The sequence below is a fragment of the uncultured Gimesia sp. genome (assembly GCF_963976445.1).
In the GTDB taxonomy this organism is placed as follows: Bacteria; Planctomycetota; Planctomycetia; order Planctomycetales; family Planctomycetaceae; genus Gimesia.
In genome coordinates this window covers 1-55,735 of sequence record NZ_CAXBKP010000031.1, presented here as the reverse complement: position 1 = coordinate 55,735, position 55,735 = coordinate 1, and the positions used below count along the sequence as shown (strand labels likewise).

Annotated in this window: 60 protein-coding genes (1 of these 60 cut by a window edge); 37 read left to right on the top strand and 23 right to left on the bottom strand. The window is 49.1% G+C overall.

Annotation, left to right across the window (positions count from 1 at the left end; genetic code table 11):
• The 3 genes from AAC022_RS24020 to AAC022_RS24010 form a co-directional block, all read right to left on the bottom strand.
• Positions 1-653: the 5' portion of a nucleoside monophosphate kinase gene (locus tag AAC022_RS24020; protein ID WP_339735267.1), read on the bottom strand. Its footprint begins 397 nt before the window's first position; the window shows 653 of its 1,050 coding nt (coding positions 1-653); it begins with the start codon at positions 651-653; the stop codon falls past the left edge of the window.
• Between the two features lie 373 nt (positions 654-1,026).
• Positions 1,027-1,446 carry a hypothetical protein gene (locus tag AAC022_RS24015; RefSeq protein ID WP_339735265.1) on the bottom strand — a complete coding sequence of 140 codons (420 nt, stop codon included), beginning with the start codon at positions 1,444-1,446 and terminating at the stop codon, positions 1,027-1,029.
• A 145-nt stretch (positions 1,447-1,591) separates the two neighbouring features.
• Complete coding sequence (locus tag AAC022_RS24010) at positions 1,592-1,969, bottom strand: hypothetical protein (RefSeq protein ID WP_339735263.1); 378 nt, start codon at positions 1,967-1,969, stop codon at positions 1,592-1,594.
• Positions 1,970-2,138: 169 nt separating this feature from the next.
• Between AAC022_RS24010 and AAC022_RS24005 the strand changes: the two genes are divergently transcribed.
• From AAC022_RS24005 to AAC022_RS23985, 5 genes are all read left to right on the top strand, one after another.
• The gene (locus tag AAC022_RS24005) at positions 2,139-2,387 is read left to right on the top strand and encodes a hypothetical protein (protein WP_339735261.1); all 249 of its coding nucleotides are present in this window, start codon (positions 2,139-2,141) and stop codon (positions 2,385-2,387) included.
• A gap of 127 nt (positions 2,388-2,514) precedes the next feature.
• Entirely contained in the window at positions 2,515-3,717 is a 1,203-nt protein-coding gene (locus AAC022_RS24000) for an NAD(P)/FAD-dependent oxidoreductase (RefSeq protein ID WP_339735259.1), read from the top strand.
• 564 nt (positions 3,718-4,281) lie between these two features.
• Positions 4,282-5,064 carry a helix-turn-helix domain-containing protein gene (locus tag AAC022_RS23995; protein WP_339735257.1) on the top strand — a complete coding sequence of 261 codons (783 nt, stop codon included), beginning with the start codon at positions 4,282-4,284 and terminating at the stop codon, positions 5,062-5,064.
• 76 nt (positions 5,065-5,140) lie between these two features.
• Positions 5,141-5,740: a DinB family protein gene (locus AAC022_RS23990; RefSeq protein ID WP_339735255.1), complete on the top strand. Its 600-nt coding sequence runs from the start codon at positions 5,141-5,143 to the stop codon at positions 5,738-5,740.
• Between the two features lie 280 nt (positions 5,741-6,020).
• The gene (locus AAC022_RS23985; RefSeq protein ID WP_339735253.1) at positions 6,021-6,668 is read left to right on the top strand and encodes a class I SAM-dependent methyltransferase; all 648 of its coding nucleotides are present in this window, start codon (positions 6,021-6,023) and stop codon (positions 6,666-6,668) included.
• 496 nt (positions 6,669-7,164) lie between these two features.
• On the opposite strand, the gene AAC022_RS23980 is transcribed toward AAC022_RS23985, so the two are convergent.
• On the bottom strand, positions 7,165-8,319 hold the full coding sequence (locus AAC022_RS23980) for a serine hydrolase domain-containing protein (protein WP_339735251.1): 1,155 nt from the start codon (positions 8,317-8,319) through the stop codon (positions 7,165-7,167).
• 311 nt (positions 8,320-8,630) lie between these two features.
• Here AAC022_RS23980 and AAC022_RS23975 point away from each other — a divergent pair, with 311 nt between their 5' ends.
• Positions 8,631-9,545 carry a peptidyl-alpha-hydroxyglycine alpha-amidating lyase family protein gene (locus tag AAC022_RS23975; RefSeq protein WP_339735249.1) on the top strand — a complete coding sequence of 305 codons (915 nt, stop codon included), beginning with the start codon at positions 8,631-8,633 and terminating at the stop codon, positions 9,543-9,545.
• Positions 9,546-9,570: 25 nt separating this feature from the next.
• On the opposite strand, the gene AAC022_RS23970 is transcribed toward AAC022_RS23975, so the two are convergent.
• Positions 9,571-12,183, bottom strand: coding sequence for a PVC-type heme-binding CxxCH protein (locus AAC022_RS23970; RefSeq protein WP_339735247.1), 2,613 nt, complete (start codon positions 12,181-12,183; stop codon positions 9,571-9,573).
• 267 nt (positions 12,184-12,450) lie between these two features.
• Between AAC022_RS23970 and AAC022_RS23965 the strand changes: the two genes are divergently transcribed.
• Positions 12,451-13,503 carry a hypothetical protein gene (locus tag AAC022_RS23965; RefSeq protein ID WP_339735245.1) on the top strand — a complete coding sequence of 351 codons (1,053 nt, stop codon included), beginning with the start codon at positions 12,451-12,453 and terminating at the stop codon, positions 13,501-13,503.
• Positions 13,504-13,534: 31 nt separating this feature from the next.
• Positions 13,535-14,026, top strand: a complete 492-nt coding sequence (locus AAC022_RS23960) for an NUDIX domain-containing protein (RefSeq protein WP_339735243.1) — start codon at positions 13,535-13,537, stop codon at positions 14,024-14,026.
• On the opposite strand, the gene AAC022_RS23955 is transcribed toward AAC022_RS23960, so the two are convergent.
• The 3 genes from AAC022_RS23955 to AAC022_RS23945 form a co-directional block, all read right to left on the bottom strand.
• Positions 14,015-15,259, bottom strand: coding sequence for a hypothetical protein (locus tag AAC022_RS23955; RefSeq protein WP_339735241.1), 1,245 nt, complete (start codon positions 15,257-15,259; stop codon positions 14,015-14,017). The two genes, AAC022_RS23960 and AAC022_RS23955, sit on opposite strands and share 12 nt — an antisense overlap.
• Positions 15,260-15,474: 215 nt before the next feature.
• Positions 15,475-16,455, bottom strand: coding sequence for a M56 family metallopeptidase (locus AAC022_RS23950; protein WP_339735239.1), 981 nt, complete (start codon positions 16,453-16,455; stop codon positions 15,475-15,477).
• The gene (locus AAC022_RS23945; protein WP_339735237.1) at positions 16,452-16,841 is read right to left on the bottom strand and encodes a BlaI/MecI/CopY family transcriptional regulator; all 390 of its coding nucleotides are present in this window, start codon (positions 16,839-16,841) and stop codon (positions 16,452-16,454) included. The genes AAC022_RS23950 and AAC022_RS23945 overlap by 4 nt, the downstream gene beginning before the upstream one ends.
• 464 nt (positions 16,842-17,305) lie before the next feature.
• Here AAC022_RS23945 and AAC022_RS23940 point away from each other — a divergent pair, with 464 nt between their 5' ends.
• On the top strand, positions 17,306-18,229 hold the full coding sequence (locus AAC022_RS23940) for a DUF1559 domain-containing protein (protein ID WP_339735235.1): 924 nt from the start codon (positions 17,306-17,308) through the stop codon (positions 18,227-18,229).
• Positions 18,230-18,310: 81 nt separating this feature from the next.
• Positions 18,311-18,817: a carboxypeptidase-like regulatory domain-containing protein gene (locus AAC022_RS23935; RefSeq protein ID WP_339735233.1), complete on the top strand. Its 507-nt coding sequence runs from the start codon at positions 18,311-18,313 to the stop codon at positions 18,815-18,817.
• A 70-nt stretch (positions 18,818-18,887) separates the two neighbouring features.
• On the opposite strand, the gene AAC022_RS23930 is transcribed toward AAC022_RS23935, so the two are convergent.
• On the bottom strand, positions 18,888-19,355 hold the full coding sequence (locus tag AAC022_RS23930) for a hypothetical protein (RefSeq protein WP_339735231.1): 468 nt from the start codon (positions 19,353-19,355) through the stop codon (positions 18,888-18,890).
• A gap of 98 nt (positions 19,356-19,453) precedes the next feature.
• Positions 19,454-20,473, bottom strand: coding sequence for a DUF1559 domain-containing protein (locus tag AAC022_RS23925; RefSeq protein WP_339735229.1), 1,020 nt, complete (start codon positions 20,471-20,473; stop codon positions 19,454-19,456).
• A 335-nt stretch (positions 20,474-20,808) separates the two neighbouring features.
• Here AAC022_RS23925 and AAC022_RS23920 point away from each other — a divergent pair, with 335 nt between their 5' ends.
• Both AAC022_RS23920 and AAC022_RS23915 read left to right on the top strand, forming a co-directional pair.
• Positions 20,809-21,330: a sigma-70 family RNA polymerase sigma factor gene (locus tag AAC022_RS23920; protein ID WP_339735227.1), complete on the top strand. Its 522-nt coding sequence runs from the start codon at positions 20,809-20,811 to the stop codon at positions 21,328-21,330.
• 13 nt (positions 21,331-21,343) lie between these two features.
• On the top strand, positions 21,344-23,023 hold the full coding sequence (locus AAC022_RS23915; protein WP_339735225.1) for a LamG-like jellyroll fold domain-containing protein: 1,680 nt from the start codon (positions 21,344-21,346) through the stop codon (positions 23,021-23,023).
• Between the two features lie 51 nt (positions 23,024-23,074).
• On the opposite strand, the gene AAC022_RS23910 is transcribed toward AAC022_RS23915, so the two are convergent.
• Complete coding sequence (locus AAC022_RS23910; protein WP_339735223.1) at positions 23,075-24,289, bottom strand: DUF1501 domain-containing protein; 1,215 nt, start codon at positions 24,287-24,289, stop codon at positions 23,075-23,077.
• Positions 24,290-24,304: 15 nt separating this feature from the next.
• Between AAC022_RS23910 and AAC022_RS23905 the strand changes: the two genes are divergently transcribed.
• Positions 24,305-24,430, top strand: coding sequence for a hypothetical protein (locus AAC022_RS23905; RefSeq protein ID WP_339735221.1), 126 nt, complete (start codon positions 24,305-24,307; stop codon positions 24,428-24,430).
• A gap of 213 nt (positions 24,431-24,643) precedes the next feature.
• Here AAC022_RS23905 and AAC022_RS23900 read toward each other — a convergent pair whose 3' ends face one another.
• On the bottom strand, positions 24,644-25,426 hold the full coding sequence (locus tag AAC022_RS23900) for a PspC domain-containing protein (protein ID WP_339735220.1): 783 nt from the start codon (positions 25,424-25,426) through the stop codon (positions 24,644-24,646).
• Positions 25,427-25,428: 2 nt separating this feature from the next.
• Positions 25,429-25,791, bottom strand: a complete 363-nt coding sequence (locus tag AAC022_RS23895) for a DUF2089 family protein (protein WP_339735217.1) — start codon at positions 25,789-25,791, stop codon at positions 25,429-25,431.
• Between the two features lie 476 nt (positions 25,792-26,267).
• Here AAC022_RS23895 and AAC022_RS23890 point away from each other — a divergent pair, with 476 nt between their 5' ends.
• The 4 genes from AAC022_RS23890 (at position 26,268) to AAC022_RS23875 (ending at position 31,096) form a co-directional block, all read left to right on the top strand.
• Positions 26,268-26,801 carry a hypothetical protein gene (locus tag AAC022_RS23890; protein ID WP_339735215.1) on the top strand — a complete coding sequence of 178 codons (534 nt, stop codon included), beginning with the start codon at positions 26,268-26,270 and terminating at the stop codon, positions 26,799-26,801.
• A 244-nt stretch (positions 26,802-27,045) separates the two neighbouring features.
• A complete protein-coding gene (locus tag AAC022_RS23885; RefSeq protein ID WP_339735213.1) occupies positions 27,046-28,803 on the top strand; it encodes a hypothetical protein in 1,758 nt (585 codons plus the stop codon).
• 173 nt (positions 28,804-28,976) lie between these two features.
• Positions 28,977-30,680, top strand: a complete 1,704-nt coding sequence (locus AAC022_RS23880) for a hypothetical protein (protein WP_339735211.1) — start codon at positions 28,977-28,979, stop codon at positions 30,678-30,680.
• Complete coding sequence (locus AAC022_RS23875) at positions 30,677-31,096, top strand: hypothetical protein (protein WP_339735209.1); 420 nt, start codon at positions 30,677-30,679, stop codon at positions 31,094-31,096. Before AAC022_RS23880 ends, AAC022_RS23875 begins: the two co-directional genes overlap by 4 nt.
• A 108-nt stretch (positions 31,097-31,204) precedes the next feature.
• On the opposite strand, the gene AAC022_RS23870 is transcribed toward AAC022_RS23875, so the two are convergent.
• Together AAC022_RS23870 and AAC022_RS23865 are read right to left on the bottom strand one after the other, a co-directional pair.
• Entirely contained in the window at positions 31,205-31,537 is a 333-nt protein-coding gene (locus tag AAC022_RS23870; protein ID WP_339735207.1) for a hypothetical protein, read from the bottom strand.
• A 327-nt stretch (positions 31,538-31,864) separates the two neighbouring features.
• Positions 31,865-32,581 (bottom strand): hypothetical protein, encoded by a 717-nt coding sequence (locus AAC022_RS23865; protein ID WP_339735205.1) that lies wholly within the window; start codon positions 32,579-32,581, stop codon positions 31,865-31,867.
• Between the two features lie 271 nt (positions 32,582-32,852).
• Between AAC022_RS23865 and AAC022_RS23860 the strand changes: the two genes are divergently transcribed.
• Complete coding sequence (locus AAC022_RS23860) at positions 32,853-33,287, top strand: VOC family protein (protein WP_339735203.1); 435 nt, start codon at positions 32,853-32,855, stop codon at positions 33,285-33,287.
• A 127-nt stretch (positions 33,288-33,414) separates the two neighbouring features.
• Here AAC022_RS23860 and AAC022_RS23855 read toward each other — a convergent pair whose 3' ends face one another.
• Positions 33,415-33,696: a hypothetical protein gene (locus AAC022_RS23855; protein WP_339735201.1), complete on the bottom strand. Its 282-nt coding sequence runs from the start codon at positions 33,694-33,696 to the stop codon at positions 33,415-33,417.
• A 169-nt stretch (positions 33,697-33,865) separates the two neighbouring features.
• Here AAC022_RS23855 and AAC022_RS23850 point away from each other — a divergent pair, with 169 nt between their 5' ends.
• From AAC022_RS23850 to AAC022_RS23830, 5 genes are all read left to right on the top strand, one after another.
• On the top strand, positions 33,866-35,008 hold the full coding sequence (locus tag AAC022_RS23850; protein ID WP_339735200.1) for a hypothetical protein: 1,143 nt from the start codon (positions 33,866-33,868) through the stop codon (positions 35,006-35,008).
• A 187-nt stretch (positions 35,009-35,195) separates the two neighbouring features.
• Positions 35,196-35,789, top strand: a complete 594-nt coding sequence (locus AAC022_RS23845) for a hypothetical protein (protein WP_339735198.1) — start codon at positions 35,196-35,198, stop codon at positions 35,787-35,789.
• Between the two features lie 175 nt (positions 35,790-35,964).
• Positions 35,965-36,210 carry a LexA family transcriptional regulator gene (locus AAC022_RS23840; RefSeq protein ID WP_339735196.1) on the top strand — a complete coding sequence of 82 codons (246 nt, stop codon included), beginning with the start codon at positions 35,965-35,967 and terminating at the stop codon, positions 36,208-36,210.
• Positions 36,211-36,271: 61 nt separating this feature from the next.
• Positions 36,272-36,775 carry an N-acetyltransferase family protein gene (locus AAC022_RS23835; protein WP_339735194.1) on the top strand — a complete coding sequence of 168 codons (504 nt, stop codon included), beginning with the start codon at positions 36,272-36,274 and terminating at the stop codon, positions 36,773-36,775.
• A gap of 63 nt (positions 36,776-36,838) precedes the next feature.
• A complete protein-coding gene (locus AAC022_RS23830; protein WP_339735192.1) occupies positions 36,839-37,105 on the top strand; it encodes a hypothetical protein in 267 nt (88 codons plus the stop codon).
• A 578-nt stretch (positions 37,106-37,683) separates the two neighbouring features.
• Here AAC022_RS23830 and AAC022_RS23825 read toward each other — a convergent pair.
• Positions 37,684-38,538, bottom strand: a complete 855-nt coding sequence (locus AAC022_RS23825; protein ID WP_339735190.1) for a hypothetical protein — start codon at positions 38,536-38,538, stop codon at positions 37,684-37,686.
• Positions 38,539-38,740: 202 nt separating this feature from the next.
• Here AAC022_RS23825 and AAC022_RS23820 point away from each other — a divergent pair, with 202 nt between their 5' ends.
• From AAC022_RS23820 to AAC022_RS23800, 5 genes are all read left to right on the top strand, one after another.
• On the top strand, positions 38,741-39,172 hold the full coding sequence (locus AAC022_RS23820) for a transposase (protein ID WP_339735188.1): 432 nt from the start codon (positions 38,741-38,743) through the stop codon (positions 39,170-39,172).
• Positions 39,169-39,570, top strand: a complete 402-nt coding sequence (locus tag AAC022_RS23815) for a transposase (protein ID WP_339735186.1) — start codon at positions 39,169-39,171, stop codon at positions 39,568-39,570. The genes AAC022_RS23820 and AAC022_RS23815 overlap by 4 nt, the downstream gene beginning before the upstream one ends.
• Positions 39,571-39,640: 70 nt before the next feature.
• Positions 39,641-40,333 (top strand): HNH endonuclease, encoded by a 693-nt coding sequence (locus AAC022_RS23810; protein ID WP_339735184.1) that lies wholly within the window; start codon positions 39,641-39,643, stop codon positions 40,331-40,333.
• A 207-nt stretch (positions 40,334-40,540) separates the two neighbouring features.
• Positions 40,541-40,927, top strand: a complete 387-nt coding sequence (locus AAC022_RS23805) for a PilZ domain-containing protein (RefSeq protein WP_339735182.1) — start codon at positions 40,541-40,543, stop codon at positions 40,925-40,927.
• Positions 40,928-41,061: 134 nt separating this feature from the next.
• The gene (locus AAC022_RS23800) at positions 41,062-42,273 is read left to right on the top strand and encodes an alpha/beta hydrolase fold domain-containing protein (protein WP_339735180.1); all 1,212 of its coding nucleotides are present in this window, start codon (positions 41,062-41,064) and stop codon (positions 42,271-42,273) included.
• Positions 42,274-42,372: 99 nt separating this feature from the next.
• Here the strand turns inward: AAC022_RS23800 and AAC022_RS23795 are convergent, their stop codons facing one another.
• Positions 42,373-43,923 carry an NAD(P)/FAD-dependent oxidoreductase gene (locus AAC022_RS23795; RefSeq protein WP_339735179.1) on the bottom strand — a complete coding sequence of 517 codons (1,551 nt, stop codon included), beginning with the start codon at positions 43,921-43,923 and terminating at the stop codon, positions 42,373-42,375.
• A gap of 334 nt (positions 43,924-44,257) precedes the next feature.
• On the opposite strand from AAC022_RS23795, the gene AAC022_RS23790 reads away from it, so the two are divergent.
• Positions 44,258-44,815: a hypothetical protein gene (locus tag AAC022_RS23790; protein WP_339735177.1), complete on the top strand. Its 558-nt coding sequence runs from the start codon at positions 44,258-44,260 to the stop codon at positions 44,813-44,815.
• Complete coding sequence (locus tag AAC022_RS23785) at positions 44,812-45,540, top strand: DJ-1/PfpI family protein (protein ID WP_339735175.1); 729 nt, start codon at positions 44,812-44,814, stop codon at positions 45,538-45,540. Before AAC022_RS23790 ends, AAC022_RS23785 begins: the two co-directional genes overlap by 4 nt.
• Positions 45,541-45,598: 58 nt before the next feature.
• Here the strand turns inward: AAC022_RS23785 and AAC022_RS23780 are convergent, their stop codons facing one another.
• Positions 45,599-45,988 carry a hypothetical protein gene (locus tag AAC022_RS23780; protein ID WP_339735174.1) on the bottom strand — a complete coding sequence of 130 codons (390 nt, stop codon included), beginning with the start codon at positions 45,986-45,988 and terminating at the stop codon, positions 45,599-45,601.
• A gap of 249 nt (positions 45,989-46,237) precedes the next feature.
• Here AAC022_RS23780 and AAC022_RS23775 point away from each other — a divergent pair, with 249 nt between their 5' ends.
• The 4 genes from AAC022_RS23775 to AAC022_RS23760 all read left to right on the top strand — a co-directional run bounded on the left by AAC022_RS23775 (position 46,238) and on the right by AAC022_RS23760 (position 48,371).
• Complete coding sequence (locus AAC022_RS23775; RefSeq protein ID WP_339735172.1) at positions 46,238-46,900, top strand: hypothetical protein; 663 nt, start codon at positions 46,238-46,240, stop codon at positions 46,898-46,900.
• Between the two features lie 215 nt (positions 46,901-47,115).
• Positions 47,116-47,241, top strand: a complete 126-nt coding sequence (locus AAC022_RS23770) for a hypothetical protein (RefSeq protein ID WP_339735170.1) — start codon at positions 47,116-47,118, stop codon at positions 47,239-47,241.
• A 129-nt stretch (positions 47,242-47,370) separates the two neighbouring features.
• Positions 47,371-47,685 carry a hypothetical protein gene (locus AAC022_RS23765; RefSeq protein WP_339735168.1) on the top strand — a complete coding sequence of 105 codons (315 nt, stop codon included), beginning with the start codon at positions 47,371-47,373 and terminating at the stop codon, positions 47,683-47,685.
• A 155-nt stretch (positions 47,686-47,840) separates the two neighbouring features.
• A complete protein-coding gene (locus tag AAC022_RS23760) occupies positions 47,841-48,371 on the top strand; it encodes a hypothetical protein (protein WP_339735166.1) in 531 nt (176 codons plus the stop codon).
• A gap of 750 nt (positions 48,372-49,121) precedes the next feature.
• Here AAC022_RS23760 and AAC022_RS23755 read toward each other — a convergent pair.
• Positions 49,122-49,553: a hypothetical protein gene (locus AAC022_RS23755; RefSeq protein WP_339735164.1), complete on the bottom strand. Its 432-nt coding sequence runs from the start codon at positions 49,551-49,553 to the stop codon at positions 49,122-49,124.
• A gap of 335 nt (positions 49,554-49,888) precedes the next feature.
• On the opposite strand from AAC022_RS23755, the gene AAC022_RS23750 reads away from it, so the two are divergent.
• Positions 49,889-50,482 (top strand): hypothetical protein, encoded by a 594-nt coding sequence (locus tag AAC022_RS23750; protein WP_339735162.1) that lies wholly within the window; start codon positions 49,889-49,891, stop codon positions 50,480-50,482.
• A 298-nt stretch (positions 50,483-50,780) separates the two neighbouring features.
• Positions 50,781-51,233: a hypothetical protein gene (locus AAC022_RS23745; RefSeq protein ID WP_339735160.1), complete on the top strand. Its 453-nt coding sequence runs from the start codon at positions 50,781-50,783 to the stop codon at positions 51,231-51,233.
• Between the two features lie 973 nt (positions 51,234-52,206).
• Here AAC022_RS23745 and AAC022_RS23740 read toward each other — a convergent pair.
• A complete protein-coding gene (locus AAC022_RS23740; RefSeq protein WP_339735159.1) occupies positions 52,207-52,797 on the bottom strand; it encodes a hypothetical protein in 591 nt (196 codons plus the stop codon).
• 290 nt (positions 52,798-53,087) lie between these two features.
• On the opposite strand from AAC022_RS23740, the gene AAC022_RS23735 reads away from it, so the two are divergent.
• Entirely contained in the window at positions 53,088-53,297 is a 210-nt protein-coding gene (locus tag AAC022_RS23735) for a hypothetical protein (protein ID WP_339735157.1), read from the top strand.
• A 249-nt stretch (positions 53,298-53,546) separates the two neighbouring features.
• Here the strand turns inward: AAC022_RS23735 and AAC022_RS23730 are convergent, their stop codons facing one another.
• On the bottom strand, positions 53,547-54,944 hold the full coding sequence (locus tag AAC022_RS23730) for a mechanosensitive ion channel family protein (RefSeq protein WP_339735155.1): 1,398 nt from the start codon (positions 54,942-54,944) through the stop codon (positions 53,547-53,549).
• 449 nt (positions 54,945-55,393) lie between these two features.
• On the bottom strand, positions 55,394-55,735 hold a 342-nt coding region (locus AAC022_RS23725), incomplete at its 5' end, for a hypothetical protein (RefSeq protein WP_339735153.1).

The window sequence follows — 55,735 nt, the reverse complement described above, 5'->3', positions numbered from 1 at the left end:
CCATCCAGCAGGAAGTTGTTCCTGCCTGTCGTTCTGATAACCGTCTCCATCTTGTCCTTCAGCAAGGTCACAATGATTTCATTGGGTACCAACTTTCCGGCGGTCATGGATTCTTCGATTGTGGCGGCGTTCGGACCTCCCGCCTGACGCGCGGCGCGGCAGAGATCACCCGTGGATAAGTGCGTCCACCCGAGTTGAGACTCGGCAAGCTCACACATCGTTCCTTTTCCCGCACCAGGGCCTCCGAGTACAAACACGACGTTGGGTTCGGGGCAGGGCTGTCTCGGATCGTAGTGGTGGATTGTGACTTGAGGCGCAGGTGCGACTCCTTTTTTATAGACGTGCCATTCTCTGTCGGTTGGTGGCAGTGCATCTTCGCAGGTGATGTCGTATGCGAGATGACCATCGAGACGGCAGATTCTCCAGGAGGTGTAACTGTTGGAGTAGGAGAATGCAGGGCTTCTGGCGGATTTTCCATCCGCACGATCCCACGCCATCTTGCCGTTCCAGTAGCCGAGGCTGGAGATGGTTCCCGATTCAGATTGAGCCGGCGGTGCCGTTGAAGGAACGAAGAGACCATCTACTTCAGGCAGACCAGATCCAGACACTTCAACAAAGAAGGTGTTGGGTGTTAGCTCGTTAGTTTCGACCATAATATCTTTTCCTGATAAAGGGCTACTTTGGAGATACCGTTTGCCTGAATAAGTGAATTTGCCGGGCGTCGAACGCGACCAGTCTGTAGGGATTTCTTTTATAAACCATCGTGCTGCGGGTGAATAGGGCGCACAAATACATCACGCCAGAAGGCTTGTTTGATGCGATGAAAGTGTCTTCAAAACCGGTCGATACTTGCGATTCCCGAAATACGGATGAGCTGCCAAGAGCTGGTCGGCAGCGCCAACGTCAATGGTATAATGCCTGCAATCACTGGATTGCCGCCAGCGATTCTCAATTGCAAATTTGGCCCGGTCGGCAACTCCGGTGTAACATTTTGTTATCCCGCATTTTGGCGTTTGATTGCCATGATTATTCGCGTGGAGTGCCATCAGGTTGACGCATAGGATATAGCGTTACCGCCAATGAACATCCGACATTCGATGCAGCCGCTACTGCTTTGTGCGGTATTGAATGAACGAAAGCCCACGAGTCGCCACAATGAAATCCTATATTGAATTCACGGAGGTAACATAGATCAAGTTCCGCCTTCGCGGAATCGGAAAGCATGTTGATGGCGTTAACGATTAGAAGAATGTCGCGATCGGCACCAGATTCAGGTGTTTCGCCATCATGGTCAGATTCGAAGCACGCATGATAGTGACCATCTTCGCCGTGCGTGTAAAATAGAGCGAAGCATCGCGATGAAAGCTCCCTGTGCAATGTGTCGAACGACGATGCGGATTTCAGATCAAAGTCCGTGTTTGCATAATGGGTGTCGATCGTTGTCATTGGAGAGTTCCGTTGAGCGGAATAATTCTTGAAAGACAAAATATGGATTGTCTAAAAAGACTTAGTCTCTTTTCCCTGTTTAGTGACATGCAAGAAAAAGGAAGAAATATTTGAGCACATTTTATGGTCTGTGTGCTTGTCATTGTCAGGATAGCACACGAGAAATTCTGAAATCGGATAGTAGCCAGAAGTATGAGCTGATATACGAGCCAAGAAAGGATGCCATAAATAAACGAAAAAGTGTATTTTCTTGATCGAATTTTTTTTCAAAAAGGATGAATATGACGATAATCAAAAGAGCACACACATTCATTATTTTTCTCGTTAATTCAGCGTAGTCAACTAATATATTTCGGATTAAAAAAGTAGCAAAAGACAAGATTGCCACTGATGGTATAGTATAAATAGCAATTCCAAGTCTAATATCTTTGCTTAGAGCTGAATATAATACAAATAAAATAATACAGGTCTGGGCAATCCCAAGTAGACCTGCATTTTGATAAAATCTTTCAAGTCGGTTCATAAAAGTTTCTAACTATTGATAGACAGAATTTGATTACGTTTAAATCTATCAAGATTACTGTTTGTTAACAATTGACTACACATAAACCTGTGCTCATGTCGTAAATTATTCAGGTAAGATTGATATGACAGCGATGTTGATCCTCTCCTCTCTATCAGGATCACGCAGTATGACCACTGCCATTCACCGGTCGCCCAAACTCCTTGACGAGCTGCGAAATCAGTTGCGAGTGATGCACTATGTCTGGAAGACCGGGCAGGCTTACGTGATGTCCATCGAGAGATTTTGTTTTCATCGTGAATGCAATCAGGGCCGGATGTCATGTGAGCAATCTCTGTCGCGTAGAATTGGGAAGTTACCAGTATTAAACGCGATTGCAGGAAAGATTGAAGTCGCATGGGTGAAATCAATCGGTTGAAATGCTAGACTCTGAGCTGCCGCAAGTCGTAAATCCGTAGAGGCTTACCGTTCGGCTGTGTTTTTTGACCACACGACGTCAGTCGAGTATTTTGGCATTTCCCCCAGTTCAGTCGAGGCGACGAAATTTGAACGTTATCGTAATCGGCGGCGGCGCAGCGGGATTCTTCGGGGCGATTGCGGCTGCCGAAAACGGTCACGATGTGACGATCCTCGAAGCTGCCTCGTCCGTATTAGCGAAGGTACGCGTCTCTGGAGGGGGTCGCTGCAATCTGACTCACAGTTGCTTTGAACCCCGCGAGTTGGTCAATAGCTACCCACGGGGCGGGAAGGCGCTGCGTGGTCCCTTCACCAAGTTTCAGCCTTCCGATACCGTGAGCTGGTTTGAGTCGCGCGGAGTTCAGACCAAAACAGAGTCGGATGGCCGCATGTTTCCCACGACCGATGATTCAGCGACTATTGTCGATTGCTTGCAAGGCACGGCGGAAAACGCGGGAGCAGTGATTCGTCTTCGCGCCAACGTGTCGGCGATTAGTAAAACAGACTCGATATTCTGCGTGACTCTGCAATCTGGCGAATCAATTCAAGCGGACCGAATTCTCATGGCGACCGGCGGCAGCCGAGCCGGTTTCGAATTGTTGAGTAGTCTTGGGCATCAAATCGTTCCGCCGGTGCCATCGTTGTTCACTTTCAAAGTTCACGATCCACGGATCGAAGACTTGCCAGGCGTTGCGGTGGAACACGTTGATTGTCAGTTAGTCACCGACTTGAAGACGTTCAGCCAATCGGGACCGATACTCGTGACGCATTGGGGACTGAGTGGTCCTGCGGTATTGAAACTGTCCGCGTGGGCTGCACGAGAACTACACGATTCGAATTACAACGCCACACTGCGAATCAACTGGCTGTCGGGATCCAGTGCCGACCAGATTCGCGCGCAACTGAATTCATTCAAAGCAGCTCATCCCAAAAAGACAGTCGATGTTGCGAGCCCCTGGCAGTTACCAAAACGGTTATGGAAATCGCTTGTCGATCACGCCGTCGGTCCGCAACCAATTCGATGGGCTGAACTTTCAAAAAAGGCAACGCAGGCGCTCGTGACAGAATTATCTGCCGGCGAATTTCAAGTGGCAGGGAAAGGCGTCTTCAAAGAAGAGTTCGTGACTTGTGGTGGCGTGGACCTGAAAGAAGTCGATTTCCGCACGATGGAAAGTCGCGTTTGCCCGGGCCTCTATTTCGCGGGCGAAGTGCTGGATATCGACGGCATCACCGGCGGCTTCAACTTTCAGAACGCGTGGACAACAGCCTGGATTGCCGGCAACGCGATGTAGCGCACTGTGATGAGTTTCGCGAAAACGGTCATTTATTTTGCAGTACCCTATTCGACGACTTTCGCGAACAGAATCGGGTCGAATTGCCTGTGACCGGCCTCTGATTAGGTTTCGTCGGCGAGCAAGAGAAATGGGTCGTTATTTGGATCTCAGACTACATGTCAACATGCCTGGGTGTAGCCATCTTGAGCACGCGATTTCTGTGCAGAACCTGCGTTGGCGTTTCACACCGAATGCACCAAGCCGAGTCTCGAAGTAGCATCGGACTATCTGACCGACACAATTATGGGAACGTGCTTGAGCGAGGTTGACGTAAATTCAGCGAGTTCGAGATTGGGATAAGTTACATCGGTGTCGTTTGGTTAGACACTGATGAGAGAGCCACTGGAACTGACAATATCAGACCCAATCATTCGAGAAAGACCGCGAATCCAAGCTATGCCGCCAGCCAACTAGCACATCGAGTTTGAGTGATTTGTGCATTACAATAGGCGAATTGGAGAGCACATTTGGAAGAATCAAGTAGGATTGACTACGTAGTTCGACATTGCCTAAAATCGCTTTATGAGTAATAATTCTAAAACAACATTTGGCCATTTGCTTAAAATGTGGCGTAAGAAGGCAGCTTTGAGTCAGCAGCAATTGGCCTTTGCTGCGGGCACCACACCTCGACACCTATCCTTTATTGAAACCGGGAGGTCACGCCCGGGACGTAGCATTGTGTTGCGTTTGGGGCAGGCACTCGACCTTTCCATTCGAAACCAAAATGCTTTATTGGTGGCGGCGGGTTTCACCCCAAGATTTCCTGAACGTGACTTGCGAGATGAACGAACACAGCCTTATCTTCGAGCTGTCGAATCGATACTCGCACAGCACGAGCCGAACCCTGGTGCTGCCTTCAACTCGCTGGGTTGCATTGTGCTGGTAAATCGACCATTTCGCACGATGTTTCCGGACTGCCTGAAGCTGTCCCCAGAGCAGTCCGTAGACGTGTTCTTTTCGCCAGGACCATATCGGGACCGCATGGAGAACTGGGCAGAGGTCGCTTGGGCGTGGATAGACCGGCAGCAGCATGAGGTCGCCCGCACAAACAATGTCGAGCTTGCCCGCCTAGTTGAGCGTGCGATGGACCACCTGAGGGAGGTTGAGAGGCCCGAATCATCACAAGATAGCCCAGATGTTATCGGCCCCCGTTTTCGAGTTGGCGACCAAGTGATTCGAACGTTCTTCACCGTAATGAAATTTGAGTCCGCACTAGAGATTACGCTCAGCGAATTGCGAATTGAGCTACTCTTTCCGCTCGACGATACGGCAGTTGAATTCTTTCAGGCTCTAGATTATTCGTAGTCCGGCGTGTTTAGGGCGATAAAAGCACCAGTCACTCCCTAATCGGGAATTGTGTGAAGCCAACACTTAGTCGATAATGAAGTCTAGTAGACGATCGTCTAACCGGTTCTGCGACCAGCACCTTTACCGGACTTCCATTACGCGACACTTTAATCGAGGTAACGAAATGAGTACGACTCAAGCTTTTTCAATTGGCCCCATCGCCATAGAAGGAATGGAAAAATCGCGTGGCTTTCTGTTGGGCTTACTGACATCACTGTCTGACGAACAGCTGGCAGCTCGCGCCGGCGGGGCAGGCAATCATGCCCTCTGGATCATGGGCCACATTGCTCAATCGGACGATGCGGTAGTCTCAGCGTTCACCAACGAGCCAAGTTGCCTTCCTGATGGTCACGACGCACTTTTTGCGGCAAAGACCTCGGTAAGTGATAACGCTACTGACTACCCAAGTCGCGACGAGCTTCTCGAACGCATGACCAACGCGCGTGAACGCGTGGTTGGATGGGTAAAGTCGCTCGACGATCAATCTTCATTGCAGGCGTCCCCGGAACAACTCGCTGCGTTTGCACCAAATCCTATTGCGGCGGCGCATGGTGTCTCGCTACATGAGTTCATGCACGCAGGGCAAGTCGCAACCATTCGCGCTTCCTTGGGTCTGCAGCCCGTCTGTCAGTAAGAACATCCACCCGACCCGATACCGGTCCGTTCGCAGAGTCTCATGTGATCTCGGGGTCGCCAGCGATGGGAGTGACGGCCTTGCTGTTGATTTGTGTCTGTATCCGGTCCGGTACATGCCTAGTTTTTTTGGACCATGAAGTTCAGACGTTTAGCACGTATTTCTTGCCATCATTCTTCAACGCCCGCTAAGGTGGTCACGCGTCTTCCAATTCAGGACGTGGGGACCGACAACGATACGACTGACAAAACGATCTAACAATTGCGAGAGGGGTAAGACTATGAATAAATCGGAAGAGTTCTGGGACAAATCTGCAAGCAACTACGATAAGACTGAGGAACGATTTGAATATATCCACAGTAAAAGCAGGGAGAACGCCAGAAAACACCTCAAGGGTAGCGATATTGTTTTGGATTATGGATGCGGAACAGGTACTACATCCTGTGAACTTTCCAGTCAGGTGAATGAGATTCATGCTATTGATATATCATCCAAAATGATTGAGACAGCAAAAGGGAAAGCAGATGCGAGCAAAGTCGAAAACGTAAGTTTCGTGAAAGCGGATATTTTTGACGAAAGATACAGAGAAGGATCGTTTGATGTGATTCTGGCTTTCAATATGTTGCACACAGTTCCGAACCCCCGAGATGCCGTGAAAAGAGTGCATGAATTACTAAAACCTGAGGGATTGTTTATTTCTGTAACACCTTGCTTGCGGGGCAAGATGTCGTTCCTAGTCAATCTTCAGATTCAGCTTGTTCGGATACTGTGTGCAGCTGGAGTAATTCCCATTCCCATAAGAAGACTTAAAAGCTCTGAATTAGACGATTTAGTGGCAAATGGGAATTTTCAGGCTATTGAAACTGAAGAGATCTACAGAGGAGCGTCTAGTTATTTTGTTGCAGCAAAGAAAAAACACATATCATAACCATTGGTGCCGCCTTCAATCCACTCGATTGCATTGTGCAGACCTATCGACCCTTTCGCACGATGTTTCATCACACCATCCCTTAGCGTGGGTTTCTGTTCCGTTGCTGCTCAAACTCCTAAGAGAAGTGCGTAGGTTCGGAATTCGGAACTGCGGTAGGAAGTAGCAATGAACTCGCTACATTTATGTAACCTCTAAGTCGCTAAAGTGTGACATACTTCGCAGAGAAATGCGACTCCCGAATCCACATCGGTCCGATTGTCCGATACAGAATAGGCAAATCGCTTGAACGCGTCGAATTTATCGTCCGGCGCACTTTGTGGACAGCCACAAATCCCCAAAACGTTCGTTATTTCGAACTGCGACTGAGTGACGCGACAGTCAGTTTAAGACACCCGGCGTGAATCCGAATTTGTCGTAGGCGAAATTAGAATCTCGATTTCCTGTCAGTGACGGCGAAAACAGAACTGACTGGTATGCGTGCGAATCAGCCGCTTCATTTCTCTGGCGTTAAGATCGTGGTGACCTGTTTGAACAGAGCGGACGTTGGATTGCCTTTGGGTTGGGAATCGATTGATCGCGTGCACCAGAGGGTGACGGTGAGGTCTTTGACAGGGAGGTAACCGGCGGTGCCGTACAGGCCGGCGAAGCTGGGGCCTTGCGTGAGCCAGCCTTGATCCAAGACGATGCCCTGGGCGTAGTAGCGGTCTTTGGTCCAGAACTTCATCCCCGCCGTGTGCGGTTTCAGCATGGCCTGGAACGACTCGAGTTTGAGACGCTGGCCTTGTCCGATGGCGCGGAAGCCGGCGAGGGTGTCGCGGATCGTTGATGTTTGGACCGCGCCGCGGGCTAACGTCCAGGAAGGATTCCAGAAAGTGGCGTCCTCAAAGTGTCCCCGCTCGTCCGTGTAGGAATGCAGGACGGGCGCGGGGATCTGAGGCGTGTTGGGGGCAGCGGTCTGCTGCAAGCCGAAGGGGGTGAGGACGCGTTCCTGCATGAGTTCGCCGAACGGTTTGCCTGCGGCTTTTTCCAACGCGAGGCCGAGAATCACAAAGTTGGTATGTGCGTAGCTCCAGTCGCTGCCTGGTTTGAATTTCGGTTTCTCAGTGAAAGCCAGTTCAATCAGTTCTTCCGGCGTCCATTGGTGAAACGGGTCGGCGTAGAGCTTTTTCTGAAACACGTCCATTGGCATGAAGTCCGGGTAACCAGCGGTGCCGTTAAGGAGCATTTCGAGCGTGACGTTCTGCGCATCAGGCAGCTCCGGTAACCACAGGCAGATCGGATCGTTAGCCGACACGATGCCTGCATCCACGAGCTGGTAAAACAGGTTCCCCATATAAGCCACCGCGACGTTGCCGTTGCGAAAGTGCATGTCAGCTGTCACAGGCACACCGGTCATGGTTTCCCCTTCTGCCAGGATCAGGAGTTCTTTCCCTTCGACCGTGATCCCCAGGAGAACCGCCTGCAGTTTTTCTTTGGCCATTGTCTCTGTGACGAGTTTTCGAATCGCAGGGATCTTCTCCTGATATTTTACAGATTTATTTGGTTCAGCCTGTGTTGTTTTCGGAAGAGTGAAAACCAGAGCGAGGCTTAAAAAAAATAAGCAGCAAAGTGGAGAAAAAACACGCGCCGAGTTATCTAATGTCGTCATTGATTTGTCCTGACAGAGTGCGCTCAATGTTGTTGGCTGAAATGGATTCTTTGTCTAACGAAACGTAACACACTATCCGGAAGGCTGCGTCGATTCGTCTGCATTGAGTCTGTGTGTAGTGAAAACCATGATTGATACATCCGAACAATCGGATTTTACAGAAAAATCATTGTTGCCATAAAGCAACATCCGCACAAGCGGTCACGGTCTCGACAGTCTGATTCACGCTGAGTACACTGATTAAATCGAAACAGGCATTTTAGAATTGTCTGTACCTGTAATTGGCGTATCGTCCCACTGGAGAGCCTCGTATGAATCTGCATCGCACCTATCGCGTATTTGTTTTCACGATCGCCATGATGCTGCTTACGGCGGAGCGTTCGTCTGCTGGTGACAAAATCGACTTTGAACCAGTCGCCAGTATGATCCAACTCCCGGAAGGGCTTACGCTTGGGCCCTGTTCGGCCGTGGATTTCGATAGCAAAGGTCGGATGTATCTTTTCCATCGTGGCAAACAGCCGATTCTCTGTTTTGATCGGAGTGGAAACTTCATCCGGTCGTGGGGCGACAACCTGATCGGCCAGGCACACGGTCTGCGTGTTGATCGGCACGATAATGTCTGGGTCACCGACGTTGGCCAGCACATGGTGTTTCAGTTCAGCCCGGAAGGAAAGTTGCTGCTGGCTCTGGGACAATCGGGCAAACCCGGTAACAGCGTTGACCAGTTCAACAAGCCGACAGATGTTGCCTTTGGACCTGAGGGAGAAATTTACGTTTCAGATGGGTACGGCAACAGTCGTGTAATGAAGTTCGCTGCCAACGGAAAGTATCTCGGCCAATGGGGAGAACCGGGCAAAGGGCCGGGACAGTTTAATCTGCCCCATTCGATTGTTATCGATGGTAAAGGCCGCGTGTTGGTTGGTGATCGGGAGAATGACCGCGTGCAGATCTTCGACACGGAAGGCAACCTGCTGGAAGTCTGGCCCGGCTTTGCCCCGTATGGCATGGAATATGATTCCAAAGGAAGACTCTTTGTAGCGGACGGCCGGGCGAATAAAGTTCTGCAACTCAATCCGGCCGGCAAAGTCGTTAACTCCTGGGGCAAGAAAGGCAACGGTTCGGGGGAATATGATCTACCACACATGCTGGCCGCCGATGCGGCGGGAAATCTTTTCATCGCAGAAATCGGCGGCCGTCGGCTGCAAACGCTGCAACGGAAAAAATGACGCCCGCCGCCTGTCAGTAGTCGCATCATTTCTGATGCGAATTGCTTTCCAGAAATGCGATCAAATCTTTTAACTCACGATCGGTTAAGGCATGGACTAGACCGGAGGGCATGAAGGAAATCGGCGATTCGATCATCGTGTCTACATCGTTGCGATCAAATGTGCGATTTTGCCCATTGGCATCACGGATGGTCTCTTTAATATAGGATCGCAGTCGAATTCCCGTAAAGGTGCGACCATCATTGAGAATGATTGTTCGTGGCTGGTACTCCGGAGCCATCTCCCGACTTGGTTCGAGAATGGACTTCAACAGCCAGGTGCGGTCCTGTTTGTTGCCCAGACTGCTTAAGTCCGGACCGACGACATTCCCGCGACCGCCGTGCCGATGACAGTGAGAACAGTTTGCCAGTCGGCCGTGATGAAAGATCCGGCGACCGCTTTCCGGGTCAGCAGGTTCTTTGACGGCTTCCAGCGCCTGTAACCAGGCTTGTGTATCGAACAGAGCAGGGCGACCGACGCTGAGCCTTTTGGGATTCCACGCGGCTGCAAACAGATCGTTGGATTCGGGGTACTGACTGGCCAGGCGTTTCAGAGTCTCCACCTGCTGAGGCGTGTGTGGAATTGATCTGAGGCAGCGTAAGGCTTCCTCACGCACGGCGCGTTCCTTGTCTCCTGCCAGTTGGTATAAGAGTGCGGAATTCTGTTCTGCCATCGTGGCCAGTCCGGCAACCGCTTCCGCACGCAGCTTCACGTTTTGCTGAGGATCGGCGGCGATACCAGCCAGAATCTTTTGCGCAGCGACGGGATTGCCAGCCAGCGTGCGGATCACTTCCAGCGACAGCCTCTCATCGTTAACGGCCAGAAGTTGCTGGAGCATTTCGAGCGTAAGACCCTTGGGGAGATTCTTTACTGGCTGCGCTCCCGGTTTGGGGGCGGCAAGCGACTGCTTTGGCAGCAGTCGCAGTGCATAAGCGCGGATGCGTGGTGCGCTCTTCGTATCCTGGACCTTGGCTAACAACATCTCCGGGTTGCGGATGCCTGCTTCGGGTTTTCCTGTTAGCGTATTCCAGGTGGCGATGGCGGCTTCGAACCGCCGGTAGTCGAGGTCGCTTTGAGCTAATTTCTGTTCCACTTCCGGTAGAAATGCTTTCAAACCGTAATCCGAAATCCAGCGGAGTGTCTCGAACTGCACGTCCGGGTTTTTGTCATCCAGGAATACTGGGACCCATTTCTGCGGGTCTGCCTTGGCGAGTTTCAACGCCATCACGGCCTGAATGCGGTCAAAGGCTGGCCAACCGGCGACCTCTTTCGGAGTCCAGTTTGACGCTAGTCGTGCCAGCGCCTGCAAGGCAGCCTGCGCGAGGAACGGGTCTTTGTTTTGAGCGAACTCAAACAATTCTTTGAGTTGGTATGACGTTTTGCCGCTACGCAGAAGGGCCGCCAATTTTGCTTGTTTTGTGGGTGGTTCCAGATCCAGCTTTCCCACCCAGTCTGCTTGTTCCAGATCGATCTCCAGTTTCCACAAGCGTCCATAACCGTGCGCCTGATAGCGACCGTCGACCCAGTCGCAGAGATAATAAACGCGTTTTTGTTTTTCGGCGCTGGGATCTTTGGCGATGCAACTGGGGCGGAAGTAGCGGCCCCCTTTGACTAACGTGATGGGTTTGGATGTGAAGCTGGCTCCTTTAGGAGTCAGCGGGAAAAAGTCAATTCGATGATCACTCCACGAAGGCACGAGTAATCCGCGTCCCAGCGGCAAGACTCCACAGGGGGCTTCGCCGGATGGATGAATCATGGGAAGGGTGCCGCGCAATTCTCCATTCCAGCTGACGAAGGGATGATGTGCTTCTGAACCATAGCTGCGCTCATAGCCGTAGTCACCACCTTCCACAATGTGCAGCAGTCGACAAGGAGGGCGTTCGCCGGGATCGTTTTCTGCGGCGAAGATTTCACCATCTGCGCGAACACAAATGCCGAAGGGGTTCCAGAAGCCGACAGCAATACGTCTCAGTTTTTTGCCATCGGCGCTGCAACGGAAGATGCCCCCTTTGCCGGCTCCCTTGACGGTCACTCCATCTGTCCCCGTCAGTGACCATGGTTTCGCAAAGTTCTCACCGATCGCAAATACCAGATCACCGTTCGGATGCCAAGCGAGTCCTTCCAGACCGTTATGGGGATAATCGGCCTCACTCTTCAGAACGGCGATGTTCTCTTCGACATCGGCTTTGCCGTCGCCATTGGTATCTTTGATGCGTAGAATGCGGTCCCGTTCGGCCAGATAGACCCAGCCATCCGGACCCAGTTCCAGGTCCATTGTCGCATCGGTGGCGTTATAGAAGACCTGTCGTTTTTCGGCGCGACCCGCTTTGTTGATATCGGAGAACACCAGGATTTCATCATGCTCCGGGCCGACATAATCGTCGGGTCGAAAATGAGTGTGCGTGGCGACAACCCAGATGCGGCCTTGTGCGTCGACATCGATTCCCGTGGGAGTTGCCAGCTCGGGATGTTCGGCGACGAGTGTCAGTCGCACGCCCGGTTGCAGCGTTTTTACCTGCGGTTCCCGTTCTGCAGCGGAGAGCGAACCAATGGCGAGAGCCCAGCCGATAATCAGGGAGCAGATTGTAAAATGATTCATAGGTTTTTCTCTTTTGTTATTTAGCGTGATCTGCTCTCAGCAGTGTTAATTTCTCAATGAGTCAAGCTGCGGGTCAGTTGCCTGCTATTTAGTTAAGATAGTTTATAAGACGGGTTTGAAAAGAACAATGCATCAACGTGCGTAAATGTGTTGAGGCAGGTGATTAAGAATTGCAGTAGGTCATAAAAATAATGGTTTCTATTCGGGAAATACGTTATTGTGAAACTCTCTTGGTTGAACTGGCATCGTTTGAAAGAAGGGAGAGAAATGTTACACCACCGAATCCTAAGAACCATTGTAGCAGCAGCGATCACGGCTTCTCTGTCATTGACGTCACTGTTGGCAGAAGAGCCTTACGCATGGCCTGAGAAACTGCCTGACAGTGTGATCAACCTGGTTCAAACGGAGCGCCCGAAAATTCCCAAAGAGACAGGCCTGTCGAAAGAGTTCGGGCTGGAACTATTAACCAAGGCCTTACGTCCCGATACCTCTTTGAAATCGGGTCTCGTGCTCATTGAACGCGAGAAGTTTCTTCCCAAGCGACTGCACGCGGGAAGGGTACCGCTGATAAAGATCAGACTGATTTTCGATAGACAAGTGAAGCCAGCGCTCTGGGCGCAATGGACAGACGGAATGAAAAAACAATGCACCTTTATCCGGGGTAAGGACGCAACATATCTATCGGAGCAGTTCCCCGAAGCACGATCGCGTCAACGCATCTCAAAGCGTAACGTGGACTATATGCCCAGAACCAAGTATTGCGATGAATTTCCCCTGTTTTCGTTTTCCTATGTTCCTCACTTTCTAATGAATCACCCCAAGAATATCGAGAGCTTCGTAAAGCACTCTCTGGAGATAGAGATCGATGCCGTTGAAAAACAGGGGACATTCTATTTGGTTCATCAAGCAATAAAAAATACAAATCCGAAAAGTAAATATTCCGAGTTTCATAGGGTTTATTGGATTACAATGGACGAGTCCTCTCGCGTTGTCAAAATGATTGAGTGGACGCGTTTATCTCAGACAGGGGAATGGGGGGGCAATTTCGCTGTGCAGAATGAATTCGAGAAAATCGAAGGAATTCACGTTCCTAAGGTCTATGAGTCTTATTACCTCTCTCAGCAGAAATCTGAAGAGCGGGTAGAACGAATCCGTTTATCCTGGAAAGATGTGAATACTCCTTTTCCACCAGAATTATTCAACGATGATCTACTGGAACCCAAGTCGAATTCATTGCTGTATGACAGGACAAAAAAATCTGATGGAGTCATCGGTGTGCCTTACGGTACGCTGAAAAAAAAGAAAACGAAGTCCGAGTAGTTAAACTCCCAGTAAGCATAAAGCGTATTCCATGCAGCAACGACAATCCGCCCGGGCAATACTTATGAACCCGCGGGATCAGGTGCTGTTGATCCAGCATGAAGACAGGACGCCGGTTGATTCTGCGCGGCCTGATACGCTCTGTTACTGGGCGACACCCGGCGGTGGGATCGAAGCTGGTGAGCGACCAGTCGACGCACTCCGGCGCGAGTTGCAGGAAGAACTGGGTCTGACGAATGTCATTATCGGCAGGCAGGTCGGCGTGCGAGAAGTCCAGTTAAATCTTCCAGAAGCAGGTTTGGTACTTAGCCATGAAACCTACTTTGTGTGCCGCGTTTCTGATGCGCCCCAACTCAATCATGCTGGAATGTCTGACAGCGAGCGTCAAACACTCAAAGCGATCCGATGGTGGTCGCGCGAAGAACTCGGTAGCACCACTGAGATTCTGCGTCCCGCTGCGTTGCCGGAATTAATCGAGAACGCTTTTGACGCTGCTTCCGAACCGGTTTTCTTACAGGACTGAGTGTATGGTGGGTGGTATTGGAAGGGCCCTACTTTCTGACTCACTGGTCTTGTCAACGATCTCGCTACTACGGACGCGCGGGCGGGAATTGAGATTAATGCCGTCCTTGAAGGAGTCCTTATTGACGTGAACGACTGACAGGTGGCCTTCCTGGTTCAGTACCCCGATGTAAGGGCCAATGTATTCAGTGTAATGGCGCGCTGGAAACTGGTCGTGATAGGTTTTAATATCGTTTTTGACATTGATGGCGCGTTTGTCCTGCTTTTTAATTTCAGCAAACAAGTCACCGTTGCTGATTGCATCGGCTTCGAGCCAGTTTTTTACTTTCAGCAGTGCCAGCTTTGTTCCACGTACTGCGAACAGTTCGCCATCTTTGTAACCGAAATCGCCTTTGCCAGTTTGATCAAGCCAGTGAGAGATTTGGTCCGGTTCTCGGACATCTGCTGGCACAGTGATTAGCGGATTTGTTTGAAGGGCAAAGTCCGTATCAAAAACGGAGTATGAATTATTGAAATCTTCTAACTCGTGTCTCTTACCGCGGAATTTATCGTTTGATGTGAACCTCAATGTCACATATCCATTCGTTGTGCCGGATTGATTGACTTCATCATCAAAAGGCAGAGTGCTAGTGATACCTATTCCATAAGGATAGTATGCCTGCTGAGCTGCCCCAGACAAATGACGGGCCACAAATATGATTTCATGCTTAATATTATAAGAGCTTTGCTGTAATTTATCTTTGAATTGTTTGAATTGCTCATCCGTCATCGGACGGTCGAACTGGGTACAAAGAGGATCCGTAAAACGAGTCTTAAGCTCCTTGAGTGCTGCCTGATGAGTAAAATGGCGAAACTCAGGAAAACTCATAATATGATTTGACATAAACGTCCACAGTTCTTTCCGAGGTTGTGCCTGTTCTTTGTTCAAGGGACCGCGCTGTAACGCCTGACTAAGCTTCCATTGGAGTGTTTTGAGTCGGTCAGGCATATTCAGATAGTTTTCATTCAGCGAGTCCATTCTATTCGTGTCAAAGCTGGGTAGAAACAGATGCTGACTACTGTGTTCTTCGATCGCCGTGAGAATAGATCGTTTGCGGTCATCGCTCAAGTTATCCGGGGCGTACTTTTCGACGACCTGACGAAAATCCTTGCGAATTTTATCCAGGTCTGTTTCATTAAAAAACGGCAGATTAGATGCCTTAATCACTTTGATGAGGTGATTGGAAATTTCCACACTCAACTCACCCTCAGGCAGTTCGCTTTCCAGATCTCTAGTGAAAAGCGCAATCGAATTTCTCTGGGGCATGCTGTTCATCGTTAACGCAGTCGCAACCAGGCCAATCAAGATCAGTCCGGTAAGACAGGCTGTGATGTTGAAAGAGCCTACCTCCTTTTTCGATTGTTCCAATAATCGGCGAACGCGGGATAAGAGCAATCCGCCAGTTGCGGTCAGTACCATGGTTGGCGTCTCTTGACGTTGCTGTTCAAGCCGTGCCAGCGCCTGGACGTATACGGCACGGTTTTACCGAGGGTAACGGCGATATCGTCACAACAATTTTCGCGTTCCTGGCGGATCTGATTCGAGATCCACCACATTCCAGGATGATAGAAAAGCAGAGATTCAATCACCGTTTGTGCAAGGTTGATCAAATAGTCATGCCTGCGGACGTGAGCCAGCTCATGCGCTAAGATCAACTCGATCTCTTGCACTGTGAGGCCTGTGACAACGGAAGCCGGCAATAAGATGATGGGAGATAAACAGCCAACGACCGTTGGCACTTCAACCAATGATGACTGAAAAAATTGTACGCTCTGTTTGACGCCTAGTCGGATAGCCAGGCTGGTTCCCAAGTCTCGTAACTGGTTAGCGAGCGGGGACAATCCGTGGCGTTTCAGCCGACGTACATGGAGCCATCCCCAGAGTGGCCTAAGTGCAAAGAGGGCAGTCCCCATTAGCCAGACGATGGTTGCCAGCGGCAGCCAGGGACGCAATAACGATAATAGCTCGTCTGTGAAAAAATATGTGGGAAGGACCGCATGTGAAACAGTGTCCGTCTCGCGTTCTGTAGAAGAGGACTGCGTCGCAGGAGATATTGGATCTGTAATCAGGTCTTCAGAATGTGTGAAGAGATTCGAAGACACTGGCAAATCGTTTGATCCCTTAGCCAATGTGGGTGTGTCGTTTTTGTCTGTCGAAACCTGAATGGGATTTTGTGAAAGTAGATAGTAAGTGCTTAGCGGAAAGCCGAGCATTGAGAACAGCGTCACACAACAGACAAAATATCGAACGGTTGCCGGGCGATTTCTGAGTAATATCGAAACGAGATGATACGCGATTGCGAGTAGCGTGACCTGCCATAAGGAATGCAGTAATGTCCAACCCACGCGTTCGGCCCAATCAGCTTGGAATATCGTTGATAACGCGTTCATTTCTCACTCTCTTCCAACTCATCCAGTAACTGACGAATTTCGGCCAGATCTTTCGGAGAAGCTTGCTGTGAGGAAAGTGCCTGTAAAACAAGGCTCCCGGTTGAGCCATTGTAAACTTTACTGATGAGATCCTGCAGCATTTTCTTCTGCGTACGTTGTTGAGTGGCAGCAGGACGGTACATCTGAGGGTGAACTGTTTCGTCACGTTTGACAAGTTTCTTGCCGAGCATGACCGACAGCATCTTGACTGTCGTGGAATAGTTTGTGTTACGATCCTCAGAGATACAATTATGAATCTGACGCGCTGTCGCAGCCTGCTTCTCCCAAAGAATGCGAAGGATTTGTAGCTCGACTTCCGTCAGCTGTGAAGACGGGGGACGCGGCATATTGGGGCTCCAGTGAAAGGGGGGCGGAGTAGCGAATAGTTTCGCTACTCCGATATATACTAGCGAACGTATTCGCCATTGCAACCCCGAAACGAAAACTTTCGCCAGCATGCTCTATCGCGTTCAATGAGTAAGCATACGAACGCATTTCTCGCCGAGTCCGAACCGGTTTTCTTTCAGGACTGGCTGCAGAATTATTGAGATGAGGTGAATTCCTTTTTTGCTCGCTCCTCGTAATCTTCTGTTGATGAAAAAGCCGAAAGAGCCTTGATTTGTTGACTCAAACGCATGACTAAACTTCAGACAATTGTGATTAATAAAACTAAAATTGACTCTGCTGGATAAGTAAAGATTTCTTGTATGAAATTTTTGTATACATTTAGCTGAAAAATAATATAGTGAGGAATGAGTGTGTTTTTTGAGACGTGATCACTCAGATTCATTTCTTTTTAGCGGGGCCAATTATGAAGACACAAAAACGTGGATTTACACTGATTGAATTATTGGTCGTGATAGCGATTATCGCGATTTTAATTTCGTTGTTGTTGCCGGCGGTCCAGCAGGCCCGTGAAGCGGCGCGACGGAGTTCGTGCAAGAACAACCTGAAACAGATTGGGTTAGCGTTGCACAATTACCATGAGACGTATCGTTCGTTTCCTCCGGGAGGAGTCACACTCGGCACTTGTTGTTCAACCAAAAGTGGGATCAACTGGGCCATCGCGATTCTACCTTACCTCGATCAGGCACCGTTGTTTCAACAGTATGATTCCAACGCGTTCAACGAAGATCCCCCCAACGCGACTGTCCGGGAGCAAAACATGGTTGTTTACAACTGTCCGTCGGATAAGAACGCCGGGAAATTGATGCAGCCGGAGAGTGGGCCGGGTAGCGGCGTACAATATCGCATGAGTTCCTATCGCGCCGTTTCTGGAAAAAGTGATACAAGCGGCTGGTTCGATAATGCGGAAGGGGCGTCTCTTTCGGAGAATTGGAAAGGTGTCCTGCATAGTATTGGGACGACTGGTTACACGGTCGAAAAATTCAGTTCGATTACCGATGGGACATCGAATACGATTGTGGTGGCAGAGTATCATACGAGAACCCGTCCTCGTCGCGGGACGTTTTGGGCCTACACATACACTTCTTACAGTCAGTCTTCCTTTACCGCGCAACGTCGTACTTTGATCCCTGATTATGATCGTTGTGTGGCAATCGGAGGCACAGGAGGCAGTAACGCCTGCAAACGAGGCTGGGGCAGTTTGCATGTCGGTGGAATGCAAGTTCTACTGGCGGACGGATCAAGTCGCTTTATGAGTGAAAATATTGATTTGGGGATCTTTCAAAGTCTGGCAACCATGGAAGGGGAAGAAATCATCGGGGAATGGTGATCGCTCTGATTCTCGCGGTGGAAAGTGACAGATGTGTTGAAATCTGATGGTTTGAATTCCGTGTAAGGAGTGTTTTCATAGATGAGCAACTTATTGATACCTCGAATATTTCTAGTGACGATCTTGACTGTGGTGCTGACGGGATGTGGTTCTGATAAGGTGGAGTTGGCGACGGTTAGCGGGACGGTAACCATGAACGGTGAGCCGCTACCAGGGGCTACGGTAGTCTTTCGGCCTCAAACGACAGTAGAGGACAATGAGGCCAAAGTAGGGGCCGAGTCATATGGCAAAACGAATGGAGATGGCCAGTATCACCTTACGATCGTTTTGACCGGCGCGAAAGGGGCAGTCGTCGGGCCAAATGATGTGATGATTTCGCTTGATGAGTTCGAGGAAATATTGCCATCCTTTGACTCGTCAGGAAAAGACCGCCGCGGCCCCAACCCGATTCCGGCAGAGTACAATTCGAAAACGACACTGAAATTCGACGTGCCTCCAGCAGGGGCAGAGGACGCCGACTTTAAACTCGAGAATCCCGAGTTCAAGGTTCCCGATAAGAAAGCCCATTCGGAACAAGATGTGTCATAACGCAGAATAAACGATCGCGAATCTGGATTATGATTGGTTCTTCCGAAAGTTGAGACGATTTACATTGATGTTACTTAGAAGTTAAATCAATGTCGATTTGGTTTTCACCTTCCTTAACCGTAAATTCGAGACCGCTGGTGGAGTGTTGCTGATACTTCACAGGGAATTTCGGTTTGGCAGGGGCCACATCGCCGCCTTCGAGCATCTCCTCCGCCGACATTTCTTCCGTATCTTTGCCAATTCGGGGAGGTTGGATCAGTACCTTGTAACTGCCCATGGGGAGTTCCGATTTGCGTTCTCCATCGCGCGCCCAGGTAATCGAATAATTTCCTTCCGCATCCGTCTCTCCAAAGGCTGCGTACCCGGCATCCATCTTCATGAAGAGTAACTGAGTTCCCTGGTCAATCGTTTTTCCATCCATCGTCAGTTTACCCGTGACACTCCCCATCGGGCCGAAGTCAGTTTCTTTCGAGCATGCTGAGGTGCTAATCCCCAGTAGAACAATGAGCAATGAAGTAACAACACGTGACGCGTGCATGAGAAACTTCCTTTGTAATCGAAATACAGATTCAAATCATGATCGAGACACAATTCAACCATGTTTTAAGATAGGAGACTCAGTGGAGCAGCTCAGGATTAATACTCTCCCACTGGCCGACCGTCATCACGAGTCGCCAATTGCTTCAGGGTCTCAAGGTGAATGTTTTCGCTAAGAAAACGGACTGAACCATCTGTACGTAAGACTTGAACGCCTCCCACGTGAAACGACATCAGTGGGTTATTGGCCCCTACGTTACTGCCCATACCCGGGAAGAGCTGATTGGCAAACGGTTCCTGGTTAGGGCTGTATCTGACCGTTGTCAGATTGAAACAGCGTTGATCTGAATTTGCGGAGACCGGCTGTAGATTGGGTGGCGTGCCTGTCACGCGCAGTCCCATCAACCAGCCATGTGTTGTACCAGAGGCCGCCAGTTTGGAATAGGTACCGGCAGTCAGTCGCTCCAGGTTTCCATTTGCCTCTCCAATTATGATGGTGTTACTGGACCCATCGGTGCAGTCGCGCAGACGGATGCCTTTATTGGGGACGAGCATTCCCCCGCCTGAAATCAGCCCCAGGCTACCATCGTCAAAGATACGACTTTCAGTAAATGAAGTCGGGTCAGCGGCTCCAGTGATTCCGGCGTAATGCGCGAAAGGGCAGAAAGACCCATTGCGCACGGCCAGCGTGGATGAAGGACAGGTGAATGCCGGTATTTGTCCTGCCTGATTGGCAATCAGACCGTTGGAATCACCGGCGCTCCCGGCGCCTTCTCTGATGTAACCCGGGGACTCGCCTTCCCATTCCATTGCATTGTACATGGTGGCGAGATCCATGAAGGGTAAAATTAAACCATAAAAACTGGGGCCAAAACTATGGCCACTTCCCCCGTTGCGAGGCACACTGGAGTGAACACCTCCCGGAGGAAACTGTGAAAACGTTTCATAGTAATTGTGCAAACCAATCCCCAGTTGTTTGAGATTGTTTTTACACTGAGATCTGCGAGCCGCTTCGCGTGCCTGTTGAACGGCAGGTAAGAGTAGAGCAATGAGAATAGCGATGATGGCAATCACAACGAGTAATTCAATGAGTGTAAAACCAAGTGGACGTTTCCTCATAATTATGTATCCCAGCCCAAAATAAGAATCCACCCCGGAGAAATGTGAAAAAGATCCTGATGATTCAAGAAAAAGATAAATCGACGGAAATCCAGACGGGGGGTATGAATGGATCTCTCCCGCTATCCATTTCTCCCTGGCAGAGAAAAAATCCCCTTACTTTTTTAAGAAAATATGATGAATAAGTTAAAATAAACAGTAGATTGGCTGATTAAGCAAAAAGTGAAATATTGCAGGGGGAATTCCGCATCCGTCTGGAGAAGTAGTCTGGTGACTTACAACATGATGATGAGGTCGTTCTACTGAGCCATATAGTCCAAAATCAAAATGACGCGATGAAAGCTTCGGGAAATATGTTTGCCAAGTTCATGGTCACATACGATCGTGCGCTGCTGCGATATATTATGATGCTGATCCCGCGCCGGGATGATGCGGAAGAAGTGTTACAAAGAACGGCGCTGGTGATGTGGGAAAAATTTGATGAGTTTGACTTAAACAGAGACTTTCTCCCATGGGCAACCCGCTTTGCCTATTTCGAAGCACTGAATTTTCGCAAGGAATGCGCCCGCAGCAGACTGATGTTTAATGAAGAGGTCATGTCTTTGCTGGCAGAGTCACGCAAAGATCAAGAGACCTATTTGGGCCAACAACGTTCAGCATTGAAACATTGCCTCGCCGAACTTTCCCTGGAAGACAGGAATATGTTGGAACGCAGATATTCAGATTCATCAACCATTAAGACACTGGCTGAAGAACAAGGACGGACTGTCAAAGCGCTCTATCGACGGTTAGACCGTGTACGCAAATTAATTACTGATTGTGTCGAACGCCGCGTCGCTGCTTTGGACAGGATTTAAAGGACTTATTTAGATGTCAGCACCATTTCCTAATGGACAAAATCCCGAAAGTGATGTCGATCTGATTCGGCGTTTACTTGATGGGCGGATTTCAGAAGAGGAGCTGCAGGGAATTCAGAGCCGCCTTCAGACAGATACTTCGTTTCGAGATCACTATATTCAATTGGTGGATCTTGAGTCTGCGCTTTATGAAGAGTGCTCTGTACCGAATTCGAATGCGCATTCCTCTGCGATATTACAGCTGAAAACACAACAGACGGCGACAAATCGCAAGACCGTCATCGCGATCACCGTCAGTGTTGTCTGCCTGATCCTCGTGATTTCTTTTGTATTATCTCCGTGGTATTCCCGGACCGTTCCCAACGACCAGCATCTGACGCTACCATCCAATCAGGAGACGCCCAAATCAAAACGGGAGGAGGAATTGAGTAACTCTCTTCTTCCTAAAAGCGAACCCGCACCGGATATTGCCATTTTAACTCAGGTGAGCGGCATCGACTCGGATGACTTGAAAATCGGACGCTGTTTTAAAGCGGGGACACTGAAAATTCCGCAGGGACAAATCAAACTGGAGTTTTTCAGCGGCGCGCTGATTACCATTGTGGGGCCAGCAGAGATCGAGATGATCTCAAAGTCGGCTGCAACATTGCGATCCGGCAGGGCCACCGCGTTAATTCCTGAGTCAGCAATTGGTTTTGTGATCAATGCACCGGAGTCTGCTGTTGTTGATTTAGGGACTGAAATTGGGATTCAAGTCGAGAAACATGCTCCTGTAGAAGCGAAACGGCTGAAGAGTCAGGCGAAGCTTCCATTGGCAGGAAACGAAGAATCTTCTATCGCCAGTAACCGCTCCAATCCATCATCAGGTGACCGCCTCGATAAAAATAAAATGGCATTACCCAATAAGCTGGACGCCTCGACCAATTCTCTGAAAATCGTTGAAACTCCTTCATTGGCCCTCACCGTCAGGCAGGGATATATCGACGCGATTAAACAGGCGCGGCCTCTGGTTTACTGGCGTTTTGAAGCGGAAGAGCATGGGCAGGTACGAAATGAGATGAGTCCGCAATGGGCGGCTGACGTGATTCGCAATATTAATGAACCGAACGGTTTACGAATTGTTGATGGGCACGCGCAATTTAAAAAGTCAAAAGCGCCTCGTATGATTATGTCGGCAGATCCCTTTCCGCAATGGAATGAAGGGCCCTTTTCAATCGAGTTTTGGTTAAGGGCAGATAGATTGTCACACATGACTTGTGTGTCCGTTATTCAAGAAACGGATGTCGTTGGAATTCAACATCTCAACGTAATTGAGATCATGGCCAAACAATACCTTTCTAACCTGAAACATGATATTGGCAATCTGCGTTTTCTGCAAAGAGACCCTCCCTGCGCTGATGGGAAGACAGGGGTGAATCTCTTCTCAAGAGAACGGTGCACTCACGGGCAGTGGATGCAGGTCGTTGTTGTTAAGAAACACGATATGTTGGAGCTGTATCTTGATGGATTGATTGCCCGCCGTGTTTTTCTGAACGTGGCCAGTGATTCATCAACCTACAAGCTTTACCTGGGCCAACTCAGGATCGTGAATACGCTACGGCAGTTCATAGGCGGCATTGATGAATTCGCATTCTACAAACGAGCCTTGAGCCCGGAAGAGATCGACAATCACTTTCGCTTGATGTTCTGGTGATTTGCCTGTCGAAGTTAGTTGAAACTGGCCAGAGTCGGTCTTTCAATCGGCTCAGCCGAACAATTCCATGATCGGTTTGCCCGTCGTCAGGGTGCGTAAAATACCGGTAGGGTCTTTCGGATCGTTGATCGGAATGTCGAGGGCGTGGTAGATGGTCGCCGCCAGTTCCTCGGGGCGGACCGGGTTGTGGGTGGGATACTGACCGTACTTGTTGGACTTGCCGTAGACGTTTCCCCCTTTAATGCCCGCTCCCGCCAGAATCGATGAAAAGCATCGCGGCCAGTGTTGTCGCCCCGGCGGGTCCTGCTTCAGCACGTTGGGGGTGCGACCGAACTCGCCTGTGACAACCACCAGCGTGTTGTCCAGCATGCCGCGCTCTTTGAGATCAGAGAGCAGAGCAGCCAGTGCCTGATCCAGACGAGGCAAACAGAAGCCCATGCCGTAAGAGCCGTTACCGAAGGCGTTGCCCATGCCCATGTTGCCGCCATGCATGTCCCAGCTGCTGCTGGGAGGCCCTTTCTTGTCATGCTCTGCCTGTCCCGTCCAGCCGTTGACGGTCACAAACCGCACGCCCGATTCCATCATCCGCCTGGCCAGAAGCAGATTCTGTCCGAGGGGATGCATGCCATATTTTTCACGGACTTTGACCGGCTCCTCATGCATGTTAAACGCCTTTCGGCCTTCCGCCCGCGTCAACGCTTCATAGGTCTTCTCGCGCAGGTCAGACCAGTCCTTCACTGTCTGGTCTTGATCCAATCGATTCGATTCCAGCTTGCTTAGCACTGTCTTCCGTTTTTCAAAGCGCGCCTCATCGTAGGCAGCGTAAATTTCGGGCGGCTTGAATTCTTTCATTGCCGGATGGTTGTTTGCTGAGCCGACAAAGACGGGCGCATAGGCCGAGCCCAGGTAACCGCCGATGCCAATGTTGGGCGCACAAAAAACAGGCGGCCCCACGCATTTAATCAGCCAGGCATTCGACACGAAATTGCGTTTGCTCGGTTTATGTTTGGCGACGAATGAGCCGAGGTAGGGTTGTTCGTTCGCTGTACCCTGCTGTACGCGCTTGTTCGATTGGCCGCTGAGCAGATTGTGCATCGCGTCAAAGTGATTGCTGATCGCGCCCGGATGCGACATTGAATTGATCAGCGTAAACTGGTCGGTCAACTTCGCCAGTTCGGTGTGCATCTCATTGATCCGCATGCCCGGCACCTTGGTGGCAATCGGCATGTAAGGCCCACGATATTCTACTGGGGCCTCCGGCTTCATATCCCAGGTATCCAGGTGGCTTGGTCCGCCGCACAGCAGGACGAAAATACAAGACTTCTCCGCCGCGACCGCGTTTCCCGAGGAGTCCACCTTGTCGCTTCCCAGCACCATGCCTGGCATGCCGAGACTCATCGTGCCTAAACCACTCGCAATGAGGGCCTGTCGTCGGTTCATCTGGAATTCGTCCATGCGCAACCTCACTATTTGTCGTATAAACCCAAGTTGATGTGTGGATTATACCATTTTTCTCAGGGATACAAGAGGAAAATGGGCGAGATATCAGAGAGAGCCAGATTCAGAGGAAATTCACCAAATTGAGTGCGTTAGATAGGAGAAAAGGAAGGGTGAGTCATTCTACGAAAGAGTTTGCATCATCGTCACTAAGGGAGAGAGAGTTCCAGCGACAAGAAAAACCAGCCAGGATCCACCCAAACCAATCATTATGATCGCATAGTATTTCCGCAAACGAACTTTGCAAAGACTGGAATAGACAACCCCCAAAAACAACGTAAATAACACAGAGGTTCCTAATCCTATGAAGATCGCACCATTGCTGAGTCGAAGCCACTGCCGGTACTCTGAAACACAGTCAATCGCTCTGCCAGCCAAAGTCTGCTGGAACTCTACAGACCAGACACTGACTTCGAAATCAGAGTAAATCGATTCAAGTTGAGGTGAAATTAGAATCGAGTAGAGCATCGGAAGAACTATGAACAGACAAGCGATGGTAACCACGAAAAACCGTGGGTGTCCGCTCGTAATTAAAGATTGAGTTTTCTCGTCTGCATCCCATGGGACGAAGGCACACAGAGCAAAATATAATATGGGTATGAGGGCTAGTCCAATACCGCTGCTCAGTACTGACAAAAGTGCGTAAGAGAGAATCAAAACGCTTCGAACGAGCGTAGGATCAACATTGAAGTGCTTCGCGTATCCGGCACATAGTCCCCCGATTAGACCATCTTTCCGACTCTTACAAAATTTACCGCGTTTGCAGGTCAGCGTATTGTCTGTTTTGATCTGTTCTGAAGGAGTTGTCATCACCTGTGAAAGTCGCCGGTATTCTTCCTCGGTAATTTTCCCATTCTGAAGCATCTGGTCGAGTTTTTCGCGAGACGAGATCTCAGTTGATTGCATGGTCATAACCTTTCAATCGCTTTAGCTGCTTCCTCGGATGTCATTTCGCCATTCTCCAGTTTCTTAAGAATCGCAAATTTTTCTTCTTCATCTTCGAGGTGGCAGCGATATGACTTGATGATCCGATCCAGTCGATTCCGAATCGCGACATAACCCAACCCCGATCCTTCGGCCAACGTTTTAATACTGAATCCGGCCAAGAGGTATCGCTCAAGAAACTCCAGGTCTTCACTTGGTAAGTGAGAGAATTGTGTCGTCCGAAAATGCCCTCTAATTTCCACATCGCACCGATCGCACGCCGCGACTACCGGGCGCATAACCGCATTGCAATAAGGACATTCTGTTTTGATTCTCGTGAGTTCCATTTTTCTATTATATCGAGTTGAGTTGCGTTGTCCCAAATAAAATTTCGATATTGGAGTCGTATCAAAATAAAATTATGGTATCAGGCTTGCTTGTAGAATATTTATCAAACTTGCTGGGTTAGCGAAAGTGGGTATTGAAAATTCAAAGCTACCAGATGGGAATTACGAATTATACCACTCAGTTTCTACGACCCAGCACATTACCAACATGAGCCGAGAAAACATTTTGGGTCAATTCTGAACCCCTCTCAGACTGGATTGATTATACGGTAATTGGTCTCAGGTTCTGACTTCAATGTTCACTCACTGGAAACTTCTGTTGATCATTATTTGCAGGCTGGTAAAATTGACCTGTACAGCGTGTTATGTGAAGTGCGTGCGTTATTATTGGATTATTATTTTCTTTTCACAACGAGTCAGGCGGTGAATGGCACCTTGAAACTTTGTGTGCCGACACGCGCCAACGGGAGGCAGTCATGAGTCAGGTAAGCAGAAGAGATGCAGTAAAAATGGTGGCGGGAATGGGCATCGTTGCGACAGGCGTCGGTGTGATCGCGACCAGAGACTCAGACAGCGAAGCGGCTACGAAACAAAAAGAGACGACCGGCAAACCAGAGCCTGCGACGCAAGTGGCTGAGAAGGAAGATGGGAATTCGAAACGGATCGATAAGGAGCTGGAGAGTGCTCTCAAGGATCCCTCAATGTTCTATTTCCTGGAGCAGGTCACATTTAAGAAGCCGGATCGCAAATATCGCCTCATTTTTACTTCTGCTTATAGCAATCCGGAATGGGATTCCCAAGAAGTGAAACTCGACAGAACGGGCTCGATGCGGATCTTTCGTGCCATTGCTGATCAGGATGAATTCACCAGACAAGGCGGTTTGTACTGGAAAAATCATAAAACGACCGGCAAGATTCAGTTCAAGCATCCCGGAGCACTGGTCCTGGCCGTCTGCGAACTTGATGGCACGGTCAATTGCTATTCACTGATGCATGATTTTCGCTGCTGAACCACACGGTTCTGTTTATCCAGAGACAGAAGCAAGAAGATTGGGGTGGGAGCGAGCACAATTCTGTTCGACACGACATTAAGGTCGATGTCGATGCGCGCTTTTCTCAATTCCGATCATCATTTAGAATTTTATAGAACTGTTTAAACAATTTTGCTATAATGCTTTTTCTATAGAAGTGAACCCATCTTTTTTCCCCTGTTCTTGGGGTTTTATTTATTTCATTTCTTGAGAGGAGGCTGATATGTCTGCTTCTACTTCTCACCGCCCGGTATTGAGTTACCTCTACAACCACAATCCGTTCTATGTCATTAGTGCGGTTTTGATGTTGTTCGCCGTGCGGTCCGCTTACGGAACCATCGAGATTGGTTCCATCAATTGTTGGCTTATGATGGGAGTGCTCGCCGGGTATACTCTGTTGTTGGCGGGGATCGGCGTGCTGATTGTGCGTTGGGGCAAAGTCTGGGAAGATGCCCGCTCGATTCTGCTGTTGCTACTGCTACTGTTTCTCGGTGTTTCTGTGAGTATGGATGATCTGTTTTCCCGCATTTCTCCGGAACAGGGAATGACTTTGATGATCGCCGGCTTTCTGTTTTCGGCGATCGTTTCTGAAGCCGTTTTATGGGGGGCAGGCATTCGTCTGGGTTTTCGCTATCGTATTCCTTATCACCTGTTTCTGGCTCTGTTTTATGTGGCACCCTGGTGGTGTTCTCCTGAGATGCATGCCCGTTCGGCTGCATCTTTGGAATGGACGCTGTTTCTGTTCCCTGTCGCCGCTTCCGTCTTGTTTCTGTGCCTGCTGCCCGCCATTCGAGGGGGCGTCAATTATGTCAAAGGGAACGGCACTCCCTGGGGCTGGCCGTGGTTTCCCTGGATTGCGTTTGGCGTGATCGCCGCTTGTGTCAGTCTGCGCTCGTTCGCACTTTGCCTTACGTTTGGCCCTGCGGGGCCGATGTGGATTACATCAGGAAGCGGCCCACGCCTGATTTCCTTCGATACCCTGTGGGGCTTCTATTTTTTAATTCCACTCGGCTTTGTCTTGCTCCTGCTGTTGCTGGAGGGAAGTCTGGTGACACGCAACAAAGCCTTTCAGGCAGGCGTGATCCGATTTTCTCCGTTGTTACTTTTGCTGGCGATGCCGGTGGTAACAGGGCGGGTCCACCTTGGTTTTCTGTTCCAAGTGACTGATGTGATTGGCTCTCCTATCTGGATCACACTTTGGTTGATGCTGGGATTTTATCTCTGGGCGGCGTTTCGACGTGTGCCGGGCGCGATCGGGGCAGGGCTGGGGGCGATTGCGCTCCTCTCTATCGTTGGTCCCCAGACTCTTGGTACGCGGACGCTCATCGATCCTACACCCTGGCCATTGCTCCTGGATGGAGTCCTGCTACTGGGACTGGGAATGAGGAAGCGTTCCTCAGGAATCTGTACTGTCGGAGTTCTGGCGGCGACATTGGGGATCTGGCTTCTGATTCCGGACACGATCCTATTCCAGTATCGATTTACGGCCTGTTTTCATTTCTTGTGGATCGCGGCGCTGGTGCTGGGACTGACGATGAAGGATGATTTCAGCCGGGTTTTGCAATGTGCGAGTGCGCTGTTGATTCCATTAGTCTCAGTGGTCGTCATCTGGAGTACGCGCGCGGTAGAAATCCCGTTTATCTGGCGGGTCTCTTATGTGGCTTCGTGGGCCGTTGGTTGTTTGTTGATCGCCCGTTTCTGGTCAAATCGCTGGTTCTGGTATTCCTTTACTGCCACACTGAGCGTCTTACTTTATACCAGTGCCGCTTACGGATTTCGACTGGCAACGCAAGTCCTCAGCCGCGAGGCCGTAACCGCGTTTATCTGGTCAGTGGCCGCCTTATTGATCGCCTTTCTGATCAGCGCCCACAAAGCCCGCTGGCTACCGGAGCATGCCTGGTTATTACCCCGAAAAGAAACGCCATCGGAAACAGATATGCTGCCGCAATCAGCAGAGGAATCACCTGTGGATGAGGAGTGATTGCAGACCGATTTGTTTTCGCTAAAATTTGCTCCTCTCTTCACTTTGGAGAGGGGAGCGCGATATTAAAGAGGGTCATGAAATATGCTTGGAGTGGTACCAGACTCAACCTAGATGGGAAATTACAGTTGACGTAAATCTTGTGACAAAAAGCTATTGAGGATGAATCTGGAATGACCACGCTCAATCAAACGAAACCTTTGCCAATCCAAAACGACTCTGACAAACGTGGTTCACACAAAGGGTTCAATCGAACATCAGATTTTGATCGCATCCTTTCATTTTGCCAGAAAAGAACGACTCTTAACGATTTGGGAACTCTTGACTTCCCACGCGATTCCCCAAACGAGTGTCATATAATCAGGACTCGATTCTCATCCGATGATCATGAATCACCAAACTTGATTTCTGAGTTAATCATACTGGGACAACGCGCAATACAAAGTACAGCAGAATTACTTGATCCCTGCCTGAAAAAACTAGCATCTGAGTATGCAAGTAGTTCACACAGCAGACGCTATGAAATATGCGCTGAGCTTTATCACTCTTTATTGACTCAGTCGCAACCCGTTCGTTCTCAAAAAGAATTATTGGAACATATTTGGGACGACCTTTCGAATCAATCCTGTAACCGAATCTTTGCTCGACAATTCACTAAACATGGAAATCCAAATTGTATTGGTCGTGCGTTGATCATACTTGCTTTTGCGAAACTCGCTAATGCAACCGTGTTGGGAGCAACTCCTCTGATACCCAGTTCAGAGGTCGCTATCAGACATGATTGTCGTGTGGCAAGACGTATTTTAAGGCACGCCCGAAGACACAAAGTCCAACTTAAACCAGAGCTGATTTCTTTCTTAGAATTTATCGTTACGCGTCCTGAACTTGATCGCGTTCGGCCTGCTATGTTTCACATGGGAGTCGTATTTCAAATAGGTTCTGCTGGCTGGGTTTTAATCGATCCTCACGCGAAAGTATTTGGCAAATATCAAAATGAAGCACTGATTTCTCAAATCGAGAAAAATAGTATCAAGAGACCACAGGCGATTTTCAATGTTGATTATCGCGCTGAAACAAATATCAAAATATGTGACCAATTCAGGAAACTGAAATCCTTAACCACATTTCTCCATCAAATTCAAACACTCAGTACATCAAACGAATGTGATATCGGTGAAGCCCTGCATGCAATAATAACGTCAAAGTTTCTTGAATTTATACTCAGTGACGAATGGAACATCTCCCAAGAACAAAAAGAAAAAATCGCCTCACAACTTCGAGGTGTTTACTCCCCTGTTGTTGATGAGCTTTATCTTGAGCAATTGCTGGGAAAAAAGTGCCCCATGTCTACTTTGAGCCGCATACAAGCGTTATTGGAATATTTTCTATTGCTGGATTGCGGAAAAGAATTTGTAGGTCTGCTTTCGTTTCACGTTTCTGCAGGAACTCAAACTCTACGCCAGGAGATGCTGAAGCTCTCCTTTGCAGAACTCCTTTCGGAACTCATCGCTAGATTTCATGGGTTTATGTTTAATAAATCTTCGATGGGAAACGATCAGAAATTATTACATCCCGGAGTTGAGCTGTATCAACCGGAGTTTCGAGTTGGCGTAGAACTAATCTCTCATGTTAATGCAGTCACTCTTTGTTCTGAGAATGTCACGCAAAAGTTGTCTCGTGTTTGTAATGGGCAATCTGTCCAACTCTCCACAGCGACTGAGATCCTTCGCAATCAAAAAGGAACGATTCACCTTTCATCAAAACGAGCTTTTGATAAATTATGTGCAGCAGAAATTCAATCGGACCGACTTCAAGAAATATTGAATCGGATCTCCATAAAATATCACACGCATATCCAGGAGCATGAAATCTCATGAATCAGAATGAAAACGATTTTGTCAAAAACGAAGCGGGTCACATTAAAGTCAGATTAAAAAAAACGCTTGGTGATATTCAGGGGTGCCGAAACCATTATCTGCTGGAAGCAATCCCTGGGATAATGCCTGTCGTAGAAAAAGTCATAAACGAATTTATTGACGAAACGAAAAACAGTATTGAATTTGCCAACGCACAGGAAGAGTTACAACATGCGAATTATGATCAAGACGAATTAGCCAGATTGATTCGTCAATATGAAACACATCCCTCAATGCAGATTGCCCTGAATGTTGCCTTTGTGATCTGGGAAAACAACCCTGGTACTGAAGAAAGATTACGACAAATCGTTGATCGCGCTGATTATATCTTACCTGGTGGAAGCAAAGCAATTTCTAGCTCTCAAGCGCCAACATAACAAATACCAATCACTTCATGGATAGTCTCATCAAATTCATCCAACCCAAAGAAGGAAGAAGAAATTCTAGTCTCCTGCCAGGTATTCCCGTGGCCCACAGGATTTTGATCAATGGTCGGGGTTCCAGTCAAATTTCAGAAATCGCAGTCCCGTCAATCGGAACACGATTAACGAGAGAATACTGAGAACAATGACGGAGAGAACCGCAGGGATGATTCCCACAACCGTTCCCAGAAAGGCCCAGATCGCAATTTTTGTGATGTCAAAACCATCTGGACTTTGTAGTAGTAGAAGAAGGATGGTCGTAATGCATGAGAATGCGGACGGTAAGAAGACCAGGAATACAAATTCACGATGTCGCGTGGAACCAAAATACTCTGCAAAGAACATTCCGACAGCAGCCCCAAAGCAAATCATCGCGAAATAGAATTGTTCGGTCATTATTCCCAAGGCAAGAATGAGAGCGAGAACGGAACCGAGTTTGAAGCACTCCCCAATCGTGAGTTGTGAGAGGGGCCTCGTATTATATGGTAAAGGCTTCATAATCAGACTGGCATTCGACGCAAGGCAGAACCTGCTTACCCAGATTAGTGTAAGCGACACTGCTTTTAAAAAGAACGAATTTTGAGGCACCGATAAGTTCTATCACTTACAACGTATCTCAATTTCGTTCAAATATCAAGCACATTTCGTCTGTGAACCAATATCGGGGGGCTGTTCCCTTTAACGTCTTCATGACGTTAAAGGGACTATTACTTCCCGATCGACTTAAAGTGGGATGTGTCGAATACCGTATGCTACAAGCATCGCCAGGAAAGAGACGCCGAAGAACAGAGCTATTATCAAGCGAATGGCATGGTGGTTCAAATAGTTGGCAACTTGTGCATCGATCACTCCTGCGAGATTCTGACGCAAAACCAGTAAATCGATAGAGGGATTGGGACCATCTGACATGCAGGAGCGGACGATGACACGAACCGTTGCCCAGACGAGGGCTCGCTGAATCTTCCCTGCAAACCAGAGAGCAAAGCGAGGCACGGTTGCTGCAACGACTTTTTGTGAAAGCAGCACATCTCCCGCAGACTTCAGTTTGTCTTCCAGTTCTGAGATTGACATTCCGTGGATAGACTGGGATGCAGAAAATCGTCCGTCAGGATCTTCATCAGAGACCCCCAGAATGATGTCAAACAGCGCATCGAATACACGTCGACCAATGGCAGTGCGCTCGATGAATCGGGAAATTGTCTTCGCCAGAGTCATTTGAAACGCCACAAGAAATCCAAGCACAATGACGAAAATGACAGTGATCGATAGGGCGAGAACGAAGCGAACCATACTATCGTTGGTGAGAGCGATCCAGAGAACTATCGCGGCCAGAATCGGACCGTAGATCATTTCAACAACAAATAGGGTAAGGGCAAAAGTCTGAAACGCATACTTGATGAGCCCCGCAACGCCGCGTAATGCATCAACGATCATTGACATGGTTTTACTATCCCGCCTAAGTGAATTGTCGCTCACTTGGATGAGTTGGTATCAGAAAATCTGGGGGTATGGATCTAAGTATTTAATCGTCCTGAAGCATGATTTATTTGGATTTTAAAGCGTTGGAATTCGTAATTTAATATAAAAAATGGGATCAGGGGCGGCCCTCTTTACCGTCGGTCCGCTCTACTCCTTGCTGGTGTAGCGAAGGTATGCTAAATTAATATGATCGATTTCCATCCCGTCACCCTCAAGCTGCCGAGTCTTTCTTATGCAACTCGATCCCTTTCACCTCGCGTTTCAAGTTCGTGATATCGCCGAAGCCAGAACCTTCTACGGTGACTTGCTCGGCTGTAGTGAAGGTCGTAGTTCCGAGTCCTGGGTCGACTTCAATTTCTTTGGGCACCAGGTGGTGTGCCACTTGAATCCGGCCATTGGTCCTGTAGGAAACATCTCGTCGCACGTCAACCCCGTCGATGGTCACGGCGTTCCCGTCCCACACTTCGGCGTTGTCCTGACGATGGATCGCTGGAAGTCTCTGGCGGAAAAATTGCATGCGCACGAAGTCCAATTCGTCATCGAACCGTATCTCCGATTTGAAGGCCAGCCCGGCGAACAAGCCACAATGTTCTTTCTGGACCCCAGCGGCAATGCCCTGGAATTCAAAGCATTCCGCGACGTCGAGACCCAGTTGTTTGCCACTTGATTTCACAGGCTACACTGTGGGGGCAGTACAGGGGGGGCAGTACAGGATTGTCATGGGCCATAATATTTGGGGAGCTGGCCCCTCTGGACAAAAGCGGCATACGTAGTTGGTTTATTTGAAAACAAATTCATTCCACGTCTTCTTCTGTCCGTGAGAGTGGTTCTACCGGTGTGAAATCATCACAAATTTCAAACAAAACTGAAACAGTTTCACCGTCTGATAGCTTCCAATCCAAAACTCGACTGCCTGGCGTGCATTGTTGCTTGGGGCCAGAAACTAGGATCCGCATACCTTTGCCGTCGGTGGGAATCATGAACGTAGCGTTGGGCAGGCCAAGCCGGGTTAGCACTGAATCACTATCAGCAAGCAATTCTTTTAGTTGTTGATAAGTAGGTTGATTTGTATGCATGGACTACTCCTTTTTATTTCTGGGACAACCTGTTAATTATTATACTATTGTAAACGGATAGAAACTAGCAGAAATATTGTTGAACTGACGGGGCAACTTGATAGTCTGTATATAATGTCAGTGGTTTGTGTGGGAATGTATATCAACAATCATACACGAGGAGAATGTCATGGATTTTCAAGAAGCCGTTCTAGTTGTACGTGAACACGGAATTTCATTATTGGATGATCCTACGAGCAACGTTCGTTTCGTTGCGGTTGCCAGCAAAGACTCGGGACCGTTGGCTCAAGCGACAGATTTCTGCGTAACTGCCTATGTCGATCATAAATTGACAGCCACTCAATTAAGAACACGCGGCATTAGTACGTTTGCAGCTTCATTTTCTTCAATCTCTGGTGTCGAGGCGGGTAGTCAGGATATCGACGTTGTTGAGACTACGGGGGCGATCGAACCAATGCCCGGGCTCCGTACTCCTATAGCTCAACGCGGTCGATATGGGGGGCCGCCTCCAGCATTAAACGCGCAAAAACGATTCCAACAGTTGCGTTGCGGAATTGGCGTGACTAATCCGACGAATGAGTACCCGAATTTCCTGAGTGTTGGGACGGCTGGATTCTATATGACGGATGACGCAGGGTATCTCTTTTTGGTTTCAAACAACCACGTAATAGGACGGTCAAATGCAGCGGTAAACGGAGAATCGATAGTTCAACCCGGAACGCTCGACTTAACGGATAGTGAGTTAAACTTGATGCCCACGTTTAATAAATTGATCAACGAACTAGAGATTGGTGGTGTCGTCGGTGTTGTACAGCTGCAGTTTCCGACCATCGCTGGAACACCAAATAATACTGTTGATGCAGCGATCGCGCAACTTTATGACGCTGGGCGTGAATTCGATGATACGGATCGTGTTACCTACGGTGGAACGATCCGCGGAGTCGCTCCCGCATACTCGGTCGATGATACTACGGGGGCGTTAAACCAATCATCGCGAGTCTACAAAGTGGGGAGAACGACTGGTTACACTGAAGGTAACGTGGTTGGAGTCGCCGGCGTTGCCAACGTACCCTATGATGGCGGCACGGCGAGATTCGTTGACCAACTTATCATCGCGCCAACCGACGACAATACTGGAGATTTTAGCGATAGCGGTGACAGCGGTAGCGGTATTTTGAATGATAAGCATGAATTGGTTGGTCTCCTCTTTGCCGGGAACGGACAACACACATTTGCAAACCCCATTCAGAACGTCGTTGATCAAATCCGTATTGCATCTGGCATCACCAGTTTGAAAGTAATTCAAGGGTGAACCTTAACATCTGACCGACACTATTGAGACAGATTTGTTCGCGTTTTGAACTCGTAGATGGTAAATGAAACTGTTGTATCCATCATTTTGAAGCTGAAACGTAAAAAGGTCGCCGCAGTCACATAGAGAACTCATATGTAGAGAACTCATATGTTTTTGTGACATCAACTTCAAGGAGAACTGTGAGATGGCTGACAAACCGATGCGTTGTCCGACTCCGGTCTGTACGGGGTGGATCTCATTCGTGAAAGATGAGGACGGAGACTTCTGGGGTTGCGGAGAGTGCGGAGAAGTCTGGTTCGAACAAGACGATTTGAACGATGCGATCAAAGAGATCATTTCGACCTACGAGTACCGCAAGCCCTGCTATCAGAAGTCCGGCAAGAACTGGGTCGCCGCGCCTTTGAAGAAAGAACCCGAAGACTACGAAGAGTTAGTCGAAAACGAAGATTACCCGGACGACGACGACGAAGAAGAAGAGCTGGGCTTCTATTGCTGTCCGACCTGGGGGTGTTTCGGCATGGTCGTCTGGTGCGACGACGGCGGAAATCCCGAAGAGGATGATTCGGGTTGGTACTGCGACCACTGTGGTGACAGCTGGCCGACGAACGAAAAGTTCTTCAAACAGATCGCCAAAATCATCAAACGCGGCCCACACCGAACAGCACTCTACGAACAAACCGACGAAGGCTGGCAACCGCTGGGCGAACCCGACGACTGGGAGCGTGTCGTCACAAAAAACGAGGAGCCGTTAAAGGAAGAGGGCGGGGAGTTATTTTAGTCTGGATGATAACGGAGCAGGGGGCTTAAGTCCGGAGTTCTGTCCCCTTTGAAGACGTTTTACGTTCCTTTAAGTGATGAGACAGCAAAGAAAAATCTCCGCGGTCGCAAGTCAAGCACAGAATAAACCTGTGAACCCGGAGTCAAAATTCGGCCACTTTTTAAAAGATACTAAGATGAAACGATTAACTGAAAAACAAAAGCGGATTCTGAGTTTTATCCGCGTCTTCCAGTTCAAAGCCGGCTGTGCGCCGACCGTACGGGAAATCGGACAAAACTTTGGGATCAAATCGACAAACGGCGTCTCATGCCACCTCAAAGCGATCGAGGCGAAAGGCAAAATCAAACGGAATGAATTCATGCCCCGGGGAATTGAAGTCCTGGACAATCTCCGGATCCGGTTTTGTGGCGAAGTGCATTAGACAACTGGATTATCGTTAAGGAAAGGCAGCCTCCTTTTCGTTCTCAAAAGGCATTGTTGCGATGCATATCCGGCCAGCGGAAATATCTGATCTAGATGAGATTACCGCCGTTTACAACGAAGCGATTTTAACGACGACGGCGACGTTTGATCTGGAACCGAAAACGCGAGAGGATCGACTTCAATGGTTCGAGAGTCATGACGAACGTTTTCCGATTCTGGTGGCGGAGTGCGATGGACGGGTCGTTGGCTGGTCCTGTCTTTCTCGCTGGCGTCCCCGCAGGGCTTACGATGGTACGGCTGAAACGTCGTTCTATGTCAAAGAGGACCAGCGTGGTCAAGGGGTCGGGCGACAGTTGAAGCAGGCGATCATTGAAGAAGCCCGCCGTCTGAAATTTCACACGCTGATCGCAGGCGTGGCAGAGGGGAGCCAGGCCAGCCTGCATTTGAATCAGAGTTTCGGATTCGAGGTGGTAGGAACTTTCAAACAAGTCGGTCAGAAATTCGGCAAGATGCTCGACGTGACCTATCTGCAAAAAATATTGGACGCCGATAGCGGGGGGTGACCTTTTTAGTCTTCTTGGGTTTGATAAAATAGCTGTATTGATTTAATAATCATTGGGTGGCAAATGGATCTTAAAACTATCGATAATAAAATCATTGTTGCTACTGAAATCGCACAGCCATTGATTTTGAAACTTCATGCCTCTGATCCCACTAATGTTACTTTTGAACAAGTCGGTCTGCTTGATGGGCAGGATATTGTATTCGAGTTTCTTAAGCATAATGAACGTGGATGTGCGTTAGACCATCTGCTCTACATGATCCACGAATCCGATATTCGTTACCCTCGTGAAATCATGCTCGAAATACATGAAATAGCGAGCATCCTTTAGTATGACAAATCATTACAGTAAAGAAAATCAGGTAAGTATGACAGAAGACAGAACAAAATATAAAAAGCATCTTTAATGCCCCATGACCAAGTGTTCTAAGAAAGCCATATCGGGATTGCCGCAGGCAACAGAAACAGATCAGAGGACACGATCGAACCAGAGAATCGTAGGGGCCGACCCATGTGTCGGCCCGCCTGGCAAGATTCAACTTGTGATTCCGGTGAGAATGGGGCCAGCCAAATCTTCGGACGTTCTCAAGCAAACATCCTGCCACAGCGGGCGGCCACATAGGGCCGCGCCCTACAGCAACATTGGTTGGGAATCTTTCTGTGGGATTGCACCAGCACCGTCGGACAAGTCGAGGGGTGGCAGACGGCAGTTTAAATCTGTCTTCAAAGTGGGTGGCACTGTTGACTCGCCAACAGTGAATGAGCAAAACGCACAAAACCAGGCTGGTCCCGTATACAATTCGAGGCGACCCAGTCTGAAGTTTTCGTGTGATTTCGTGTTTTTCGTGGTAGTCATCTTGCTACGAAACCACGATATCGTGTGACCCCATTTCCTTCACAAAGACGAATTCAATCGAGCCCCAGTTTGGTCTGCCGCGTTGTGCGTCCTTCAACTGGTTGGCCGACTCTGATCACGACCGTACCCTCTTTGGCTTTCGCATCCGCGTAATCCGGCACCCCTTGGGGATAGATCGCTTCGACCGATTTGACCGTTGCAGCTTTTCCATTCACTTGAAGATTGCCAAACGTCACGGTGACTTTCGGGATCTCGGTGACCGGTTTGCGTGGGCCATAGACTTCGACAAAACTCGCGATTTTCGGCGAGAGCATCAGGTTGTCACCTTTGAATCGTAAGGCACCGATGAAAATGTTCTCGTCCTTTTCGTGCGCATACACGAACGCGCCCACCCAGGTGCAGGGTTTGCCGTCGACGATCTCTTGATCCATGCGAGTGATCTTGTAGGTGTAGGTTCCTTTGCTCCATTTGTAAGGACGGCGGACGCTGACAAAATCTCCCTCATGCCCGGAGCTTTGGTAGAAGCCACCCAGGGAAGGCCGAATCGCGTCAGGGCTGCGTTCGCCCCACATGGACATCAGCAGGCCGTGACCAATCTTGCGGAGCCGTTTGTTGTGCAGTGTGTAGCCGTCTGTCTGTGTCTGGATCCCGCCATAAAACGGCGTTTGACTGAGATGGCCCAGCCCAATCGGCGCGATATAAAGATTTTGGGTCGCAGGAACGTCATCGCTGATGGTCACATCAATGCTATAACTCTCGAACAGAGTCTCCTCGCCAATGTCCCACCACAGATCCACCAGATGCCACGGCATCGGTGCATATTGTTTTTCCTCCGCGGAGACGGATGTTGTTGTCAGGCAGGTGACCAAAATCAAAAGGCCCAACCGAATTGTTTTATTTCCGAACACAAAAGCAACCTTCCCATTCCAAAATTCTGTTTCAGTATTCAATTCAATTGTTGTCACAACAATGGATTCGAGCGTGCCGTGTTTAGCACAAATAATACTGCATTGAGAGAAGGCTTACTAGAAGCTGTCTCATAACGTCAAAAAAAGTGAACTGTTTGGCGTGACGTTTGCATGTGAAGTTCTCCTGAAAGGAGAATTACTCATGTATATGATGCTGGTCTGGTGGCCCAAACGAAAACGGGTTTCCACAAAAGCAGCGTCCAGGACGGAACGCCCGGTCGTTTTGACCGATAACCAATGGTCTTTAGTTGCAAAACTGTTTCCCTGGACTCCCCCCTCCAAAAAGGGAGGACGTCCCAAGGCCCACCCACGAGATTGCCTGGAAGGCATTCTCTGGATTCTGGTGACAGGAGCGCGATGGAAAGATTTACCAAAAGAATATCCCTCTAAAGCGACGTGCCATCGACGTTTCCAGCAATGGACGATCGAAGGGCGACTCTTGTCTGCCTGGCAAATCATTCTGGAACGAATGGATGAAGCCGGCCAGATTGATTTCTCAGAAACCTTTGCCTCGGCAAAAAAAGGGGTAGAAGAGTTGGCCCGACTCGTCGTGGCAAAGGCACTAAGGTCATGATTCTCGTTGATCGTCACGGGACACCTGTGGCGATCGACACAGAATCGGCCCGTCGTAGCGAAGTCAATCTGATCGAACCGCTGCTTGCAAAAAACACATTGCAAAATCGACAACCCGAGCGACTGGTTTATGACAAAGCCGCCGATTCGGACCCACTGCGCAAACGGCTGATGGAAAAAAAGATCGATCTGATCTGCCCGCATCGAAAGTCGAGAGTCAAACCGAAGACGCAAGACGGTCGAAAGCTCCCACGTTTCAAACGACGTTGGATCGTAGAACGCAGCATTGCCTGGCTGCATAACTACCGCCGGATTGTCACACGCTGGGAATACCACGATTACCTCTACGAAAGTTTTGTAATTCTTGGGTGTTTATTTACACTATTAAAAAGGTTTTGAGATGCCTTCTAGTCCTTTTGAGAAAAATATTATGATCAAAAAATAGAGTTATGCTTTGTGGACTTATTAAATGCCGAAAACTGAATATGACATAGATGGAAAAGCATTTCATATTGAGAAGACTCCAACTGGGTGGAGAGGGTGGTTTCGAGATTCTGAGCTGGAAATCTATGAGGGTGAACTGAAACGAAATGTATTAATCACGGCAGGTTATAAGCCCCTTCAGCCTTCAGGAATTGTCATTTCATCAGATTCCATTTATAGTCAATGCGAGTTTAGACCACCACGCACAATGGAAGTTGCTTATCAAGAACTTCTGAAGCGTCTTTCTTCTGGGAAGAAGCCTGCTTTTCGTAAAGATAAATCACTACATAAATTTGTGATCTTTGCTCGAGATGATTGTGTTTGTTTCTATTGTGAACAATTCATAGAAAAATCTACTAATATTCATCTCGACCATTTGGTCCCAAGAAGCAAGGGCGGAACTGATAGCGCAAGCAATATCGTAACTTCCTGTCACAAATGTAACTTGAAAAAATCCAACTCAATCTTACATGATCTCAAGGATAGGCTGAATGAACTTCATTCACGAAATTACATCAGGGGCAGCTTGGTGAAATGGATTACGGCATCGTGTTTGAGGGGATTTCCGGTTCTCTGTCAGCGACAGTGCTGGGGGGAATCGTCACCGTCTCTGCGGGATGACACATGGGTCATCCCCTACCTGCGCATACTCGCGTTTCATGCCGGCTTAGCTGCTTAATCGTTATCGCTGGTTTGACTGCTGCGACCTGTCTCGTCCGTGCATTGCGCATGTTGCGCCATGCCTCTGTTGATTCTCTTCGCAAAATCTAGTTGACGGACGCTGTACACGACATAACTTTCCGTAAGGCTTATCCCTCCCTACGGGCCTGCGGGGAGTGAGGGTCGATTATTAACGTACCACATCGATCATTCGAGGATTTGACGAATGCATAAAGTCATTCAAGAGACGCTGGAGATGCTGGATAACTGGAGTAGTCGGCTGGACGGCCATTGCTCTCAGAAACGCGCCGACGAACGATCGGATTATCGTCAGTTGATCAGTCTCTACGTGGCCCGGTCAGACCTGAATGGAGGTGAAAGTGGGGAAGATGATGAGGCATTGGAGCTGATTGTCGTCACGGCCCGAAATTTATCGAGAAGTGGTTTGAGTTTTCTCCATCCGCAAAGCCTGCGAACAGAAAAAATTATCGTGGCGCTGGGCGAGGACAAGAAGGATCGTATCTACCTGCAAAGCAAGATCGTCCGTCGACGTCAGGTTCATAACGACTTGTGGGAATTCGGCGTGCAGTTTGTTGGCAGAGCCATCATGTAGGGTAAGTGTGAGGCACTGTTCGTGAGAACACACCGGATTGCCGTCGCGTCCGGTTTCCTGTAACGGTATGATGAATTCCGTAACGTGGATGAGTTTTTGCGAAACCTTTTGAGTCGAACGGTGTTTCTATCCCTATGAAATATCACATCATTATTCTGCTTTGTTTGTGCTCCACTGCCACTGGTTTCAGCCAGGAGCCTGACCGCCCTGTCAGAGACCCGAAGTCGCGTCGCGCGGAATTGTTAAAACGGTTTCCCAAGAGTGATACCGATGGGGATGGCGTATTGTCGTCACGTGAACTGGCGGCGCATATTAAGAAGCAGCAATCCAGCCCGGAAATGCAGGCCCGACTAAAACGAATGCTCAAACGGTTTCCTGATGCCGACGCGGATAAAGATGGCAAATTAAGCAGGGATGAGCTACGGAAATTACAGACAGCCAACCAGAAGCAGGGGACGCGGCGGTCTCGACGTGGCAACGCGCCTAAGGTCGTCGCGACCGTTCCTGATGTGGCTTACGGCGAACACAAATTGCAGCGGTTCGACCTCTGGCCTGTTCCCGATGCGAAAGCACCGACGCCGCTGGTGGTCTTTATTCATGGTGGCGGGTTTCGCGGGGGGGATAAATCACTTTTAAAACAAGGGACCGTGGAAACCTATCACAAAGCCGGCGTTGCGGTGGCCGCGATGAATTATCGCCTGACCGATTCGGGCCCGTATCCCATGCAGATGCACGATGCCGCCCTAGGTTTGCAGACCATTCGGCATCGCGCCAAAGAATGGAACATTGACCCCGAACGCGTTGTCTGCTTCGGTGGCTCGGCGGGAGCCGGGATTAGTCTCTGGCTTGCCTTCCACGATGATCTGGCGGAACCAGGCAGCGACGATCCGATCGCTCGTCAATCGACACGCGTGCTTGCAGCCGGGGCGATGAACGGCCAGTCGACCTACGACATCCACACGTTTCGAAAGTGGTTTGAGATTCCCGATCTGGCGAAGGGAGGCGCGATGCCTGCATTCTACGGTATAGAACCTGATGCAAGCATTGATACGCCCGCGGTGAAAGCATTGATGAAGGATGCGTCGCCAATTAGTCATCTTGACAGTGAGGATCGTGCGAGTGTTTACATGACCTACAGCCGCCCCAATTCCAAAGTCACGCGAGAGACTAAGTCAGCAATCTGGGTACATCATGTGCTATTGGGCATCAAACTGCGCGAAGCGATGGAAGCACTCGGCTTGGAATGCACGGTGACTGCGCCCGACATGCCGGCCGAAAAGAGTCCCTACGACTCACTGGAAGACTTTCTGATTTCCAAAGCCACTGGCAAAAACAAAGCGAAATAGTTACGGTCGTTTGAAACGGCGGCTAGCGCCGAACCGCTCATGGTAGGGTTGCTTTTAGAGTCTAAGTAAACCCATATAGCTGTCTGCCCCTGTTAATCTCTATCCTCCTAAATGCTTAATCATTTTGGGGTCAATGCTGGTTGCACACAGGAGTCCGCCCCACAATGCGCCGGGAATGCCGGGTGAGACAACGTCCTGTCCGGTCAGGTAGAGACCTTTGATTGGTGTCTTCATCCGGAGTGCATTTGACAACACGCGCTGCGGCGTTACGTCGAGACCGTAGAAGGAGCCTTTTGTATGGCCGGTGATCGATGCCGTTGCCAACGGTGTCGCGACTTCGCGAAATACGACCAGTTCTGCAAGCTTGGGGAAATACTTCTTGAATTGTTCAAACAACGCTGCTTCGACCTGGTTTTTGAAATCAATGTAGTCATCGCCGCGTTGTTCGGGCGGGAGTCCGGCCCAGCGCGCGACGGTAGACCAATCTGCCCAGGCAATAAATTCTCCTGTATGTTTTTGATCGGGGCCCGGATCATGTGCGGGGTCTTTCAAAGAAGCGAACGAGACGAACATCGCGGGGGGGACGGCGTTAGAAACGTCGGTCCAAACTGCGTCTATTTCGCCAGTCGGATAAAGCCAATGGTTGGACTTTGTGGCACCGGCGGCTTCGACGTCTCCAGAGAAACCGAGGAATAATGAAAAATGGCAGATGTTGGAACCGAGGGAACGGATCTGATCTACCCACTCTTGATGGCCGTGATCTTTCGGAAGCAGGCGGTCTACCGTTTCCCTCGCGCCGATATCTGAAATCACTTTGTCCGCATCGATTTCTTCACCATCAGAAGTCGTCACGCCGACGACGCGACCGTTTTCCATGCGCAGTGACTCAACGGTGACGCCCGCACGTGCCTCGCCGCCAGCCGACGTGATCGTCGCCAGCAGGTGTTCCGCAATGGTGGAGCCGCCTCCTGCGGGGTAGAATCCTCCGCTACTAAGATACGACCCGATGACCGCCGCGTGCAGTGCGAAACTTGCCGTGCTGGGGCGGCCGCCAAAAGTGCCCCACTGCGCGGAAAATACAGCGGCAAGTTCCGGGTTGTCTGTCAGGTCGTTTGCCACTTCCGCGGTGGTGCGTTCACACCAGCGCTTGATTGTCCGGCGCCTCCACCACTTCATTGCTGTACCGAAAACCGCAGGCATCGAACGTGCTTGTATGATCGTCGTCAGTGCCTCACGGCCCTCGTGGATCGCGTTGTACCAGGCTTTGATGGCATCGCCTTCGTCTGGAAAGCGTTCCTTCAAATCGAGCTTTTGGGATTCTGTCGGCCGAGTCAATTGAATTGTGGGAGCGTTACCAATGTGAAGCGTGTCGTAGATTGCTCCGATCGTCGCCAATTCAATCGGCGTATCGGTCAGCCAGTCAAGAATGGCTTTCTCCCGTTGATCCTGCCCCAAGTCGCCAAGATAGTGAAGCCCGGCGTCCCATGAGAAACCGTCACGAGAAAAACTGTGAGTCTGTCCGCCGAGTGAATCGTACTGTTCCAGCAGCAGCACTCTGTGCCCCAGACGCGAGATCGCGGCAGCCGCAGTCATCCCGCCCATACCGGAACCGATCACAACTTCATCCCATGCAGCCTGAGTGGTGGTCATCGTTTCTACGCCTTCGCTTTCTCTGAGTTATTCTGACATTGCACTCCGACATAGAAATCGAAGCCAAGTCTTGCTAGATGTCGCGCTGTGAAATCTGCAACCCTGTTAAACTTCCCTCTAAAGTGTAACCATTATAAAGTCTGTTGACTGGCTGTTTCAGTGTGGTACGATTTCTATGTAGCTTGCAGTGACCAGATTTAAAAACATCATCCAGCGATTATTGTATCACGTTTGAACAACATATAATATTATGCACGTGTTGATGCCTCGTGAGTATCAGCTACAACATCGTGCAGGTGAATCACAAGTTGTGCCGTAAATCGAATATGCTCCAATGGATAGTAAACAACCAATTCGATACTCGCTGACGCGACGCCAACGGCTGATTCCGCGTCTTAAGATATGGGGGCCTGCATTCGTTCCATTCTTCGTTCTACTTGAATCCTTCTTCATTGTACGATTCATTGATGAGATAATCGCGTTCGAGTGGCTTGGGGTGCTTACATTCGGCTTCTTGGCGTTCGGCCTGCTCCTGCTCTTTCGCGGTCTTGTCACCGGGCTGATTGATGTTGTGGTGCAAGCACGACGGGAAATGGACATCACAATCGAGGACAACGGCTTCGGTGTCATGATTGGAGAAGAACGATGGTATCTGTTTCTGGATGGAATAACTAAAATATCAGAATACACGTCGGGAGTCTGGACGATCGAGCATTGGAATGGATCGGTGGTCCACATACTCCAAGATGCGATTTCGGAAAAACAAATCAGACACATGCGACAAAAGATGGAATTCGGACGAACGTCGGCGGGCACTACCGCCACAATTGAACGCGGCCGTCAGATTCGGGTGATCCTCGAAGACGAAGAAATGGCATCAGAAAAAACATGATACAATCTACGATTGAAATTATTCCGCCCGAACGTCGCTTGTCAATCGCTGCAATCGTCTTTCCGGGAATGGATCAAATCGACTTGACTGGTCCCTATTCCGTGCTGTCTCGCATCCCCAACTGTTCGATTCAGTTGGTGTGGAAGAATAAGGAACCGTTGCGCGATCACCTCGGATTCAGTTTGCTGCCGGACACAACTTTCGACGAGGCTGGGCAGATCGACCTGCTACTGATTCCCGGAGGTCCGGGACAGGAAGAACTTATGGACGATGAGCGAGTTCTTGAATTTATTCGCCAACGAGCCGAAGCGGCGCAATGTGTCTTTTCCGTTTGTACTGGCGCTCTGATTTGCGGTGCGGCCGGTCTATTGACAGGTCGGGCGGCGACGACGCATTGGACCTCCCTGCATCTGCTGAAATATTTCGGCGCGAAGACCTCCACGAAACGCGTTGCCATCGATGGAACATTCGTCAGCGCGGCTGGGTTGACTGCGGGAATTGACGGGGCGTTAACAGTAGCCGCACTGCTGCGGGGCGACGAGGTTGCTCAGAAGATTCAGCTTGCCATCCAGTATACCCCTGAGCCGCCATTCAATTGTGGCTCGCCCGAGACTGCCCCACCCAAAATACTCGCCGCCGTTCAGGAAAAGACATCGTCTCTCACTGCCAAACGGGAAGAAACGGCCAAACGCATCGCGGCAAAAATGGGCGTCAAAGTCGACTAGCAGCGACCACAGGGTGGAGAAAGGTGCCTGGCAATTTTATGTTCTCCCGAAATCGGCATCAATTAAACGTTGCTGGCTCATGAAATCCCCAGGAAGCCGCGAGCGCATCGGCAGCTTCTTCTACGTCTGTGATTTCGCCCCAACCGCCGTTTCGCAGAAACGCATGTGCGAACTCGTGAGCGATGATGTATTTCGCGTACGCTTCAGACGCCATCTCCAACTTGGGTCTCAGCACTACGAGACGGCTTCCTTCGCCGATCGGGCCAGGTGCTGCCAGGAACAGTGTCCACCCCTTTCCGTGTTCGTAGTTGTCGATCGCGGTTCCGAATCGATGATCATCCAAAAAATCACGCTGCACATTGACGGGCAATACCTGGAGGACAGAGAGAACGCGTTCCTGCAACAGCGGGTAATCAGCAAAGGGGGCGGTAAAGGCGGCAAAGGGCATATTTAAAATGCTTCACATCAAAGACGACAGTAAAGGGGGCAGACTCCAGTAGCCGACGGTTTAAATACTTTAACGGCACAAGAGACGTGAAAATAGAGAAGCAACAGCACAGTTAACAGGAATTTGTGTATTGTCCCCCATTCTCATTTCATGTGGCGGATTTATCGGTAGACCAATATTTGAATGCGCATGATTGGTTGATATGATATCCACAAATTGGAATCACATCCTCATTAAGGCACGCAGTCCATGTTTCGCAAGCTCATTGACAAGCTAAAAAGTTTATCCACAGAGGACGGTGAACGCTTTGATCCGGCGACACTGGACGATCCGGTCGCGCTGATAACGGAATGGACGCCGCTGAAAAGGGGCGGGGCGAGTTTCTGCACGCGGCAGCTGGTGCGGATCTCACCCCTGCGTTATGAGTTTCGTGCTTCGTGGGGTGCAAAAGCCTTTTATCTGATCTTCCTGGTGATCGGCTTGGGACTCTTGGTGATGTCGATCTCTCAAGTCATCATGGGCGGAACTGTATTTACGGAGGACGTGATTGGCCTGGGAGCGGTCGGGTTGGTCTTTTCAGTGGTCGGTGGCCTGATGTTCTACTTTGGCATCAGGCCGGTTGTATTCGATAAGCAGCATAACTGTTTCTGGAAAGGAAAGATTTCGGCCGACGAATTAATCTATGCCACCGCCAATGAGTTGTTGATGCCGTTCCAGGAAATCCATTCGATTCAACTGATTTCAGAAACGATCAGCAACAAAAACGGTTCGTATTTTAGCTATGAGATGAATCTTGTCTCCCAAGAGGGCGTACGAACGAATGTCGTCGATCACGGCAAGTTGGACCAGATTCACGAAGATGCAAGAACCCTTTCCGAGTTTCTGGAAGTGCCGATCTGGGATGGGATCTAAGGGGAGACTCGCCCGCCCTGGCTTGGAAGACGCGTGTGGAACGAAGTCACTGTTGGTGTTTGCGGGCTCGTCTTTTCAGGACCGATAATTCTAAGCAACAACCCGCCGGAGCACCCCCTTCATCCCCTCTTCCGAACTACTGTGCTCTATGTCTAATCATCAAAGCGAAATTAGAATACGTCGAATCCGGTCACGCGATTTTCGAACGTGAGTTTATGGCGAACATTGTTGATCCGGTGACTGGCAAAACAATGGGCGAAGTTGTTCAGCCATTGATTGAGAATCGCTATCAAGGCATCGAGAATAAGCCTGCGTTGTTTTTACCTGGTCCGACGAAATGACCGGGTAATGGTGATTACCCACCCAACATTCTAAACGAGTTTAATAAATCGAAAGAGGAACTCATGAGCTGTGAAAGCGACCAGGAAGAAAGCGAACTGGAATAATCGAGGTCGCTTGAAAACATTCGTTTGCATGGTTTGGAGAAATGCGAGTTTGACGACTCCTGTGATCGCTGCAGCAGTCCGACCAGCGGCAGTTGGGTTCAGTTGTGTCACAATCCCGAAGATGTCACAGAGGCGAATTTCTACATCTGCTGGGAATGTATCAAGGCACGGGCGGCCCTGGACTGGTGCGAATACTGCGGACGCAGTACCGGGGAAGGAATCAATGTCTGTGAAGAATGTGAATACTTTGAGAAGCTGATCGACGAATCAGATTTTGAAGAATGGCCGGGTAACCGTTATTACCTAGACGCTTTTGAGGATTTAGGAAAGGAATGGTGAAATTTAAACCATTAACAAAATCAGAAATAGACGACGGAAAATTCTGATGTGGATGCAAATTCATGAGGCATCAATTTAGAATAGACAGAAATTCTGTTAGGTTTAGACAGAATCAAATATTATCTTTCAATAGTTATTCAAAGGAATTATTCGCGATGGACGAAGCCACTCGACTCGAACGCCAGTCCCTGTATCTCGCAATTTGTCGTGAAAGGGGATGGCTTGCCGAGGATAATACAGAGCTTTGGCCCGACGACGATGAATCTAGGACGGAGATGGCTCGCGGTCTGTTCGGACTTACTTTGGTCTCAAACACGGACGATCTTTTTGCAGATGTCAGGGCACAGATTCGCGCGACCGACTTGGTGGCGGGGTCGGACGTTGATGGTGCTGTGGCAACCCTATGTAGCCTCACCGACGAGCAGAAAACAGCCCTTCTGACGGTTCTCGATGACTTCCTTGATTCAGCGGTTCATCGCGCCATGTTGCGACTGGATCGGTTTGAACACGGATTCATCAAACTTCAGCTCCAGCAATCTGACCCAGATGAAAGCACACCTGTCCCTGGTTCGGAGATCGACATTATCTCCGACGATCACAACGAACTGTTTCAAGAGGCACATCAATGGAAGGAAGAATTCAGCAGAGGGACAGAAATTGGTCGCAGGGAACCCGAACATGATTGATACCATCCCACAAAACGGGGATAACAAGACGTCGCTACCAACCGGCTGCCTCCGTGAACTTGTAATCTGAATGACAACTACGATGTTAGACCCTGCTATCAAGGATTGATTCCGAATTGCTAACTCTCAAAAGTGTCCGGGTAACGCTAATTACCCGGACACTTCTTTTTGCCGCACGAAAAGATAGATTAAAGCTCTTTGTTGACAGTCTATAGTTGTTTGGTACGATTACTGAGTATGTGGCCTATTTCAGTTGAATAACAAGTTTGGCGGAGAAATGAAACCGCTTCTACCACTCCTCTTTATACTTTGCTACTTCCTTGGTGGGGGCTCTTCCGAGCAAGCGGGCAAGCCCATTCCTACCGCCTTCGATCCCGTCGTTGAGTTTCGAAGCCGAATTAGCTGTCACAATTTTGATAGCGCCTCTTTTCTTGTTGCTGAACCCTCGCAATTCTATCGTGCGAAAATGGAGACTGGGTTATTGGCGAAACTGACGGTGATGATATCGATTGCCAATACTTGGTTACGGGTGTGATGTGTGATCCGTTGCAGGTGGTTGTTCGATTTGTCCCGCAGAACGATAAAATTCTCTTGGTGGTCGATCCAATTGGAGACCACAAGAACTTTGCACTCGAGTGAATTGACAACATGGCGGATAACCATGACAAGTACTGGAGTCGTGCCTTTTAATAGATACTCTTTATATTAATGTCCGGGTAACAGCAGTTACCCGGTCATTATTAAACCAGTCTAAGCATCCAATGCCACAGTCTCATGAACGGTTTTACGGAATCTGGGAATCATAATAACAATTAGTATAACTCCAACATCGACGCTGTAATGAAAAATCATAATCTGGCAAACAGGACTAGGAGCTGTTTGATTTAAGGCAGTTACAAAGTCGCTATTTTCACCCAACTTTTCAACAGCTATCTTGGTGCAAAACTCGTGCACTGCTATATTCTGTATCTGTGACCTCTTGATCGCGCCACTGTTGGACATAGCAAAAATAAAGAATACTACAGCGACACCGACTCTTACCTTGAAAGATTCTAATGGAGCTTTCGCTGCCATTACATATCCGATAGTGGCTAGAGATACTGTAGAATAGAATTTCCAGAATGACGATGTCTGGGCTGTGGCAGAAAAAATTAGTTCACAAATATTTGAGATGTCATCCATTCCTAATCAATCTCCCCGGTATATCTATTGTTCGGTTAGCATAAACAATGGTCCAGAAATATTAGACAGTTTTGAAAGTATTGATTCAAGCACTTAATTTTTTTTGGTTGACAAATCGGAAAAACGTCCGGGTAACGATGTTTACCCGGTCATTCGACAGAGCTTTAGTTAGACCTGTTGTAGATTCTGTCTACGCAGATAGCTGAATTTATTCTCTGGGAAGCTGTAACTTGAAATGCCCTCAAGATGTGAAATCATGTATACTTTTCTTTGAGCATCCTTTACACAATACCCGACGCCGTACTGTAGACGCTTAAACTCCCTGGAGGCTGCCAATGCTGAAATTATTGTTTCGACTTTTTGCACCCTCGAAGCCATTTGTGCCGCCGACACAGAAGCAGTTGGATTATGCTGCTCTGTGCGGCGTCGCAATCACACACAACATGGACCGCGAAGCAGTTTCCAATGCCATCGATGCAGCGTTCACAGCTGACCCAAAGCTGAAGTTTAAAATCAACGCACGACGAAAACGCAAAGAAAAGGAAGCGAAGGTGACCTTAGATGCGATGCCCGCCGCTGAAAAGCGAGAATTGAAGAAATGGGCAACCGCTGCAGACGAACATGATCATTTTCTTGTCGTTTACAAATCCGACCGTGATACCATTGTTGACATTCTTGAATGTGATGACGTGCGAGTCGATACCGGTGCAAAGACGATTGTGATCAACTTTCTTGCCCCGCGCGTTGATGTCATCGTCGCGGGATGGGATGGCACAAGAGAGGTTCGTGAACAAGAACTTTGCTGGGACCAACCACTCGTACTTTCCGCCAGCGAGATCATCGAATCTCGAAAAGTTCAGATTTACGAAGATCAGATCAAGAAATACCAATCGACAATCGCACGAAAGAGAAAAGCACTTTCTGGCTAATCACGAGGCGAATAATAACGGGTTGAATCGGAGCCCTTAAATTAAATTTGATTTGATACAAATAAATGACTAGACGCTAATTCTACAGGCAATGGAAAGCTACTGGGAAAGTGGGTTTTTAAAATATTTCCATGATCTTATTTACAACTCCAAACGCTACAATCTTAGTAAGCTTAGACAGAACATGTTTTCGAGGAGCTTTAAATGGAATTAAAACCGTTACCTGAAACAGTTAAGGAAAAAAGTGTGGGAACTGACGGACAGAAGGAAGAACCAAAAGTTAGCTTAGATCAAAACAATGTTGCTAGCCGATCAACTATTTGCTCTGCATGTGAAAGCGTGCGACCGTAACGTCAACATGAAAATTCCGCTTGGCAAAAGTGCAATTGAGCTGCTGCCAGTCACCGATGACGAATTGGCTGAAGACGAACAGGAACGTCTTGAATTGATGGAAGTCGGTCAGTATTGGCTACTCTCACTAATGTGGCATTGTGTAGACTTAATACACATAAGAGGCGAGCATCTTCCAGTCGATGAGGCGATTGAGCATGCAGAAGACTGTTATATATTGGCTTATGACTTGTTGAATGCGAATGCCTTAATGCGTGACTTTGGTGACATCACGCTAATCCAGATGGTTCACGCCTACTATGGTTACGTTACTCAGAAAACCGAAGCAAATGTCGAGGCTGTCGTGAAAGCAATGGAGAATTGGCAAAATGCCCACATAAACGATGCGGATGACGAATAGCAACGGCAGAAAGACGAATCCAACTAAAATCGCCTAATGACCGGGTAACACACGTTACCCGGACACTTTTGATGATTTGAAGAGTATAATGAACCGGTCACGTGATTTATGTTATTCATTAGTTAAATTGCGAGCTAGAAAATGAAATCATCTTGCCACCGTTTGGAAATAATTAAAGCCCCCGAAAGAGTGGTTGTTGTAGCAGCCAAATCGTGGTGGCAGGACAATGGATTTACAATTCATCCTCCTGTGAATTCCAGCATCATTTCCAGTTTCCGGGGCTCGGGTTTTGGACTAACTGACCAGCAGACCAAACGGATTATGGAGATCATTCTGAAGCCAATTGGCGATGGAACAGCAGTGTCGGTATATCACCATACAAACCGCATTCTATGCGTAGTAGGAGTCATGTTTGGTAATATATTGGAACGGGAGACGGAAAATTTCCTACAGCACATTCGGGAATATGTTGCTGCAAAGTGCTAATGACCGGGTAACGTGCGTTACCCGGACATTATTCTAGAGGGTGTCTTTTAAAACGGTCGATATTCGGGACGTCCCGGAATACGTATGAGTTGATAGGATTACTAAAGCGACCGAAATGGGAGAACCAGAAGTTGTTCAAGTGCCGGATAGTTCTGTAAATATGAGTTGGCTGAGTTTTATGACCGCCGCTCACGTTCAACCGTTTGTTCGGTAGTCATTGTTGCGGCGCTGTTACGGTTTGCGCCACGACTTGGCGTAGTGTCTGATTGACGGTGACATCGGAAATCGGGCGATTCGAGTTGTGTTCGTGTAGACGTGCCATTGCCGCTAAGTTGCCTCAAGTCGGATAACGTCAGGCATAACAGGGCCACCGCGATTGATGCTGCACTTGAAAAACGCGCTGTCGGCGGCTCCGCGTTCATGCCATTGTTATGTCGCGGCTTCCACTTGGCGTGGACGTGACATCGCAATACCTGCATGTGATTGGCTACGGAAGCGGGACGCCCTTGAACACCAGTTCGCGACGGTTGTTTGCATCGCCGAATGAAAAACGAAGTACGGCAGTTTCTGAATGTGGGAGCTTGCCAGACAACGTGAATGAGTAGACCTTGGATTTCTTCTCATTTACAACTTCGGGCATTCCCACTGGGAACGTTGCAAAGCGAAGCGGCGGATAATTATAATCCATTTCGGCGATGGCACCACTGGTACGGCTTTCAAATACGCGGCCGTTCGTTTTCCACTTGATTTCACCGACCAGTTCTTTGCCATCAGCCGTTTCCGCGCTGAAGCCCCACGGTTCGTCTTTGTCTGTGAGGTTTTCGATAACGGTTACGACTCGCATCCACGGCACTGCGTTTTTGCCCGGAGGGCGGCCGCCATCGTTAATCGGTTTTTGAGAGTCGACAAAAGCAATTCCTTTCGTGACGCCGAGAAGCGTAACTCGGTAGTCCTTGTCTTGCTGTACGGATTCAAACGTGGCAATCTCTGATTTCCACGCCTCTTCTTCGGCATTCAAGAATACGGCAGCCGTGCCTACGACAACAACGACAACAATCAGGGTGACGAGCCTATTCACTTTGGATCTCCATTACGAGTGAAAGTGGATTCGATTGAGCGACATAACTCATTGATAGACAGAATATGTTTCTGTCTAAATCTATCAGGCTTTCTGTCTATTATCAATTGGCACTATATGGGAGAGACGGAGATCGAACAATATCAGACATAATTGGTGATCGACAAAATTGTAGCAGCTTCAGAATAATGACCGGGTAACATAAGTTTCCCGGACATTCTTTCCGTTTGAACTGATTCGATGTGACTCTGCTTTATCACATTTCTTTCCCTGACAAGGAAGCCGTAACGATGCTGGATAACCTCCCCCTCAATGGTAAGAAGACGTACGTCGTCGCTGACGTCACTGTGATCTATTTCGTTTGCGGAATTCTACTTGGCGACATGCCCATTCATGATGCGATGGTGCTCATCGGGGGCGCGCTGGGAGGAAAAGGGAGGGAGGCTTTGAATCAAACTTATGATTTTACTGCGGGATGTTCATCTGCGTGGGAGTGGTGATATCTGGTAGGATTTGTTTGGCTTTGGGGTGGGGATTGCTTTCTGCTGTTTGAAACGGCGGCTGGCGCCGATCCGCTCAGGGTTGGAGATATTCTGCTCTCTTGGTGGGGGTTTGTGGTAGGTGATCTGATCACTGTTGGCGAGCCAACAGTTGTCACACGGACGTCTGTTATTGTAAGGGGTAATGTGATGTTGTTTTGTTCTCTGAGATTTCTGAACTTATTTTCGTTCCCACAACAGCGCATCCGATCAATCCTCCAATAAATTCTGCCCCGATTCCGGCGAGCGGGATTGCTTTGCCTGTTGTTCGATCTCGTTCGCTTCGCTGATTAAATCTCCTTCCGCTTCGTTGGCCGAGGCTGCTTCTTCTCCCGACGACGACGGTGACTCTTGTGGTATCACAACAGGCTCAGCGATATGGTCGTGTTCTGAACGCATCCGCACCGGCACCCCTTCGGGAAAGACGATCTCGCGGGCCTCATCCGGCATCGAGATTCCCGCCTGATCGAACGCGAGTTTGGTGAGTCGAATGACAGCCGAACGTACTTTGAACGTGCTGAATTCGGCTGTGTTGATCCAGAAATAAACCCTCAAATTGACAGTAGCAGCGCCGAGCGACTCGACCAGAACCATCGATTCCGGATCGGCGACGATGGCGGGATGATCCTCGAGAACCTTCAAGGCGATCGCTTGTGCTTTCGAAATGGTGTCGGCGTAACCGATCCCTACCTGGAAATCGAAGCGGGTATTCGGATTGGCAGTAAAGTTGATGATGACTTCTTTGTAGATGGTGGCGTTTGGAATCTGAACGTGGTTTCCCTCAAGCGTCATCAGCAAGGCCGAGCGGGTATTGACACTTTGCAGATACCCCTTATAGCCAGCGACCTCGATTAGATCACCCATTACAAAAGGTCGCTGTATGCTGATCAAGATACTGGCGAGAAAGTTTTCGGCGATATCGCGAAAGGCGAATCCGATCACCAGAGCTATCAGTCCTGTCCCTCCTAGAACCGTCATCGCCAGTCGCGTTAAACCTGAAATCTTCAGGACAAGGTAGAGTCCGAGCAGAAAGACGGGGATGGCTGCCGCCCGCGAAACGACGTTTCCCAGTAAGAGGCTTTTCATCCGTCTTTGAAACAGACCGGCCGTCAGTCTGGCAGTCCACCCACTGGCCCACCAGGTCACTATCAGGAACAGAATTCCGACCAGAATCAGCGGACTGTTTTGAACCGTCTTCGAACCGAGAGTCGTGAGTTCTCCAAACGCATCCGAAAGGTCCCACATTGATTTTTGATGGACCTCGATGCGATTGACGACGGCCACGACATCCTGGGTTTTGGATGCCAGTTTTGCCGCCCACTCCTTGTGTGGTTCTGTATCCACCTGACCAGAGAGGAACACGACACCTTCGTCGACACGCGCTTCAGGCTGTTTGAACCACCCGGTTGCTTCCAGAATCCGAACCAACCGGGATGCAATTTCGGCGTCGGCCGCAACGGGATTCACGTCGACCTTCTCAGGGGTTTCCGGAGCTTTCGTGTCGGTGGATTCCGGTGGAGCCTCTGGCGGGGGCTGATCCTGCGCAGCGGCAGGTGGCATTGAGATTTGGCAAATGACAACGACAACACAGAGAAAATGTCGAGGCATCCATCTCAATGAGCTGCTTATAATTGAGTGTTTCTTGAGCACACAAAGGAAACGATTCGTCGTCGGTGTCGATTCAGTTCTGCTCATACGATTTCCTCGGAAAAATCGGGATGAAATTTGCAAAGTGAGTCCTCTTTATTCGTTGCAGCATACCCGAAATCGAGGGGCGGAGTTGTTGCAAAACGAACTTGTTATTCTCCAAACAGTCTTCTGGCTCCAGACTGCTTTCGGGAAAGTCCTGATCATCAAAACCACCTTGTACAAGACGGATCATTACGATGAACGCTTTCATCAGTTATCACTCCTGGAATGAATGGCTGCTGCTACAGTTCAGGGATCTTGGAAATATCCAAGGTAACCGATTTGCATTTTGTATGGAAGCATCTGACTGAATCGTCGTTTGTGAATGAATCAGTTCCTGATTTAAGTGACAGGAGCTTGGGGCAATGTTACTTACGGAGAGGGCTAAGTATAAAAGTCTCAGACAGGAAGTATCTCACTTGGAAACAGCGGTGACAGAACATCAGCTGATTGCCGAAACGATTCCCAATCGAGCTCCCCTCCCTGAAACCAATCAGATGATGAAAATCCATAGGAAGTGTAAAGGGGGCAGACACAGACATGCACTTTGTGATTCTCTGCGGGATGTTCATCTGCATGGCTGCGGTGCTATCTGGTAGGATTTGTTTGGCTTTGGGGTGGGGATTGCTTTCTGCTGATTGAAACGGCGGCTGGCGCCTAATGGTACTTACTTTACTTTTTTTATGTTGGATCGGCGTTTTTTTTTCGGT

What these genes read in the sequence shown, in the direction of transcription:
- AAC022_RS23910 (WP_339735223.1), bottom strand. Translation starts at nt 24,289, where the DNA reads ATGAAGCCGGAGGCCCCAGTAGAATATCGTGGGCCTTACATGCCGATT.
- AAC022_RS23750 (WP_339735162.1), top strand. Translation starts at nt 49,889, where the DNA reads ATGCTGAAATTATTGTTTCGACTTTTTGCACCCTCGAAGCCATTTGTG.
- AAC022_RS23840 (WP_339735196.1), top strand. Translation starts at nt 35,965, where the DNA reads ATGAAACGATTAACTGAAAAACAAAAGCGGATTCTGAGTTTTATCCGC.
- AAC022_RS23735 (WP_339735157.1), top strand. Translation starts at nt 53,088, where the DNA reads ATGCTGGATAACCTCCCCCTCAATGGTAAGAAGACGTACGTCGTCGCT.
- AAC022_RS23915 (WP_339735225.1), top strand. Translation starts at nt 21,344, where the DNA reads ATGTCAGCACCATTTCCTAATGGACAAAATCCCGAAAGTGATGTCGAT.
- AAC022_RS23995 (WP_339735257.1), top strand. Translation starts at nt 4,282, where the DNA reads ATGAGTAATAATTCTAAAACAACATTTGGCCATTTGCTTAAAATGTGG.
- AAC022_RS24005 (WP_339735261.1), top strand. Translation starts at nt 2,139, where the DNA reads ATGACCACTGCCATTCACCGGTCGCCCAAACTCCTTGACGAGCTGCGA.
- AAC022_RS23820 (WP_339735188.1), top strand. Translation starts at nt 38,741, where the DNA reads ATGTATATGATGCTGGTCTGGTGGCCCAAACGAAAACGGGTTTCCACA.
- AAC022_RS24015 (WP_339735265.1), bottom strand. Translation starts at nt 1,446, where the DNA reads ATGACAACGATCGACACCCATTATGCAAACACGGACTTTGATCTGAAA.
- AAC022_RS23845 (WP_339735198.1), top strand. Translation starts at nt 35,196, where the DNA reads ATGGCTGACAAACCGATGCGTTGTCCGACTCCGGTCTGTACGGGGTGG.
- AAC022_RS23755 (WP_339735164.1), bottom strand. Translation starts at nt 49,553, where the DNA reads ATGGATGACATCTCAAATATTTGTGAACTAATTTTTTCTGCCACAGCC.
- AAC022_RS24010 (WP_339735263.1), bottom strand. Translation starts at nt 1,969, where the DNA reads ATGAACCGACTTGAAAGATTTTATCAAAATGCAGGTCTACTTGGGATT.
- AAC022_RS23920 (WP_339735227.1), top strand. Translation starts at nt 20,809, where the DNA reads ATGAAAGCTTCGGGAAATATGTTTGCCAAGTTCATGGTCACATACGAT.
- AAC022_RS23945 (WP_339735237.1), bottom strand. Translation starts at nt 16,841, where the DNA reads ATGCCGCGTCCCCCGTCTTCACAGCTGACGGAAGTCGAGCTACAAATC.
- AAC022_RS23880 (WP_339735211.1), top strand. Translation starts at nt 28,977, where the DNA reads ATGACCACGCTCAATCAAACGAAACCTTTGCCAATCCAAAACGACTCT.
- AAC022_RS23875 (WP_339735209.1), top strand. Translation starts at nt 30,677, where the DNA reads ATGAATCAGAATGAAAACGATTTTGTCAAAAACGAAGCGGGTCACATT.
- AAC022_RS23895 (WP_339735217.1), bottom strand. Translation starts at nt 25,791, where the DNA reads ATGGAACTCACGAGAATCAAAACAGAATGTCCTTATTGCAATGCGGTT.
- AAC022_RS23900 (WP_339735220.1), bottom strand. Translation starts at nt 25,426, where the DNA reads ATGCAATCAACTGAGATCTCGTCTCGCGAAAAACTCGACCAGATGCTT.
- AAC022_RS23980 (WP_339735251.1), bottom strand. Translation starts at nt 8,319, where the DNA reads ATGACGACATTAGATAACTCGGCGCGTGTTTTTTCTCCACTTTGCTGC.
- AAC022_RS23835 (WP_339735194.1), top strand. Translation starts at nt 36,272, where the DNA reads ATGCATATCCGGCCAGCGGAAATATCTGATCTAGATGAGATTACCGCC.
- AAC022_RS23940 (WP_339735235.1), top strand. Translation starts at nt 17,306, where the DNA reads ATGAAGACACAAAAACGTGGATTTACACTGATTGAATTATTGGTCGTG.
- AAC022_RS23795 (WP_339735179.1), bottom strand. Translation starts at nt 43,923, where the DNA reads ATGACCACCACTCAGGCTGCATGGGATGAAGTTGTGATCGGTTCCGGT.
- AAC022_RS23930 (WP_339735231.1), bottom strand. Translation starts at nt 19,355, where the DNA reads ATGCACGCGTCACGTGTTGTTACTTCATTGCTCATTGTTCTACTGGGG.
- AAC022_RS23885 (WP_339735213.1), top strand. Translation starts at nt 27,046, where the DNA reads ATGTCTGCTTCTACTTCTCACCGCCCGGTATTGAGTTACCTCTACAAC.
- AAC022_RS23830 (WP_339735192.1), top strand. Translation starts at nt 36,839, where the DNA reads ATGGATCTTAAAACTATCGATAATAAAATCATTGTTGCTACTGAAATC.
- AAC022_RS23790 (WP_339735177.1), top strand. Translation starts at nt 44,258, where the DNA reads ATGGATAGTAAACAACCAATTCGATACTCGCTGACGCGACGCCAACGG.
- AAC022_RS23860 (WP_339735203.1), top strand. Translation starts at nt 32,853, where the DNA reads ATGCAACTCGATCCCTTTCACCTCGCGTTTCAAGTTCGTGATATCGCC.
- AAC022_RS23870 (WP_339735207.1), bottom strand. Translation starts at nt 31,537, where the DNA reads ATGACCGAACAATTCTATTTCGCGATGATTTGCTTTGGGGCTGCTGTC.
- AAC022_RS23925 (WP_339735229.1), bottom strand. Translation starts at nt 20,473, where the DNA reads ATGAGGAAACGTCCACTTGGTTTTACACTCATTGAATTACTCGTTGTG.
- AAC022_RS23815 (WP_339735186.1), top strand. Translation starts at nt 39,169, where the DNA reads ATGATTCTCGTTGATCGTCACGGGACACCTGTGGCGATCGACACAGAA.
- AAC022_RS23850 (WP_339735200.1), top strand. Translation starts at nt 33,866, where the DNA reads ATGGATTTTCAAGAAGCCGTTCTAGTTGTACGTGAACACGGAATTTCA.
- AAC022_RS23970 (WP_339735247.1), bottom strand. Translation starts at nt 12,183, where the DNA reads ATGAATCATTTTACAATCTGCTCCCTGATTATCGGCTGGGCTCTCGCC.
- AAC022_RS23965 (WP_339735245.1), top strand. Translation starts at nt 12,451, where the DNA reads ATGTTACACCACCGAATCCTAAGAACCATTGTAGCAGCAGCGATCACG.
- AAC022_RS23865 (WP_339735205.1), bottom strand. Translation starts at nt 32,581, where the DNA reads ATGTCAATGATCGTTGATGCATTACGCGGCGTTGCGGGGCTCATCAAG.
- AAC022_RS23800 (WP_339735180.1), top strand. Translation starts at nt 41,062, where the DNA reads ATGAAATATCACATCATTATTCTGCTTTGTTTGTGCTCCACTGCCACT.
- AAC022_RS23730 (WP_339735155.1), bottom strand. Translation starts at nt 54,944, where the DNA reads ATGCCTCGACATTTTCTCTGTGTTGTCGTTGTCATTTGCCAAATCTCA.
- AAC022_RS23760 (WP_339735166.1), top strand. Translation starts at nt 47,841, where the DNA reads ATGGACGAAGCCACTCGACTCGAACGCCAGTCCCTGTATCTCGCAATT.
- AAC022_RS23810 (WP_339735184.1), top strand. Translation starts at nt 39,641, where the DNA reads ATGCCGAAAACTGAATATGACATAGATGGAAAAGCATTTCATATTGAG.
- AAC022_RS23785 (WP_339735175.1), top strand. Translation starts at nt 44,812, where the DNA reads ATGATACAATCTACGATTGAAATTATTCCGCCCGAACGTCGCTTGTCA.
- AAC022_RS23780 (WP_339735174.1), bottom strand. Translation starts at nt 45,988, where the DNA reads ATGCCCTTTGCCGCCTTTACCGCCCCCTTTGCTGATTACCCGCTGTTG.
- AAC022_RS23890 (WP_339735215.1), top strand. Translation starts at nt 26,268, where the DNA reads ATGAGTCAGGTAAGCAGAAGAGATGCAGTAAAAATGGTGGCGGGAATG.
- AAC022_RS23805 (WP_339735182.1), top strand. Translation starts at nt 40,541, where the DNA reads ATGCATAAAGTCATTCAAGAGACGCTGGAGATGCTGGATAACTGGAGT.
- AAC022_RS23960 (WP_339735243.1), top strand. Translation starts at nt 13,535, where the DNA reads ATGCAGCAACGACAATCCGCCCGGGCAATACTTATGAACCCGCGGGAT.
- AAC022_RS23950 (WP_339735239.1), bottom strand. Translation starts at nt 16,455, where the DNA reads ATGAACGCGTTATCAACGATATTCCAAGCTGATTGGGCCGAACGCGTG.
- AAC022_RS23770 (WP_339735170.1), top strand. Translation starts at nt 47,116, where the DNA reads ATGGCGAACATTGTTGATCCGGTGACTGGCAAAACAATGGGCGAAGTT.
- AAC022_RS23975 (WP_339735249.1), top strand. Translation starts at nt 8,631, where the DNA reads ATGAATCTGCATCGCACCTATCGCGTATTTGTTTTCACGATCGCCATG.
- AAC022_RS23935 (WP_339735233.1), top strand. Translation starts at nt 18,311, where the DNA reads ATGAGCAACTTATTGATACCTCGAATATTTCTAGTGACGATCTTGACT.
- AAC022_RS23985 (WP_339735253.1), top strand. Translation starts at nt 6,021, where the DNA reads ATGAATAAATCGGAAGAGTTCTGGGACAAATCTGCAAGCAACTACGAT.
- AAC022_RS23775 (WP_339735172.1), top strand. Translation starts at nt 46,238, where the DNA reads ATGTTTCGCAAGCTCATTGACAAGCTAAAAAGTTTATCCACAGAGGAC.
- AAC022_RS23990 (WP_339735255.1), top strand. Translation starts at nt 5,141, where the DNA reads ATGAAGTCTAGTAGACGATCGTCTAACCGGTTCTGCGACCAGCACCTT.
- AAC022_RS23855 (WP_339735201.1), bottom strand. Translation starts at nt 33,696, where the DNA reads ATGCATACAAATCAACCTACTTATCAACAACTAAAAGAATTGCTTGCT.
- AAC022_RS23745 (WP_339735160.1), top strand. Translation starts at nt 50,781, where the DNA reads ATGTTGCTAGCCGATCAACTATTTGCTCTGCATGTGAAAGCGTGCGAC.